This is a genomic window from Gordonia sp. 34D (assembly GCF_056682775.1).
Genome location: NZ_CM155293.1, coordinates 812,501 through 869,716, shown reverse-complemented (window position 1 = coordinate 869,716; position 57,216 = coordinate 812,501). Strand labels below are relative to the sequence as shown.

54 protein-coding genes, 1 tRNA gene and 2 rRNA genes (1 of these 57 running past the window's edge) are annotated in these 57,216 nt (G+C 62.1%); 17 read left to right on the top strand and 40 right to left on the bottom strand.

The window, feature by feature from the left end; translation table 11 throughout:
* From AC1L34_RS04005 to AC1L34_RS03995, 3 genes are all read right to left on the bottom strand, one after another.
* Positions 1–819 carry the 5' portion of a beta-keto acid cleavage family enzyme gene (locus AC1L34_RS04005; protein WP_424323976.1) on the bottom strand. 234 nt of this gene lie to the left of the window's left edge, so the window shows 819 of its 1,053 coding nt (coding positions 1–819); its start codon is at positions 817–819; the stop codon falls past the left edge of the window.
* Positions 820–884: 65 nt separating this feature from the next.
* Complete coding sequence (locus AC1L34_RS04000) at positions 885–1,733, bottom strand: TauD/TfdA dioxygenase family protein (protein WP_424293607.1); 849 nt, start codon at positions 1,731–1,733, stop codon at positions 885–887.
* Positions 1,734–1,828: 95 nt separating this feature from the next.
* Positions 1,829–2,806 (bottom strand): quinone oxidoreductase family protein, encoded by a 978-nt coding sequence (locus AC1L34_RS03995; protein ID WP_424293606.1) that lies wholly within the window; start codon positions 2,804–2,806, stop codon positions 1,829–1,831.
* Between the two features lie 166 nt (positions 2,807–2,972).
* Between AC1L34_RS03995 and AC1L34_RS03990 the strand changes: the two genes are divergently transcribed.
* Positions 2,973–4,028 (top strand): AraC family transcriptional regulator, encoded by a 1,056-nt coding sequence (locus AC1L34_RS03990; RefSeq protein WP_424295800.1) that lies wholly within the window; start codon positions 2,973–2,975, stop codon positions 4,026–4,028.
* Between the two features lie 7 nt (positions 4,029–4,035).
* Here AC1L34_RS03990 and AC1L34_RS03985 read toward each other — a convergent pair whose 3' ends face one another.
* The 3 genes from AC1L34_RS03985 to AC1L34_RS03975 are packed head-to-tail and all read right to left on the bottom strand — an operon-like array spanning position 4,036 to position 6,853.
* Positions 4,036–4,716, bottom strand: a complete 681-nt coding sequence (locus AC1L34_RS03985) for a CoA transferase subunit B (protein WP_424295799.1) — start codon at positions 4,714–4,716, stop codon at positions 4,036–4,038.
* Complete coding sequence (locus tag AC1L34_RS03980; protein ID WP_424295804.1) at positions 4,713–5,474, bottom strand: CoA transferase subunit A; 762 nt, start codon at positions 5,472–5,474, stop codon at positions 4,713–4,715. The genes AC1L34_RS03985 and AC1L34_RS03980 overlap by 4 nt, the downstream gene beginning before the upstream one ends.
* Before the next feature lie 5 nt (positions 5,475–5,479).
* Positions 5,480–6,853 carry an MFS transporter gene (locus AC1L34_RS03975; RefSeq protein WP_424324029.1) on the bottom strand — a complete coding sequence of 458 codons (1,374 nt, stop codon included), beginning with the start codon at positions 6,851–6,853 and terminating at the stop codon, positions 5,480–5,482.
* 224 nt (positions 6,854–7,077) lie between these two features.
* On the opposite strand from AC1L34_RS03975, the gene ppk2 reads away from it, so the two are divergent.
* From ppk2 to AC1L34_RS03960, 3 genes are read left to right on the top strand one after another with little or no spacing between them, the layout of a single operon-like run.
* Positions 7,078–7,914: a polyphosphate kinase 2 gene (gene ppk2, locus AC1L34_RS03970; RefSeq protein ID WP_424295795.1), complete on the top strand. Its 837-nt coding sequence runs from the start codon at positions 7,078–7,080 to the stop codon at positions 7,912–7,914.
* Between the two features lie 39 nt (positions 7,915–7,953).
* The gene (locus tag AC1L34_RS03965) at positions 7,954–9,177 is read left to right on the top strand and encodes a polysaccharide pyruvyl transferase family protein (protein ID WP_424295794.1); all 1,224 of its coding nucleotides are present in this window, start codon (positions 7,954–7,956) and stop codon (positions 9,175–9,177) included.
* A gap of 43 nt (positions 9,178–9,220) precedes the next feature.
* Positions 9,221–9,517 (top strand): DUF503 domain-containing protein, encoded by a 297-nt coding sequence (locus AC1L34_RS03960; protein ID WP_424295792.1) that lies wholly within the window; start codon positions 9,221–9,223, stop codon positions 9,515–9,517.
* Between the two features lie 81 nt (positions 9,518–9,598).
* On the opposite strand, the gene AC1L34_RS03955 is transcribed toward AC1L34_RS03960, so the two are convergent.
* Both AC1L34_RS03955 and AC1L34_RS03950 read right to left on the bottom strand, forming a co-directional pair.
* Complete coding sequence (locus AC1L34_RS03955; RefSeq protein WP_480035112.1) at positions 9,599–10,969, bottom strand: MFS transporter; 1,371 nt, start codon at positions 10,967–10,969, stop codon at positions 9,599–9,601.
* Positions 10,950–13,382 carry a Tex family protein gene (locus AC1L34_RS03950; protein WP_480035111.1) on the bottom strand — a complete coding sequence of 811 codons (2,433 nt, stop codon included), beginning with the start codon at positions 13,380–13,382 and terminating at the stop codon, positions 10,950–10,952. The genes AC1L34_RS03955 and AC1L34_RS03950 overlap by 20 nt, the downstream gene beginning before the upstream one ends.
* Positions 13,383–13,473: 91 nt before the next feature.
* Here AC1L34_RS03950 and AC1L34_RS03945 point away from each other — a divergent pair, with 91 nt between their 5' ends.
* Positions 13,474–13,809 (top strand): hypothetical protein, encoded by a 336-nt coding sequence (locus tag AC1L34_RS03945; protein ID WP_480035110.1) that lies wholly within the window; start codon positions 13,474–13,476, stop codon positions 13,807–13,809.
* Positions 13,810–13,845: 36 nt separating this feature from the next.
* On the opposite strand, the gene AC1L34_RS03940 is transcribed toward AC1L34_RS03945, so the two are convergent.
* Positions 13,846–15,156, bottom strand: coding sequence for an MFS transporter (locus tag AC1L34_RS03940; protein WP_480035109.1), 1,311 nt, complete (start codon positions 15,154–15,156; stop codon positions 13,846–13,848).
* Between the two features lie 137 nt (positions 15,157–15,293).
* On the opposite strand from AC1L34_RS03940, the gene AC1L34_RS03935 reads away from it, so the two are divergent.
* Positions 15,294–16,313: a zinc-binding dehydrogenase gene (locus AC1L34_RS03935; protein ID WP_424324025.1), complete on the top strand. Its 1,020-nt coding sequence runs from the start codon at positions 15,294–15,296 to the stop codon at positions 16,311–16,313.
* 52 nt (positions 16,314–16,365) lie between these two features.
* Here the strand turns inward: AC1L34_RS03935 and AC1L34_RS03930 are convergent, their stop codons facing one another.
* Positions 16,366–16,833, bottom strand: a complete 468-nt coding sequence (locus tag AC1L34_RS03930; protein ID WP_424322403.1) for a MarR family winged helix-turn-helix transcriptional regulator — start codon at positions 16,831–16,833, stop codon at positions 16,366–16,368.
* Positions 16,834–16,946: 113 nt separating this feature from the next.
* Here AC1L34_RS03930 and AC1L34_RS03925 point away from each other — a divergent pair, with 113 nt between their 5' ends.
* Positions 16,947–18,416 carry an MFS transporter gene (locus AC1L34_RS03925; protein ID WP_424295781.1) on the top strand — a complete coding sequence of 490 codons (1,470 nt, stop codon included), beginning with the start codon at positions 16,947–16,949 and terminating at the stop codon, positions 18,414–18,416.
* A 1-nt stretch (position 18,417) separates the two neighbouring features.
* On the opposite strand, the gene AC1L34_RS03920 is transcribed toward AC1L34_RS03925, so the two are convergent.
* Complete coding sequence (locus AC1L34_RS03920) at positions 18,418–18,972, bottom strand: hypothetical protein (protein WP_424295803.1); 555 nt, start codon at positions 18,970–18,972, stop codon at positions 18,418–18,420.
* A 331-nt stretch (positions 18,973–19,303) separates the two neighbouring features.
* A complete protein-coding gene (locus AC1L34_RS03915) occupies positions 19,304–19,774 on the bottom strand; it encodes a M15 family metallopeptidase (protein ID WP_424295801.1) in 471 nt (156 codons plus the stop codon).
* Positions 19,775–19,982: 208 nt separating this feature from the next.
* On the opposite strand from AC1L34_RS03915, the gene AC1L34_RS03910 reads away from it, so the two are divergent.
* Entirely contained in the window at positions 19,983–20,501 is a 519-nt protein-coding gene (locus AC1L34_RS03910; protein ID WP_424295779.1) for a hypothetical protein, read from the top strand.
* A 9-nt stretch (positions 20,502–20,510) separates the two neighbouring features.
* Positions 20,511–21,068 (top strand): hypothetical protein, encoded by a 558-nt coding sequence (locus AC1L34_RS03905; protein ID WP_424295777.1) that lies wholly within the window; start codon positions 20,511–20,513, stop codon positions 21,066–21,068.
* Here AC1L34_RS03905 and helR read toward each other — a convergent pair.
* Positions 21,056–23,287 carry an RNA polymerase recycling motor ATPase HelR gene (gene helR / locus AC1L34_RS03900; protein ID WP_424325391.1) on the bottom strand — a complete coding sequence of 744 codons (2,232 nt, stop codon included), beginning with the start codon at positions 23,285–23,287 and terminating at the stop codon, positions 21,056–21,058. The genes AC1L34_RS03905 and helR overlap by 13 nt on opposite strands.
* Positions 23,288–23,326: 39 nt before the next feature.
* Positions 23,327–24,460 carry an alkaline phosphatase family protein gene (locus AC1L34_RS03895; RefSeq protein WP_480035108.1) on the bottom strand — a complete coding sequence of 378 codons (1,134 nt, stop codon included), beginning with the start codon at positions 24,458–24,460 and terminating at the stop codon, positions 23,327–23,329.
* A 66-nt stretch (positions 24,461–24,526) separates the two neighbouring features.
* Here AC1L34_RS03895 and AC1L34_RS03890 point away from each other — a divergent pair, with 66 nt between their 5' ends.
* On the top strand, positions 24,527–25,267 hold the full coding sequence (locus AC1L34_RS03890) for a uracil-DNA glycosylase (RefSeq protein ID WP_424295773.1): 741 nt from the start codon (positions 24,527–24,529) through the stop codon (positions 25,265–25,267).
* A gap of 136 nt (positions 25,268–25,403) precedes the next feature.
* Positions 25,404–25,796 carry a hypothetical protein gene (locus AC1L34_RS03885; RefSeq protein ID WP_424295772.1) on the top strand — a complete coding sequence of 131 codons (393 nt, stop codon included), beginning with the start codon at positions 25,404–25,406 and terminating at the stop codon, positions 25,794–25,796.
* Here AC1L34_RS03885 and AC1L34_RS03880 read toward each other — a convergent pair.
* Entirely contained in the window at positions 25,762–26,076 is a 315-nt protein-coding gene (locus AC1L34_RS03880) for a DMT family transporter (RefSeq protein ID WP_480035107.1), read from the bottom strand. The two genes, AC1L34_RS03885 and AC1L34_RS03880, sit on opposite strands and share 35 nt — an antisense overlap.
* Positions 26,073–26,429, bottom strand: coding sequence for a DMT family transporter (locus AC1L34_RS03875; RefSeq protein ID WP_424295767.1), 357 nt, complete (start codon positions 26,427–26,429; stop codon positions 26,073–26,075). The genes AC1L34_RS03880 and AC1L34_RS03875 overlap by 4 nt, the downstream gene beginning before the upstream one ends.
* 157 nt (positions 26,430–26,586) lie before the next feature.
* Between AC1L34_RS03875 and AC1L34_RS03870 the strand changes: the two genes are divergently transcribed.
* Positions 26,587–27,519: an aminoglycoside phosphotransferase family protein gene (locus AC1L34_RS03870; protein WP_424295766.1), complete on the top strand. Its 933-nt coding sequence runs from the start codon at positions 26,587–26,589 to the stop codon at positions 27,517–27,519.
* Positions 27,520–27,578: 59 nt separating this feature from the next.
* On the top strand, positions 27,579–28,436 hold the full coding sequence (locus AC1L34_RS03865) for an EamA family transporter (RefSeq protein ID WP_480035106.1): 858 nt from the start codon (positions 27,579–27,581) through the stop codon (positions 28,434–28,436).
* Positions 28,437–28,445: 9 nt separating this feature from the next.
* On the opposite strand, the gene AC1L34_RS03860 is transcribed toward AC1L34_RS03865, so the two are convergent.
* The 3 genes from AC1L34_RS03860 to AC1L34_RS03850 form a co-directional block, all read right to left on the bottom strand.
* The gene (locus AC1L34_RS03860; RefSeq protein ID WP_424295762.1) at positions 28,446–28,832 is read right to left on the bottom strand and encodes a hypothetical protein; all 387 of its coding nucleotides are present in this window, start codon (positions 28,830–28,832) and stop codon (positions 28,446–28,448) included.
* A 241-nt stretch (positions 28,833–29,073) separates the two neighbouring features.
* Positions 29,074–29,751 (bottom strand): lysoplasmalogenase, encoded by a 678-nt coding sequence (locus AC1L34_RS03855; RefSeq protein WP_424295761.1) that lies wholly within the window; start codon positions 29,749–29,751, stop codon positions 29,074–29,076.
* A gap of 119 nt (positions 29,752–29,870) precedes the next feature.
* Entirely contained in the window at positions 29,871–30,314 is a 444-nt protein-coding gene (locus AC1L34_RS03850) for a nitroreductase/quinone reductase family protein (protein ID WP_424295759.1), read from the bottom strand.
* A 150-nt stretch (positions 30,315–30,464) separates the two neighbouring features.
* On the opposite strand from AC1L34_RS03850, the gene AC1L34_RS03845 reads away from it, so the two are divergent.
* The 3 genes from AC1L34_RS03845 to AC1L34_RS03835 all read left to right on the top strand — a co-directional run bounded on the left by AC1L34_RS03845 (position 30,465) and on the right by AC1L34_RS03835 (position 32,626).
* Positions 30,465–31,490, top strand: coding sequence for an NAD-dependent epimerase/dehydratase family protein (locus AC1L34_RS03845; RefSeq protein WP_424295757.1), 1,026 nt, complete (start codon positions 30,465–30,467; stop codon positions 31,488–31,490).
* A gap of 246 nt (positions 31,491–31,736) precedes the next feature.
* On the top strand, positions 31,737–32,330 hold the full coding sequence (locus AC1L34_RS03840) for a recombinase family protein (protein ID WP_424321859.1): 594 nt from the start codon (positions 31,737–31,739) through the stop codon (positions 32,328–32,330).
* Entirely contained in the window at positions 32,327–32,626 is a 300-nt protein-coding gene (locus AC1L34_RS03835) for a hypothetical protein (RefSeq protein WP_424321860.1), read from the top strand. The genes AC1L34_RS03840 and AC1L34_RS03835 overlap by 4 nt, the downstream gene beginning before the upstream one ends.
* Positions 32,627–32,717: 91 nt before the next feature.
* Here the strand turns inward: AC1L34_RS03835 and AC1L34_RS03830 are convergent, their stop codons facing one another.
* From AC1L34_RS03830 to AC1L34_RS03790, 9 genes are all read right to left on the bottom strand, one after another.
* A complete protein-coding gene (locus tag AC1L34_RS03830) occupies positions 32,718–34,190 on the bottom strand; it encodes an HNH endonuclease signature motif containing protein (RefSeq protein WP_480035105.1) in 1,473 nt (490 codons plus the stop codon).
* Between the two features lie 171 nt (positions 34,191–34,361).
* Positions 34,362–34,438: transfer RNA gene (locus tag AC1L34_RS03825), tRNA-Pro, on the bottom strand.
* Between the two features lie 70 nt (positions 34,439–34,508).
* A complete protein-coding gene (locus tag AC1L34_RS03820) occupies positions 34,509–34,772 on the bottom strand; it encodes a hypothetical protein (protein ID WP_424295965.1) in 264 nt (87 codons plus the stop codon).
* A 62-nt stretch (positions 34,773–34,834) separates the two neighbouring features.
* Positions 34,835–36,280: a ribosome biogenesis GTPase Der gene (gene der / locus AC1L34_RS03815; protein ID WP_424324800.1), complete on the bottom strand. Its 1,446-nt coding sequence runs from the start codon at positions 36,278–36,280 to the stop codon at positions 34,835–34,837.
* Entirely contained in the window at positions 36,277–36,981 is a 705-nt protein-coding gene (cmk, locus tag AC1L34_RS03810; RefSeq protein WP_424324799.1) for a (d)CMP kinase, read from the bottom strand. The genes der and cmk overlap by 4 nt, the downstream gene beginning before the upstream one ends.
* Positions 36,978–38,027, bottom strand: coding sequence for a pseudouridine synthase (locus AC1L34_RS03805; RefSeq protein WP_424324798.1), 1,050 nt, complete (start codon positions 38,025–38,027; stop codon positions 36,978–36,980). Before AC1L34_RS03805 ends, cmk begins: the two co-directional genes overlap by 4 nt.
* A 65-nt stretch (positions 38,028–38,092) precedes the next feature.
* Positions 38,093–38,857: an SMC-Scp complex subunit ScpB gene (gene scpB / locus AC1L34_RS03800; RefSeq protein ID WP_424293211.1), complete on the bottom strand. Its 765-nt coding sequence runs from the start codon at positions 38,855–38,857 to the stop codon at positions 38,093–38,095.
* Positions 38,854–39,696 carry a segregation and condensation protein A gene (locus AC1L34_RS03795; protein ID WP_424324803.1) on the bottom strand — a complete coding sequence of 281 codons (843 nt, stop codon included), beginning with the start codon at positions 39,694–39,696 and terminating at the stop codon, positions 38,854–38,856. The genes scpB and AC1L34_RS03795 overlap by 4 nt, the downstream gene beginning before the upstream one ends.
* 17 nt (positions 39,697–39,713) lie before the next feature.
* Positions 39,714–40,616 (bottom strand): ParA family protein, encoded by a 903-nt coding sequence (locus AC1L34_RS03790; protein WP_424293210.1) that lies wholly within the window; start codon positions 40,614–40,616, stop codon positions 39,714–39,716.
* Positions 40,617–40,779: 163 nt separating this feature from the next.
* Between AC1L34_RS03790 and AC1L34_RS03785 the strand changes: the two genes are divergently transcribed.
* A complete protein-coding gene (locus AC1L34_RS03785; protein WP_424293209.1) occupies positions 40,780–41,673 on the top strand; it encodes an LLM class flavin-dependent oxidoreductase in 894 nt (297 codons plus the stop codon).
* Positions 41,674–41,688: 15 nt separating this feature from the next.
* Here the strand turns inward: AC1L34_RS03785 and xerD are convergent, their stop codons facing one another.
* From xerD to AC1L34_RS03725, 12 genes are all read right to left on the bottom strand, one after another.
* Entirely contained in the window at positions 41,689–42,627 is a 939-nt protein-coding gene (gene xerD / locus AC1L34_RS03780) for a site-specific tyrosine recombinase XerD (RefSeq protein ID WP_424293208.1), read from the bottom strand.
* A gap of 12 nt (positions 42,628–42,639) precedes the next feature.
* On the bottom strand, positions 42,640–43,266 hold the full coding sequence (locus AC1L34_RS03775) for an NUDIX domain-containing protein (RefSeq protein WP_424321863.1): 627 nt from the start codon (positions 43,264–43,266) through the stop codon (positions 42,640–42,642).
* Between the two features lie 15 nt (positions 43,267–43,281).
* Entirely contained in the window at positions 43,282–45,024 is a 1,743-nt protein-coding gene (locus tag AC1L34_RS03770; protein ID WP_424293206.1) for a CTP synthase, read from the bottom strand.
* A 165-nt stretch (positions 45,025–45,189) separates the two neighbouring features.
* Entirely contained in the window at positions 45,190–46,119 is a 930-nt protein-coding gene (locus AC1L34_RS03765; protein ID WP_424293205.1) for a copper transporter, read from the bottom strand.
* 19 nt (positions 46,120–46,138) lie between these two features.
* The gene (gene steA, locus AC1L34_RS03760) at positions 46,139–47,326 is read right to left on the bottom strand and encodes a putative cytokinetic ring protein SteA (RefSeq protein ID WP_424324802.1); all 1,188 of its coding nucleotides are present in this window, start codon (positions 47,324–47,326) and stop codon (positions 46,139–46,141) included.
* 123 nt (positions 47,327–47,449) lie between these two features.
* Positions 47,450–49,192, bottom strand: coding sequence for a DNA repair protein RecN (recN, locus tag AC1L34_RS03755; RefSeq protein WP_424293204.1), 1,743 nt, complete (start codon positions 49,190–49,192; stop codon positions 47,450–47,452).
* An 8-nt stretch (positions 49,193–49,200) separates the two neighbouring features.
* Positions 49,201–50,169 (bottom strand): NAD kinase, encoded by a 969-nt coding sequence (locus AC1L34_RS03750; protein ID WP_424293203.1) that lies wholly within the window; start codon positions 50,167–50,169, stop codon positions 49,201–49,203.
* 15 nt (positions 50,170–50,184) lie between these two features.
* Complete coding sequence (locus AC1L34_RS03745) at positions 50,185–51,075, bottom strand: TlyA family RNA methyltransferase (protein WP_424324797.1); 891 nt, start codon at positions 51,073–51,075, stop codon at positions 50,185–50,187.
* A 39-nt stretch (positions 51,076–51,114) separates the two neighbouring features.
* Positions 51,115–51,390 carry a hypothetical protein gene (locus tag AC1L34_RS03740; protein WP_424321864.1) on the bottom strand — a complete coding sequence of 92 codons (276 nt, stop codon included), beginning with the start codon at positions 51,388–51,390 and terminating at the stop codon, positions 51,115–51,117.
* 12 nt (positions 51,391–51,402) lie between these two features.
* Positions 51,403–53,229, bottom strand: coding sequence for an HAD-IIA family hydrolase (locus AC1L34_RS03735; protein WP_424324796.1), 1,827 nt, complete (start codon positions 53,227–53,229; stop codon positions 51,403–51,405).
* Positions 53,230–53,394: 165 nt separating this feature from the next.
* A 5S ribosomal RNA gene (gene rrf / locus AC1L34_RS03730) occupies positions 53,395–53,511 on the bottom strand.
* A 149-nt stretch (positions 53,512–53,660) separates the two neighbouring features.
* Positions 53,661–56,798 (bottom strand): 23S ribosomal RNA (locus AC1L34_RS03725).
* Positions 56,799–57,216: the final 418 nt, after the last annotated feature.

Below are 57,216 nucleotides of genomic sequence, written 5' to 3'. Positions count from 1 at the left end.
GCAACGGCTGTGCAGACCCAACGCGATCGCCAGCGCATTGACCGGAGCGACCGAACGCATCAGCGTCTCCAACGTCAAGCACGCACCATCGGGAACCCGCTGGATGAAGTTCATGATGTTGTACGGGTTCGGGCCATCAAAGCCACCACCGATACCAACCCAGGTCAGGTTCAACGGACCGGTGTACTTACCGCGACGGATCAACCGCTCCACGGTCTCCAACTGCGGGATCGACGAAAGCTGGAAGTGCGGCTGAATACCCGCAGCCTGCAGACGACGCAGGTGCTCCTCCACCCACTCCGGACCAGCCGGAACAGTCATCTCACGGTAGGTCTCCGACAACTCCGGACGCTCCAGCGAGGTACCGGCGATATCGTCAGCGGTCATCAACTCCATGATGTTCATCTGCGAGGTGTTGATCGCGATCGTCACCTGGTCCGGCTTCGGATCGAGCTCGGCCAGCATGTGGCGCACATCGTCAGAGAGCCACTTCGCGTCAGCACCCTCACCCTCCGGAGCGAAGGAGATCGAGCCGCCGACCTGCAAAATCATATCCGGCACAGCCTCACGCAGACCCGCCAGAAGCTCGTTGAACTTCGAGATCCGCTTGGAACCGTGACCATCTTCCTCACGCACGTGAATGTGCAGGACGGTAGCGCCGGCCTCGTAGCAGTCCACAGCCTTCTGGATGTGCTCTTCCATCGTCAACGGAAGATCTTCGCGGAAGTCATCAAGCTCCCACTCCGGACCATACGGGGCAGCAGTGATGACCAACTTGTCCTGAAGCTCAGGGAACAGGGCGTCGTCGTGGAAATGCATTGTGGAACTCCTCAGGGATAGAAATGCGGGGTTGGGTGTCTAGCTGATGTCAGTGGCGTCGCGAATCAGAACGGGCGGTCGCCGATGATGCCTGCGCGCTCCATCTTGCGAACGGCGGGCCAGTAGTCCTGGACGGCGTAGTGCTGGGTGGACCGGTTGTCCCAGATCGCGACGCTATTGGGGGTCCAGCGCCAGCGGACCTGGTACTCGGGGATGGTGGCCTGGCTCTGCAGGTAGCGCAGCAGGTCGCCGGCTCCGGGCGCGTAATCGATGCCGCAACGAATGTTGGTGTCGTTGTGGAAGTTCGTCAGGTGCGTGGTGAAGCTGTTGACGAACAGGATCTTCTCGCCGGTCTCCGGATGGGTCCGGACGACGGGATGCTCGGCATCGGGGAACCGTTCCTTCAGCGCGTGGCGCTGCTCGATCGGCATCCGTGCACCGAACGATGCCTCGATGCTGTGACGTGCCTGAAGGCCGTCGATCTGCTCTTTGACGTGTTCGGGGAGGCGCGCGTAGGCCAAGCCCATGTTGACCCAAATGGTGTCGCCACCCACTTCGGGTCCTTGGATGCAGCGCAGGACCGAACACATCGGAGGGATCTCGCGCCAGGTGGCATCGCAGTGGTAGGAGTTCTCGTACGCTTCACGTGGGCTGTCGAGATCCTTGTAGATGCGCACCAATCCGGGGTTCTCCGGGTCGCTGCCGAGGACCGGATGGTCTTCGAGGGGGCCGAAGCGTTCGGCGAGCTTCACATGCTCGGCGCGGCTCATGTTCTGGTCGCGGAAGAAGAGCACCTTGTGCTCAAGCAGATGCTCTTTCAGCTCTGCGAACAGCGCGTCGTCGTGGGCGACGTCGGCAAGGTCAACGTTGTGCAGTTCGGCACCGATGCTGGACGTGAGACGTTCAACGTCCATCGTGTGAGCAATCGAGCCCGGAGTGACGGGAGTCTGTGTTGCGGTCATGTCATCCTCCTAAGGGACTGAAGTAGTGGATTTCGGGCGGGTCGTGCTTAGAAGGTGAAGATCGACGAACCGACGCTGGTGCCCGCTTCGAGATCGCGGTGGGCCTGTGCGGCCTCTTCCAGTGCGTAGTGCTGGTTGATTTCGACTTTGACCTTGCCGCTGCCGACGAGGTCGAACAGCTCGCCCGAGAGTTCGGCACGCTCGGCCGGGTCGGCGATGTAGTCGGCGAGTGCCGGGCGGGTCACGTACAGCGAACCCTTGGCTGCCAACTGGAAGGCATCGATCGGCGGGATAGGGCCGGCTGCGGTTCCAAAGGCAACGAGGAGCCCGCGGCGCGACAGGCAGTCGAGGGAGGTGTTGAAGGTGGTGGCACCGATGCTGTCGTAGACGACCGGGACGCCAGCACCGTCGGTGAGTTCGCGGACTCGCTCGACAATGTTTTCGCGCTTGTAGTTGATGACGTGTTCGCAGCCGTGCGCCTTGGCAACGGCGGCCTTCTCATCGGTCGACGTAGTGCCAATAACGGTGATGCCCAGTTCCTTGGCCCACTGGCAGAAGAGCAGGCCGACGCCGCCAGCAGCTGCGTGAAGGAGGACCGTGTCGCCGGCCTTCAGATTCGGGGCAATTCGTCGCAGCAGGTACGAGGTCGTCAGGCCACGCATTGTCATTGCCGCGGCGGTCTCGAACTCGATGCTGTCGGGAAGGTGAATCAGGCTGTCGATCGGCATCACGCGCTCAGTGCTGTACGCACCGAGGGGACTGCCGGTGTAGGTAACGCGATCGCCTTCGGCAAATCCCTCAACGCCCGGGCCTACGGCTTCGACAACACCGGCGGCTTCTACACCCATGCCCGCGGGCAGCGGTGCCGGGTAGTAGCCGGTACGGAAGTAAGTGTCAGCGAAGTTCAGGCCGACGGCCTCGTGACGAACGCGAACCTCGCCGGCACCGGGATCGCCGACCTCGACGGTTTCCCACTTGAGTACCTCGGGTCCGCCGATCTCGTGAAAGCGAATCGCGTTAGCCATGTGATGTGTTCCTTCTTGCTAGAAAGCTTGGGTGTGATGCAACTGACACCACAGTATTGGGGATAGAATCATCACACTTACCTGTGCGGGACAGTTTTCTTTCCATGTGGGGACATGGATGCGTCTCGTTCGAGTCAGTTTTATGAGCGAAAGAAGGAGTTGCCCGATGTCAAAGCCGCTTGCTCGATATGGAGCCCTCTCCGGGTACATCGAATTGAGTCGGAAGCTGAAGATTGATCCGGTCCCCCTGCTTCGGGCGGCATCTTTGGACCCGGCTGGCCTCGATCTCCAGGATCGATGGATACCCGCAGCCTCAATCGCCCAACTCCTGGAGAACTCGGCAGCCGCCTCGGGCCACCCGGATTTCGCGTTGCGGCTGGCCGAGAACCGTCGTATATCGGCTCTTGGACCGTTGAGTATGAGCGTCCGCGACCAACCCGATGCCCGCGCCGCGCTCGAACTCCTGACGCGCTACCAGCACATGTATAACGAAGCCCTGCACATGAATCTGACGGAGAGCGACGGTCTGTCCACGATCCGGTTGACTGTCGACACCGGCGAGCCAGCACCGGTGCGACAGTCCGTTGAGCTGGCCACGGCAGTGGTTCGCCAACTATTTGGTGGCCTCTTAGGCGATCGATGGCATCCGGTGTCGGTGACGTTCACTCATCCGAAACCGATCGATGACACAACCCATCGGCGACTCTTTCAGGCTCCCCTGAAGTTTTCCGGTGACTACAACGGCATCGTGGTCTACACGTCCGACTTGGACCAACCCAACCGGCTCTACGATCCGGGTTTGGTGTCGTATGCGCAGCGATTGCTCCCGGAGGACTCGGACGATTCGGTGACGGCCGAGACTCGAGTCCGTGAACTGATCGAGATCCTGCTGCCCGCGGGCCGGTGTTCCATCGATCAGGTCGCCCGGAGCCTCGGCGTCGATCGCCGCACGGTGCATCGCAGACTCGCGAAGGAAGGATTGACCTTTAGCAAAGTGCTGGACGACATGCGTGCGGAATTTGCGGAACGGTGGGTTGCCGGACAGCGTTACTCGTTCACTCAGGTCGCGGAGATGTTGGCATTCTCGACTCCAAGCAGTTTCTCGCGGTGGTTCACCCAGCAGTTCGGGATGAGTCCGCGCACCTGGCGGAAACAGGCGCGTCCGGCTGCCTCTGACGAAGGTCAGGGGCAGCCGGACGGGACGGTCGAATCGATCGACTAATCTGCAGTTAGGCCAGTTCAGCAGCGGTGACGGCCCGAACCTGTTCGGGGGTCACTCCGGGCGCACACTCGCGGAGCACCAGCCCCTCTGGCGTCACATCGATGACGGCAAGGTCGGTGATGATGCGTTCAACGACGCCGCGCCCGGTCAGCGGCAGCGTGCAGGCCGGCACAATCTTCGACTCGCCAGAGCGGTCACGATGTTCCATCAGCACGATGACGCGTCGCGCACCGTGGACCAGGTCCATTGCGCCACCCATACCCTTGACCATCTTCCCGGGGACCATCCAGTTCGCGAGATCACCGGTCTCCGAGACCTGCATGCCACCAAGCACAGCGGTGTCAATATGGCCGCCGCGGATCATGCCGAAGCTAAGGGACGAGTCGAAGAACGCAGCTCCGGGGAGCACCGTGACCGTCTCCTTGCCTGCATTGATCAGATCGGCGTCGACGTTCTCGTCGGTCGGGTATGGCCCGGTTCCGAGGATTCCGTTTTCGCTGTGCAGGGTCACGCTGACGCCAGCGGGCAGCATGTCCGGAATCATCGTTGGCAAGCCGATTCCGAGGTTCACATAGCTACCTGAGACAAGCTCTTTGGCAGCACGTGCAGCCATCTCGGGACGGGTCCAACCGGTGACCGGTCCGTCTTCGTTGACCTGTTCAGCGGTGATGTCGATGCTCAGCGTCATGCGCTCGCTCCTGCCATTGCGACGGTTCGCTTCTCGATCGTCTTAGTTTGCGGACCAGTTTCGACAACACGGTTGACGAAGATGCCGGGTAGGTGAACCTGCTCTGGATCGAGAGTGCCAGCGGGCACCACCTTCTCGGCTTGGACGATGCAGACGTCACCGGCCATTGCGGCCAGCGGGTTGAAGTTCATCGCGGCCTTATTGAAGACCAGGTTGCCTTCGGTATCCGCGACGAGCGCGTGTACCAGGGCAACGTCGGCCCGAATGGACTCCTCGAGCACGTAGTCTTTTCCGTTGAACTGGCGGATCTCCTTGGCAGGAGATGCGAGAGCAATGGAACCGTCTGCGCTGTACCGCCATGGGATTCCACCCTCGGAGACCGGAGTCCCCACACCCGCAGGCGTGTAGAACGCCGGGATCCCGGCTCCTCCGGCACGCAGCTTCTCGGCGAGCGTGCCCTGCGGAGTCAGCTCCACTTCGAGTTCCCCCGCCAGGTAGCGGCGGGCGAATTCCTTGTTCTCACCGACGTACGAGGCGACGATGCGGCTGATGCGGCCGGCATTCAAGAGAACGCCCAGTCCGAGGTCGTCGATCCCGCAGTTGTTCGAAACAATTTCCAGGTCGGTCGTGTCCGTGGCTGCGAGGGCGTTAATCAGGGCGTCCGGGATTCCGCACACGCCGAACCCTCCGACTGCGATTCGTGAACCCGAAGCAATATCCGCGACGGCGTCTTGCGTGGTGTTGTAGACCTTGCTCACGGTGATCACGCCGCCGTCTGCTGTGCGTAGCGGGCACTCTGCTCGGTGAGCTTGCGCAGACCGCTTGGATAGAGTCGTCGGCCGATGAGCAGGGCCACGATGGCACCTACGTAGAAGACCGGCGCGAGTGCCAGTGCACCCTTGAGTCCAAGGCTGTCAGCCAAGATACCGACGATGAACGGTCCCAGTGCCAGGCCCAACAGATTGTTGGCGACGGTCAACGTACCCAGAGCCGACGAGCGAACTGATTCGTGGGTCAAGCTAGCAACCATGGCGGCCGTGGGGCCGGAAATGCCTGCGGAGAAGAAGGCACCGATGCCGAACAGCACGAGCTGAAGCGATCCATTGTCGAGGCGGAATGCCACGCCGAGTGCGACGAGGGCGATCGAGCAGAAAACGATGGCCACGGTCCACTTGTTGTTTGCGTTGACGCGGCTGACACGGTCGGTGATGACACCGCAAACCACCATGCCGGTACCGATCAGGAGCACGAAGATCGCAGCGACCTTGCCGGCTTCACCTGTGCCCATGCCGTAGTAGCGGTTGAAGAAGCTCGGAGTCCAGGACAGCAGCGCACCGGCGGTGAACATCTGCAGGCCACCGGCGATGTAGATGCACCAGACCGTCGAATTGGTGAACAGGGTGCGGACGGGCACGCGAATCGAAACATGCTGGCCGTCCTTGATGCCGCTCGTATCCGAATGCACTGCATAGCGGTCAAGTCGTTTTTCGGTGACGATGGCGCGGAAGAGCGCTGCGAGGATCAAACCCAGGACTGCCATCGCGGTGAACGACCACCGCCAGCCGAGGTTGACGGCGATAACGGCACCGAGCGAAACACCGATAACCGAACCGAACGAACCACCAGCCATGAAGGCACCACTGAGAGACGAGTGCAGGCGCGGGGCAAAGACGCTCAGCACAACGGCGATACCGACGCTGCCGTAGGCAGCCTCACCGACGCCGACGAAGAAGCGGGCGATCAACATCTGCTCGTAGTTCGCGGCGATGGCGCAGAAGAGCGTCGCAATGCTCCAGATCACTGCCATCGTCACGAGGCTGCGGACGCGGCCCCAGCGGTCGGCAATCACCGACAGCGGGAAAGTGAGGAGGCCAACCATCAGTGCGACGATGCTGGTGAGGGAGGCGAGTTCTGAGTCAGCAAGCGACCATTCGCTCTTGAGCATCGGGAACACCGCGGAGAGCACCTGGCGCGACATGTAGTCCGACAGCAACAGCGCGAAGGCTAAAGCGGCGACGACCCAGGGGTAGATGCGGCGGCGCGGCGGCTGAACGGTGACCGTCTCCGTCTCGACTGAGCTAGCGGGAGGGCTTGTCTGCCCAACCGCCTGCTCGACAGGTGATTGCAAATGGGTCATTGACGTCTCCTAAGGGAAATGGTACGCGGGGCAAGGCGTAGGCTGTCGCAGTTTGGTTGTCCCGCAGCCGGGTGAGCTGCAATACATCCGGGGAACTGATGAGGTGGACATCACTTTATGAGCGGGATGAAAAGAAAACTTGACCCAACGGGACACCGTTCTATCCAGATCGGGACTTCGATTCCCACCTGCCGAGAGTCAGACGGGTCGCATAGACTCCCCACATGGGGAAGAAGAAAAACGCTAAGCAGGCGACGCGCCTACCAAAATCCGCCTACGAAGCCGAACTCTTTCGACTCCAAACCGAGTTGGTGTCCCTGCAAGAATGGGTACGCGACACCGGTGCGCGGGTCGTCGTGATCTTTGAAGGTCGTGATGCCGCAGGTAAGGGCGGCGCGATCAAGCGAATCACCCAGTATTTGAGTCCGCGCGTCTGCCGGGTAGCAGCACTCCCCGCGCCCACCGACCGGGAACGAGGTCAGTGGTACTACCAGCGTTACGTCGCGCATTTGCCAGCCCCGGGCGAGATCGTCCTGTTCGATCGCTCTTGGTACAACCGCGCCGGCGTGGAGAAGGTCATGGGCTTTTGCACGCCCGAGGAGCACACCAGGTTTTTGCGCCAGACACCGATCTTTGAGCAACTACTTATCGACGACGGCATCATCCTGCGGAAGTACTGGTTCTCCGTCTCGAGTGAAGAACAACTCGTCCGATTCCGGGCGCGACGCGACGACCCGGTCCGACAGTGGAAGCTCAGTCCCATGGACCTAGAATCTGTGTACCGCTGGGAAGATTATTCGCGAGCCAAAGACGAGATGATGGTCCACACCGATACGTCACTGAGCCCGTGGTTTGTCGTGGAATCAGACAACAAGCGGCATGCCCGACTCAATATGATCAGCCATCTCTTATCGACGCTGGATTACGAACCGATTGAGCGCCCGACAGTGACTTTGCCGAAGAAGCCCGTCGAATCGGGCAACTATCACCGGCCACCACGCTCGCTGTCGAAGTTTGTGCCCGACCACGTAGCGCGGTTGATAGGTGACACCGAACGGTAAGGTTGCCGCGTGATGTCGGTCCTTCCTTCTCGTCCTGACGTGTTCTCCCTAACCCAGCGGGCCCGCCGGGCGGTGGAGTCTCGCGATGTCGTCTATCTGGTGACGACGGCCGGATTCCCAAATTTCGGTGATGAACTGATTGTCGAGGCGTGGCTGCGCTATCTCGCGGTCCACCGACCGCTGGCTCGCGTCGTCGTCGACTCGCAACGCCCCGGCCAGGCCGCACTGCTGCTTCGACAGGCCAATCGGCGCGCCGTCTTTGTCGACACGATCTGGAATCTGGTGCAGTACGCTTCCGGCGATGCCGCAGGCCCGGAGGTGGACCGAGATGCCCCATGGGAATGGATCGCCCGGGCGACAACCCGCATGGGCGTGGCCCCCCGCGAGGGTGATGGCGTGGAACTCCTATTGCGCGCCAACACAATTCACATTGTCGGCGGCGGATATCTCAACAACGTGTGGCCGCATCACGCCAACCTCGTCACGGTGGTCGCCGAGGCTGCACGCGTCACGGGCGCCAAGGCCATCGCCACGGGTGCCGGTTTGACGCCAGGATTCACCGGTGCAGCATTGGAACGCTTCCGCTTCGATGCGAGCACCTTTGAGGTATTTGATGTTCGCGATCAACCGAGCGCCGACCTGCTCGGTTCGGTACCTGGAGCGTCGTTCACCGGCGATGACGCCTGGCTCTCTCCGCGTGTACATCGCAAGCCGCGGACGGTACCCGCCACCGGCAACGTGGTGCTGTGCGCGCAGAGCGATCTCACCGACGACTTTGTGTGGCGCGGCCGCACCGGATTTGAAGCCCTGGTGGAGTTCATCGGCGTCACCTTGGACGAATGGGAGGTCGCGGGCAGCGATGTGACCGTCCTCGAGTGCATTCCCGGCCTTGACGTTCAGGTCGCCGAACGACTCGGCGACAGACTCGCGGGTTCGCAGCGGATTCCGTTTCTCCAAGCGTGGCGGTCCGGCCTGCCGGTTTCGCGGGGCAATACGTGGCTGTCAACGCGATTCCACCCGCACTTGCTGGCTGCTGCCGCCGGCGATTCGGGAGTCGCCGTTGTCTCCAAGCCCGACTATTACGCGACCAAACATCGGTCCCTGACCGAGTCTGGGTCTCAATGGACGGTTGTCTCCGGTGGCGATGAGGTTCCCGCCCGGCCAAATGCTGGCGGCTACTCCCCCGCGGATTCGGCTCGAAATAGGTCCACCAAGCGGGCTTTGGCCGCGACTCTCTACCCCATCGGGGTCCGCCTCCGCTGATCCCCATGCCACTGCCGCAGAATGGCGTAATCTGGTCGCCCTCATGTGGATTGGTTTTCTAGAGTTCGATTTTCTCCTCGGCGACGTGCATTCACTCAAAGGCAAACGCTCTGTGGTTCGCCCCTTCGTGTCCGACGTTCGGCGCAAGTTCGACGTCTCGGTTGCCGAGGTGGATCACCAAGATTTGCACCGCCGAACCAGCATCGGCGTCAGTGTGGTCAGCGGCAATGCCACACATATCACCGAGGTGCTCGACGCCGTTGAACGGTTTGCTGCCGCTCGACCCGAGATGGAGTTGCTGGCGGCACGCCGACGAATCATCACCTCCGACGAGATGTAAGCAGAGCACCACCGACGACGCGCCGCCGAACGGGTTGCCGTCCGAATTTGGCGAGCGTCGTCCCGCCGAAACTGCCGTCGGCTAATCGGTCTCGGCGACAACCACCGATTCAGCGGCGCTCCGGTAAGTCTCCGACATGCGGCGGTAAACGGGAGTGAAGAACGAAGCAATCGCGATTCCCACGGTGGCGAGTCCCGCGACCAGGAAGATTAGCGCTATCCCTCGGGCTGCACCGGTTCCCAACCAGGGCCTGAGTAGGTCCGCTCCCGCTGTCGTCCGAGCCCATGGGATCACCAAAGTTTCCGCGAGCGGCGCAACGAGGAATGCCGTCAGCGGCGCGGCTGCCGCTTCCATGGCACCGGCGAGACCAAATACTCGACCCTGCTGCGGTAGTGGGACGACGCGTTGAATCACGGTTTGCTCGGCTGCCTCGATGAGGGGCACGGTCAGCATGAAGAGCCACACGCACACGATGGTGACCCAAGCGACCTCGCGAATTGCGACCATCATGCCGATAAATCCCAGCGCGATGACCCCCAGCAGCATGGTTCGCATGGGGTTGGACCCCAATCCGAGCTTGCCGATAAGCGCGCCGCCGATGAGGAAACCGGTGGCGCCGAACGCGAACACCAGTCCCCATTGCTGCACCGTGAAGAGTTCCAGCCCGTAAGGATCCAGGAGCGCGATGTGCACGCCGCTGACGAAATTGTTGAACATCGAGAACACGATCAGCGCCAGCAGGCCGGGAACCGCAACGACCGCGACCCATGCGCCGCGAATGTCAAAGGTTCCGGATGCGTCGGTTACGGCGACCGTCACTTCTTCTGGCATTGAGATGGTGTGCAAGTGCAGCCACGTCAAGGCGATCGTCGCGATCGCAAAGACGATGGTGGGCCCCATCCCGAAGTAGCCGATCGACAGTCCAGAGAACACACTCGTCACGATGAACGACAGTCCCTGCACCGCGCCGACATAACCGTTGGCGTTCGCGCGACGGTCATCATCGATGAGGATCGTGACCGTCGTCGACAGTGCCACCGACCGCAGAATTTCAACAACGGAACCGAGCAGCACAATCGCCGAGAACGCCCACAGCCACGGGGAGGTCAGCGATTGAATCTGATCCCCCGCGGCCCAGTACACGAGGCCGGCCGCAATGAAGGCAACCGTCGTGAAGGCCGCCGATGCCCGCATGACAGCGAGTTTGCGGAAGCGGTCGACGATGGTCCCGAAGGCGATATTGAAGACGGCAATGGCAAGCATGTAGCCGCCACCGATAAGCCCGGTCGCGACGACGTTCCGCGTGGCGAGATAGATCCAGAAGGTCAGCGCGAACCACAGGAAGCTGGTGGTGAGGCCAGCGACCGCAGTGTTCCCGAGAATCGCCGCAAAGGTGCGATTCCGCGCTCTCGCCGACCGGCGCGGCGTCGGCTCAGCGACCGAACCCTGCATCTCTTAACGCCTGAGCCATCGAACCGCCACCTGAACTGTCGTCGCGGCGTGCCCCCGGCTTGTTGCCGCCGCTTTTATTGCCGCCGCTTCTATTGTTGCCACCCTTATTATGGGCGTTCCTGTTGTTATTGCCGCCCTTGTTTTGACCCGCTCCACGGTTGGTGCCGCCGCGTGCGTCTGCCGTACCACCGGGCTTGCCACTCGGGTCGTCGTTCAATCGCAACGACAGTCCGATGCGCTGACGGTCCACGTCGACTTCAAGGACCTTGACCTTGACGACCTGACCGGAGCGGACCACCTCGTGGGGGTCTGAGACATAACGGTCCGACATCGCGGACACGTGTACCAGACCATCCTGGTGGACACCGACGTCCACGAATGCACCGAATGCGGCGACGTTGGTGACGACCCCTTCCAGGACCATTCCGGGTTTAAGGTCGGAGACCTTCTCAACGCCGCTGGCGAAAGTGGCGGTCGTAAAGGCCGGGCGCGGGTCGCGGCCGGGCTTCTCCAATTCGTTCAGAATATCGGTCACCGTGGGGATGCCGAACTTCTCGTCGGCAAAGGCCGCAGGCTTCAGGGTGCGCAGCACCTTGGTATCGCCGATGAGTTCGGCCAGTCCGCGGCCGCTACTGTCGATGATCTTCCGGACGACGGGATACGCCTCCGGGTGCACACCCGATGCATCAAGCGGATCCTCGCCGTCACGGATGCGGAGGAACCCGGCGCACTGCTCAAAGGCTTTCGGTCCCAGGCGTGGGACGTCGAGCAATCCGGCACGACTGCGGAAGGCGCCGACCTGGTCGCGGTGGGCGACAATTGCCGTCGCGAGAGTACCGGTAACACCGGACACCCGTGACAGCAGCGGTGCCGACGCTGTGTTGAGGTCGACGCCGACGGCATTGACCGCATCTTCGACGACGGCATCGAGGCTGCGCGCCAGGTTAGATGGCGAGACATCGTGCTGGTACTGACCGACGCCAATCGACTTGGGGTCGATCTTGACGAGTTCGGCGAGTGGATCCTGCAGGCGTCGTGCAATGGACACAGCACCGCGGATTGACACGTCAAGTTGCGGAAGTTCCTGCGACGCATACTCGGAGGCGGAGTACACCGAGGCACCGGCTTCGGACACCACGGCCTTGGTGGGCGCTTTGGCACCGGACTTAGTGATCTCGGCAATAAGTTCGGAAGCCAACTGATCGGTTTCGCGGGAGGCGGTGCCGTTGCCGATCGCGATCAGTTCCACTCCGTGACGGGCTATCAGGGCACCGAGGGCAGCCTTGGCCTGATCCCACTGCTTTTGTGGCTGGTGCGGGAAGATCGCCGTGTGATCGACGACCTTGCCGGTCGCGTCAACAACGGCGACCTTTACGCCGGTGCGGAAGCCGGGGTCGAGGCCCAGGGTGGTGCGCGTACCTGCGGGGGCGGCCAACAGTAGGTCTTTCAGGTTGGTCGCAAAGACTGCGACCGCGTCGTCTTCGGCGCGGGCGCGCAACTTCATCCGGGCGTCGACTGTCGAGGTGATCATCAACTTGGTGCGCCACGCCCACCGAACCGTGCCGGCGAGCCAGCTGGTGGCCGCACCGGGGTTCGACAGGTCGACGCCGAGGGTTGCGGCAACCATCGCCTGGTAAACCTCATCGTCGCCTCCGTCGAAGGTGAGACCAAGGGCCTCTTCTTTCTCACCGCGAAGCACGGCGAGCACGCGGTGAGATGGCATTGACTCGAGCGATTCGGAGAAGTCGAAGTAGTCGCGGAACTTCTGGGCGGCGGGCGTCGTCTCGGCACCGGCACGAACGGTCGTACGCAGCTGTCCATCAGCCCAAAACTTTTCGCGGATCGCTCCAACGAGTTCGGCATCCTCGGACGCCTGCTCAATCAGAATGTGGCGCGCCCCATCCAGGGCGGCAGCGGCGTCGGCGACGTTCTCACCGACATAGTCCGCAGCGACGACCGCCGGATCCAGCGACGGATCGGCAAGTAGCGCCTCAGCGAGCGGAGCCAGGCCAGCTTCGCGCGCGATTTGGGCTTTGGTTCGGCGTTTCTGCTTGTACGGGAGGTAGATGTCTTCCACCCGAGCCTTGGTGTCGGCAGCCATCAGCGACGCTCGCAGCGCGTCGGTGAGCTTGCCCTGTTCATCGATCGAGGCGATCACGGCGGCCCGGCGTTCGTCGAGTTCCCGCAGGTAGCGGAGCCGTTCGTCGAGGAGGCGGAGTTGCGCGTCATCGAGGCTGCCCGTCACCTCCTTGCGGTAGCGGGCGATAAACGGGACCGTTGAGCCTTCGTCAAGGAGCTTCACGGCCGCGATGACCTGGCTTTCACCGACGGCAAGTTCTTCGGCGATGCGGGCGGTAACGGACTTGAGGGGCGCACTGATGGTCACCGCATGCAGGCTACCGAAGGCGGCCATAGCGGGTATCCACCGAGGCATCGCTATCCCGCCCCACCGCCGTGGTATCGCGGCCGGCCGTGGCTGGCGCGATGCCACTAGCATGGCACCCATGACCGAACCCACCCCGTTTGAGAAGTTGGCGTTCACCTGGGAGGCCGCCTTCACGGCCATCGAAGCCGCAGAGGCCTCGCCGCGCGGCGCCGAGGACGGCGACGTCGGCTGGATGCACACGTTGCGGCCCCAACTGGCCGAACTGTCGCGACGCGATGCGGCTGGCGAGGATCTCGAGTCTGATTTCGACACCATGATGTGGGTGATGGGCAATACGCAAACCGCCATGCAGGTGCTCGCCCGGTACCGCACAACGCGCGACGGCGCCGACAAACTCGCCGAGTTTGAGCGTCTCCGGGCGCAATCTCATTCGCTCGACGATTCGGGCGACTAGTTGCGCGCACGACGCGTCACGCGGGAACGCAACTAGTTAGTCCGCCGTTCGCGAAGAGGATATCGCGGAGATGGGGGCGAGCTTCGCGAACCTACTGGCGGGCGGAATCCCGGTAATTCCCTCCGACCGTCCGCTCTGCACACGAACCACCACCAGCGCGAGCACAACTGCGATGACGGCAACCTGAATGATTCCGCCGCCGACGAGCGATGCGCGGGGACCCAGCCATTCGGCGAGCCCACCGAGAAGTGGCGCGCCGATGGGCGTACCACCCATCAGGACCGTCATGTAAAGCGCCATGACGCGTCCGCGGACCTGCGGATCCACATGCATCTGCACATACATATTGGTCGCGGTCAACGCCATCAGCGCAGACAACCCAACGGCGGGCAAAATGAGGCCGTACAGCAGCGGGGTGGGCGCGAGGCCGGAAGCCACGTTGAAGACGGCAAAGACAAGCGCGGCGGTCACCACGAACCGCAAGCCAGGAGAGCTTTTCCGGCGGGCGGCCAAAAGGGCCCCGAGTAGCGAGCCGATCCCCGAGACAGTGCCGAGTAGCCCATACATTTGTGCGTCGAGGTGAAACTCGTTGCGCACCATCAGGGCGTTGGTCATCTGAAAGTTGAGACCAAAAGTTCCAACCGCAAAGCCAACACCCAGGGCAATCAGCAGGTCCGCGCGTGCCGCGACATACCGAATACCCTCGCGCACTTGGCCTTTCGCACGCGGAAGCGGTTCGGACCGGACAAGTTTGGCTTCATTCAGCATGGCCAAAGCGAGGAGGAAAGCCAGGAAGCTGACGCCATTGCTCAGGATGGCCCAGCCACTGCCGAATGCGGCGATGATGAGGCCCGCGATGCCCGGCCCGATCAATCTGGCCGCATTAAACGCCGAACTATTGAGCCCGATGGCGTTGGTAAGACGTTCCGTGCCGACCATTTCCGAGACGAACGCTTGGCGCGCGGGGGCATCGAGGGCCGCCCCGATACCGAAGACGACGGCAAAAATGTAGACGTCGACGGTGGTTGCGACACCAGCGATGGCGAGCACACCGAGTGCGACAGCACTCAGTGCCATCCAACTTTGCGTGAACATCAACATTTTCCGCTTGTCGAAGCGGTCGGCCAGTAACCCACCCCACGGGGAAAGTACGAGCGCCGGAGCAAATTGGAGGGCGGTGGTAACACCGACAGCCATGGCCGATCCACCCGAAAGCTGAAGCACCAGCCAGTCTTGCGCAACGCGTTGCACCCAGGTCCCAATATTGGAAACAAGCGCGCCGGAGACGTACATCCGGAAGTTCGGTACAGCGAGAGAAGCGAAGGTGGACGAACTTCGCAAACTCACCCGTCACCCTCCATCTGTGATCTAAACATCCGCGACGAAAGCCCTCGCGAGCATCGAAATCCCGTCGAAAATTGGTTTCCCAGTACTGAAATGCAACGCCACCACCGGGGCGAGTATTCCCCGTTACTGTTGAACGTATGCGCGCCGTCATTATGAATTCGCCCGGAAACGTCAGCGTCGTCGATCGCCCCGATCCGATCATCGAGGAGCCGACGGACGCCATCATCGAGTTGGCTGCCACCTGCATCTGCGGTTCGGACCTGTGGCCCTACCGCGGTGCCAATGAGGTGCACGACGCCCCCATGGGCCACGAGTACGCGGGCTACGTGAAAGAGGTTGGCCCCCAAGTCACTTCCGTCAAAGTCGGCGACTTCGTCGTTGGTTCCTTCATGGCGTCGGACAACTCCTGCGAAATCTGTACCGCTGGCTACCAGTCGCGCTGCGTCAACGTCGTCGGTATGGGCGGCATTGGCACGCAAGCCGAGTACGCACGAATTCCGATGGCCGACGGCACATTGGTCGCCGCGCCCGCCCCGCCGGAACCTGACCTCCTCCCGTCGTATCTGGCAGCTTCCGACGTCCTTGGCACCGGCTGGTTCGCTGCAGATGCCGCGCAGGCCGGCCCCGGCAAGACGGTCGTTGTGGTTGGAGACGGTGCCGTTGGCTTGCTAGCCGTTCTGGCGGCCAAGGAGATGGGTGCCGAACGCATCATCGCAATGAGTAGGCACGCCGATCGGCAAGCTCTGGCGCGTGAGTTTGGTGCCACCGACATCGTGGTCGAACGCGGACGTGACGGTGTCGCCGAAACTAAGGAGATGACGGGCGGTCTCGGCGCACATTCGGTTATCGAGGCGGTCGGCACCCAGGAGTCGATGATGCAGGCAATCCGCTCGACGCGACCGGGCGGGCATGTCGGGTTCGTCGGCGTCTCGCACGGTGTGGAACTGCCAGGCGACAAACTGTTCTACTCCACGATCCATCTGCATGGCGGTCCGGCACCCGTGCGTCGGTACCTCCCCGATCTCCTGCGTCGCATCGCTGATCGACAAATCAATCCGGGCAGAGTCTTCGATCTCACGCTGCCACTGGAGCAGGCTGCGGAGGGATATCGCGCGATGGATCAGCGCGAAGCAATCAAGGTCATGCTGACGCTGTAACCACGCCAGTCCGAATGCCGTCCGGTCCGGTCGTATTCGGTGATTGGCAACACTATTCCGGTTGATTGTGAGATAGCTGACGGTCGTGCGCATCGTTGTAGGCACGCAATTGGGCGAGAAAAACAGCGGGGTCGCCCGGCGCCAAGTCGGCGAACACTCGGTTGAGCCGCTCAGCGCGACGACCGCCGTCAAGCTTGAATGCCTCTTCCCCCTCCGGGGTGGGGCGATGCATCCAGCTCACCTGACCCGGCACCTGAAAACGTTCCAGGTAACCGTGCCGCATCGCCGCATTAACCTGCCTGTTTACCGTGCTCTGCTCGAGCTCAAGACCCTCGCTGAGTTCACGCATTGTGCGTGCGCGGCCATCCGACAGCAACCACAGAATCTGAAATGCCGAGGCATCCAGGATAGCGTCGGGCGCGAGCTCGTTTCGCCGCCGCCGCATCCGAAGTAACTCCTCCACGACGTCGTGATGCACTTCGGACGGCCAAACTGATTTGTCGATATTGACCGTTCTCACCTCATTTCAAGAACCCACTGGTTACCGTACGCAATTTTGGATATGCACGATGCATATGTAGGTTACATATTCTAGTTTCTTTTCCCTAAACGTTCCCCATTGAAGGGCCCTGAATGACACCCTCACCCGGCACGAAGGTCGAGGCCGCCGACAGGCGGGCCGCCGTGCCTCAGCAAGAAACCACCGAGCATCGCGGCGCATTGGCGATCGTGATGACGCTCTGCTTCGGTGGCCTCGTCGCATCACTGATGCAGACTCTGATCATTCCCGTGCAGCCGGAACTGCCACGGCTGCTCCATACCTCGATCCCGAACGCCTCCTGGGTCATTACCGCCACGCTTCTCGGCGGCGCCATCGCGATGCCAATTGCTGGTCGCCTCGGTGACATTTATGGGAAGCAGCGAGTGCTCCTGGCCAGCTCAATGCTGCTGGTCTTAGGATCGCTGATCTGCGCGCTCGGCGGCAGCCTGATTCCCGTCCTGATTGGCCGCGCCGTCCAAGGCCTCGCGATGGGCTTTATCCCCGTCGGCATCAGTTTGATGCGCGAAGTGACGCCCCCTCGAATGACCTCAATGGCCGTGTCCGCAATGAGCGCGACCCTCGGAGTCGGTGGTGCCATCGGACTTCCGCTCGCAGCATGGATTGCGCAGACCTTCGATTGGCGCGGACTTTTCTGGGTCTCAGCTGGCCTTGCTGTGCTGATGACCGTGCTGGTGGCCATCATTGTCCCGAATATCAAGGACGCGTCACGCGGACGCCTCGACATCGTCGGTGCCATCACCCTGGCAATCGGCCTGAGCGCCGTCCTCGTTGCGATTTCCAAGGGCAAAGACTGGGGCTGGCTTTCCGCCACCACCGTGGCGTCCTTCGTGATCGGCCTCGTCGTTCTGTTGGCGTGGGGATTCTACGAACTCCGCAAGAACGACCCTCTCGTTGACTTGCGGACCTCCGCCAAACCCGCCGTCCTATTGACCAACCTTGCTGCCATCGCGATTGGCTTCGGCATGATGGCCCAGGCAATCGTCGTCCCGATGATGTTGGAAGTTCCCGTCGCCGGCGGAGGTTTCGGCCAGAGCATCATGCAGGCCGGTCTGTGGATGGCCCCCGGCGGTCTGATGATGCTCGCTTTTGCCCCCATTTCCGGTTGGCTCATCAACACCCTCGGCGCCAAACTCACGCTCGCGATGGGTGCGACAGTCTTGGGGCTCGGCTACCTCTGTGGCTTCTTCCTCATGAACGCACCGTGGCAGTTGGCCGTGGCATCGGTGATTGCCTCGGCGGGTGTCGGCATCGGTTACGCCGCCATGCCGACCCTCATCATGGATTCGGTGCCCATTACCGAAGCGGGCGCCGCCGTTGGCTTCAACGGTCTGATGCGGGCAGTCGGTACAACCCTGTCGTCGGCGTTAATGGCCGTTGTCCTAGCTGCTTCGACCCTCGACCTCGGCGGGCATGCCGTACCAACGCATTCCGCGTTCCGCTGGTGCTTCCTGATCGGCGCAATAGCCGCGTTCGTTGGCGTCGGCATCACGTTGCTGATCCCCAAGACCAAAGCAGTCCTAGCCCAGGAACAGGTCGCTTAATTTACAACCCTTCGAAGGCCCGCCCGAGTTCGACGTCCACGTCGATCAGGCGGGCTTTTCGGATTTCTGGCTTGTCGACTTCGGTCGCGACGAACTTGGCGATCACACGCCGAATCTCATCGTCGACCTGGGCGAGATTGCGGATGATTTCGCCACGCACGTTGCGCGAACTGACGTCAACGAAAACGTCACGCGGACGCGGCGGGTCGACCTCAATGCGCAGTTGCAGGGGTTCGGCACAGAGAACCGTCAGCGGCAGGGTGACAAGCCCGTCGACGTCGTAGCGGATGCGGTCGACCTTCAGATCGACGGTAATACCGATATGCAACGGAAGTTTGACCACGAAGCTGATGACTTCGCCGACCTCCCGGGTGATGACCGGCTCGTTGACCCGCACCTTTGCCAGCACCTTCACCAAACCACCGGGGCCAGACCCGATCGGTCCTACGTCAAAAGACTCACCCGCGATTGCCGTGAACGCGCTGCCGATTCGAGCCTCCGTCACGGCGACCTCAAAGAAGCGACGCCCAAACTGCTCGTAGGTCAGGTATCGCAGTTCGCCGTCAGCGGCTGCGGCGGCCTCTTCACTTGCCTCCGCTTCTGAGGCCAATGCTTCTTCGACAGACTCGACGGCTTCAACAACGTCAGCAATGTCGGACTCATCGAGCTGAGTTTCGACTGGGACCAACTCCGCGCCGCCAGCACCGCTCGGTGCCACCGCATCCGTCGATTCAACATCGGCCATTTCGGAACTACCGTCGGCCGCTACGCCGTCGACCTCGCTGTTGGCGACGTCGGGACCACTGAGGCTGTCGGGATTGCTCGGATTCTCGGACACGGTTCTATCCTTACCTATCTGGCCAACGGTTCGTAGCCCTCAACGTTGCTCACCGGTAACTGGCGTCCGGCAATCTGCGAGGACAGTGGGTTCCCGGGATTGCTACGCGTTCAAAGTGCCACCACTCGTTAGTGAACGTACGGCACAACCCCCAACGAATTCCATTGGCCTGCAACCAGGTAGCGCCAGCGCGGGGGCCGACGTCAATCGCTTCGCCTGTCACGTGTGTCGACTCCCACGGCGGTAAAACCCACCGGCGCGCGGCCTGGGGGCTGCCGTATGTGGCGATCCCCTGCTGCCAGAGAGCGTTCTGTTCGCGGCGCGAACGCTTGCCGGAATTGATATAGAGGTTGACGCCAGCAACTCGCGCACTGTCCTTGGCCATCGTGTAGGCAATGGCCAAGTCCGGAGTGAGACCCGCGGTACCCGGCGCCAATTTGACGCCGAAAATATCGCCGCGTGCAGTCGCGGGCAGTGCCCTAGCCTGCGGCGCACCGATCGTGGATACCGCGATAGCCAGCACCAATGCCAACACGACAAAGAATCGAGGCCGGACTGAGCCCGTCCCCGTGGTATTTGACCCCGGCGCGAATGAGAGCGTCACGGCTACAAACTACTACGTGCGATCGACGCGCACCGGACAGTCATCGGCGGTCATTCACGTCTTACCCCGGCGATTCAGGCTGGTTGCCCTTGCTCCAGAGTCCGCTAGGTGGAACGGTAAGGCCATGACACGGTCGCCTCGCAACGCTTCCATACGTCCGTCCCTGCGGAGCCGAAGCGCACTGGCCTCGCTGATGACGACGGTCGCGGTTGGTGCCAGCGTTCTCAACCCGGCGATGGCATCAGCCGATAGCCCACCGGTTGCCGCGTATGAGGCGACCACGCACCAGGTCGCGAGTGCTCCCTACAGCGCGCTCTTCAACATGGGCGTGCCCGTGTATGAGCGGGTTGCCTTTATCCGTGAACCCGGCTCGCACAGCCGCACCATGATTATGAAACGTCTTCGACGCGCATCCGAGGGCAAGCGAGGCAGCGCCCGTTACGTCTTCCTCGGCGATCGACTCCCCAACTCTTTCCTGGTCGGTGAGGACTGGAGCCGCAACGGGACCCCGCAGGGTCTCGTTGTGCCGCTGACCCGAAAATCCAAGCGCCACCGACCAACCCAATACCAGGCTGTGACAACGCTGACCGGGCCTGTCGGCGAGGTCCGCGCGATCGCGTGGTCGCACCGGTACCTGGGTTAGGCCGCAAAAGTGGGCAGCATTCGACGGAAGGCAGTGATCACCATGGAGGCAGCGAAATGTCAGCAAGAGGTCAGGTCAGTCCGCACGTCACGCGCCTGGGCGACGCTGCTCGCTGCGGTGACCCTGATATTCGCCGGTATCGCTGTCGACTCGCCCGCCACAGCAGCACCGGCCGCCGAAGCTGCAGCTGTCCTGACGCCGACGGAGGTGGCGAGTGCACCGTACGGTGCACTGTTCGCTCTCGGGGTTCCGGTGTACGAACGCATCAAAACCGTTAGCGCGCACACGATCCCCACGTCTCGGACACTAATTCTTAAGCGCCTCGACGGACCTACCGACGGTCGTCGCGGTTCGGCGCGCTTCGTCTTTGTGGGCGAAGCCTTGCCGCGCGTTTTCAGCGCTGGCGAAGCAGTCCGCGGCAGCGGCGTCCCGTCGGGCCTCATCCTGCCGCTCAATCCCCGCACCCTGGAACGGGATCCAACGCGCAGTTACCAGATGGTGTCGGTCGTTACCGGCCCCATCGGCGAGGTGCGCGGCGTCGGCATTGCGACGCGCTACCTGGGGTGAGAATCCCCCGAGAGAATCACCAGCTGCGACGTCGTCCGCGTCATCGCCACATAGCGGTCCACCGCTCCGGCGATGTCGCCGCCAAATCTGTCCGGCCCCACCAGAACCACCAGATCGAACTCCAGACCTTTTGCCTCCACAGGCGTCAGTGACACCACCCGTTGTGCATCCGGATCCGGCACTTTCACCACGCTGTCGTCACCGATCACACCCACGGTTCCGTCCGGGTGCTCGGCGAGCCACGTCGACAGAATCTGGTCGCGGTCGGCCACCGACGCCTCAATCACCGGCAGCCCAGAACTGCGGATCGACTCCGGCACATCGGCGTCCGGCAGCGCTGCCAGGATTTCCGGTCGGGCCCGATCCATCACTTCTGCGGGCGTTCGATAGTTGACGGTCAAGGTGGTGCGTCGCAAGCCGTCAGACGCGCCGCGGGTGAGGCCGACCCGTGCGGCACGCTCGGCCCACGTCTGCGCGAAGCCTGCGCGCGATTGCGCGCGGTCACCCACAATGGTGAAACTCTTCGACGGGCAACGCGCCAACAGCATCTGCCATTGCGCGTCGGTGAGGTCCTGCGCTTCGTCAACCACGATATGCGCGAACGGCCCATCAAGCGGTTGCCGTTCGCCATCGGACATTCCGGCCTCATCGACGATGACGCCCTGGATATCTTCGGCGCGCAGCATCGAGACAAGAGATTCGTTGTCGTCACCGGCGATCAGTTCGGCGACGACATCGTCGCGGACCCGCCGTTGCGCCCGCACCTCCGCGCGCCGGCGCCGCAGTCGAGTGGAGACCTCCGGATCACCGAGACGGCGCCTCGCCGCGTCGAGCAGCGGCAGGTCGGCGGCGGTGAAAGCCGACCCCTCCGGTCTGCGCAACGTTGCCCGCTCTTCGGTGGTCAGCCCCGGTGCACAATGCCGCAGATATGCCGGTACGGCCCACAGATCAGCGACCAACTCTTCCGCATTCAGCATGGGCCACGCGCGCCGCAGGGCCGCACGCAATGCTCCGTCTTCCTCAACGCTCCCCCGCAGACGCGATGACGAGACTTCCTCGCCATCGCGCAAATCGCCACCCGCAGTCCCGACTACGATTTCGAGCAGAACTTCCCAAATCTCCTCGCGGACCTCATTGTGGATTGGGCTGCGGCCCACAGCGGCGAACGCTTCCCGCCAATCCTCCGGGGTAACGGTCACGTCGCACCATGGAGTCTCAATCGTCAGCGCGTCGGTCGGCGGCTCCTCATAGAATGCGACGGCGGCCTCGATCGCCGACATCATCGCCGTGGTCGACTTCAACGTTGCCACCGCCTCATCGACCTCGGGCAGGAAATTCTCCCCTCCGGGAACCAGGTCTGCCAGAGTGCACGTGGCAACGCCTTCTTCGCCGAGACTGGGGAGCACGTCGCTGATATAAGACAGGTACGGCCGGTGCGGTCCAACAATCAGAATGCCACCGCGATTACCCTGCAATCGCGGATCGGCATACAGCAGGTAGGCAGCTCGATGAAGTGCCACGACGGTCTTGCCGGTACCGGGACCGCCTTCAACCACAAAGGGTCCGTGCGACGACGCCCGGATCGCCGCGTCTTGATCGGCGGCAATCGTGCCGAGTACCGACGTCATCTTTGCTGATCGACTGGCACCGAGGCTGGCGATGAACGACGACTGGCTGTCGAGCGCGGCTCTCGACTCGGCGGCACTCCATTCCTGCGCGCTCGACCCAGTCGCGAACACCTCGTCCCAGTAGTCGACGATGACTTCCCGGGACCAGCGGTAGTGCCTCCGACCTACCAGCCCCATCGGCTCAGCCAGGGTCGCCGCGAAGAATGGCGCTGCCTCCGGGGTCCGCCAATCCACCAGCAGGGGTGTTCCATCGGCAGCCGTCAACCCGATACGACCGATATAGGTTCGCGTGCCGTCTACGGTCACCAGCCGGCCGAGGCACAGGTCAGCGCCAAAGTGGGACAGGCGCCGGATCTGCGACGATAAGCCGCGGATCTCCTGGTCGCGTTGAACTCCCGCACCAACCCGCACGTCCGTCGAGCGGCGAGCCTCGTCGAGCCGAGCGTTCAGTTCCGACAGTCGCGTCGTGACGCGGTCGCTGATCAGCGCGAAGTGGTGTCGGTCATCAGCGATTAGGACTGGATTGCGCTTACTGGCGAGTCGTTCGGGAAGGTCAAAGACATCGGGTCGATCCGTGCGGTTTGGGGTCAAGAAGTCCTCCGAGCGCCGGGCGACGGCACGACCGGCGGGTCAACGGTTGGTGATCAGCGGAATGAGTTGCTCCTCGGCAGTCCAGGCACCGTGATGCCCGGCCATTGCCGACTCCATCGGTTCGCGCGACGGGCTAGCCAGAATACTCGTGCCGTCGGCGACCGCCAAGACGTCTCCGATACGAGCGTTGATGGTCGCCGTTGGCGGCGTGGCACCGAACCAGCGCTCGTCTAGCGCCTGTTCTCGCGTCACCACCCGAGCATGGTGACCGAGGAGCGCTGACCAGCGCGAAGCAATATCGGCAGCCGCTTGCGGTACCCGTGCGTATACGTGGCGGACCCGGGCCTCACCGGCGAGCAAACGCACGTCGCGCCAATAATTGGGGTCGGCGTCGAGGTCGATGACGGCACCCGCTCGGACCATGCCGTGGTCGCCCGTCACCAGGAGGGTGCACGTATCCGGCAGTTCCGTGAACAGATCAGCGATCATGGCGTCGATAGCCGCGAGAACCGTCAGCCACTCTGCCGATCCTGGACCACACAGGTGCCCGTTCATATCGAGATCGGGGTAATAGGCGTAGGCGAACCTGCTTCCGAGCCCATCGTGTCGGGCAACCTCAAGGATTCCCGCACGCACTTCGTCGAGAGATGCCGCCGGATGCAAAACACCCGGTGCCCGAAACGAAGCACGTGTCAGTCCCGATCGCACTTGGTACGAGGGAACCACGTAGTGGATGTCGATACCTGACGCTGCGAGCCCCTCAATTGCGCTTGGCACGGTCTGCACGGACTCCGGCGGCAGACTCTCGCGAGCATCACTCCCCTTTCCCTCCCCGACACGCCAGCGCAAGGCGTTGAGAAGTTGCCCGTCGGGTTCGGGGCCCGGGACCGCGAAGCTGTAACCGACGATCCCGTGCGTCGCGCACGGTGCTCCTACGGCCAAACTCGACAGGCTGGTCGCAGTCGTTGCCGGAAAGCCAGCCGCCAACGTGGCCCGCATCGCGGCCACCAACGTCGGTGCGGCTTCCGCATGACATTTGATCAACTCCGCACCGAGGCCGTCAACCAAAAGCACCACCACATCACGGGCCGGGGAAATTCCGAGGACATTCTCGGCCTCACCGACGAGAGCTTTGGCGACGGACGGAATGACGTCGGCGAGCGCAGGCTGCATGATCTTCACTATGCCCGGGCGACCGAGTCCGCGCGCCGCGTTGGACCGCGGGGATACGGTGGAGGTATGAAATCGCGTGCCGAAACTGCGCCCAGTCGCGCGCCAAAGGCCCGCACCATCGCCGAACTTGATTCGCTCATTGCCGACTGTCGTGCCTGCCCCCGCCTGGTCGCGTGGCGCGAAGAAGTCGCCGTGACCAAACGCGCGTCGTTCCGGGACCAGATCTACTGGGGCAAGGCGGTTCCCGGATTCGGACCCGACGACGCAAGCATCCTCATCGTCGGACTCGCACCCGCAGCCCACGGCGCCAACCGGACCGGCCGGATGTTTACCGGGGACCGCAGCGGGGATTTTCTCTTCGCCGCAATGCATGCGGTCGGACTCGCGAGCCAATCGCACGCCTCGTCGATCGATGACGGCCTCCGCCTCATCGATACTCGGATTACCTCGCCCGTGCACTGCGCTCCGCCCGCGAACAAGCCGACACCGGGTGAGCGACGCACTTGCGCGCCCTACTTGAATCGCGAACTAGAACTGCTCGCCCCAACAGTGAAGGTCGCAATCGTCCTCGGCGGATTCGGTTGGCAAGCGCTCATGTCGAGCCTGATCGACGGCGGGTGGGACGTTCCCCGACCGCGCCCCAAGTTCGGGCACGGGGCGCGCGTAGTCGTCGAACACCCCGATGGTCGTACCCTCAGCATTTTGGGCTGTTTCCATGTGAGTCAACAGAATACGTTCACCGGTCGCCTCACCTCACCGATGTTGGAAGCGATTCTCGACGAGGCCAAAGCCGCCGCTAGGGTGTGACGGAGGCCGCGCTTCGGCCAGGGGAACTCTTGGGGGATTTTTGACCAGCACTGCAGACAGAACTCGAAGGTCTCGGACAGAAATTCTGGTTCGTATCGTCGGGCACACCGCATGGTGGGTTTTCGTCGTTACCTGCATGAGCCGGGATTTTGGGCCCTCGGGGCCCGTCCGATACCGGTCGTACATACCGTTGACCGATGTCGGCTCCGACCCGTTCGCGTCCGGATTCGCCACCTACAACACCCTGACAGTTGCCGCGCTGCTGGCGATCTCGGTGACCGTTATTGCAGCGATCCTCGAAGCGATCCTGTCGCGAAACCTTCTCGTCGGTGTCGCCACTGTCCTGACACCGATCGTCGGCGCGATCCTGGTTTGGTTCGCCGTCGATAGCCTCCGGCCCGAACTGGCAGTGCCACTGGTCTTGCTTGGTGTCGCGATCCGGGAAGTCTGGAGTCGAGGCTTCGCCCCGCTCGAAATGGGCATGATTGGAAAACCTAACCCAATTCCACCAGGACCACGCCAACGCTGATGATGATGAATCCGATAATCATCCGGACAGTCAATGGGTCTCGCCAAATTGCCCGCGCTAGCAGCGCTACCAAGATAATCCCAACGGCAGACCAGATGGCGTAGGCCGCCCCAATGGGCGTGCCCGCCACCAGGGCCAACGCCAAGCAACCGAACGAGATGGCGTAACCCGTAACAACCGGGAACAGCCACCAGCGACGGCGAAAGGCATCGCTGGCGCGCAGGCTCAAGGTGGCACCGAGTTCAGCGGCAATCGCCAGGACCAACCACAGGTACCTCATCCGGCCACGTCAATCGGCTCTTCGTTTCCCAATCGGGCGCCTTCCCCACTGTGAACCACCAGCACACCAACGACAATCACGCCGATTCCCACGACCGACGTCATCGTCAGAGTCTCGTCGAAGATGACCGATCCCAGTAATGCGGTTAGTGCCACACCGACCGCTCCCCACACGCCATAAGCGACGCCCACCGCCATCCCTTCGCGGAGGGTAAGGCCCAACATCAGAAATGCCGCCAGGTAACCGATGATCACACCGATCGACCACACGGGTGCGTCGACGGTGGCGCGGAGCATCATGGTGCCCGCCACCTCAGCCACGATCGCCGCAGCGAGCAGCCACCACTTCTTCACAAGTCCCCTCAATTTCGGCCGATTCCAGTACGGACGTGGGCCGATGCAATCCGAAAGATCGATTTGTTAAACAGACACCATCATCGCCCGCTCCAGTATCCAGCAACACGGCAAATCGCTTTCCCCCGCCGTATCGCGCTCGCCTATCCTGACGAAAGTGAGCAGTCGCGTAACCATCCCAGCCGATCTGTTGCGGCGATCATCCCTCGGTGATGACTGGGCCGATTGGCTCCGCCGGCTGCCCCGCCTGGCCGCCGATCTCCTCGACGAGTGGGAACTGCGTCCGGACGGACCGCCGCTGAACGGTTACGTGTCGATGGTCGTACCGGTCCGCACCGCCGACGGCGTCGTCGCCGCCCTGAAGATCACCTTCGACGGCGACGTCGAATCCGAACACGAGTCCGTCGCCCTGTCGCAGTGGGCTGGCGATGGAGCCGTCACGATGCTTCGCGCGGACCCGCGTCGACGCGCGCTCCTACTGGAACGCCTCGGACCCGAAGACCTCACGCAAGTCGACGCCATCGACGCCATCGACGCCTGCGAGATTATCGCCAGCCTCTATCCACGGCTCCATCGACGGGCGAGTCCGGTGTTTCGTAACCTGACCGACTTTGTCGAATCCTGGCTGACAGCCCTCGCCACCGACGCCCGCGCGGTCCCTGTGCCGCCACGCCTCATCGATCAGGCGCTCAGGACTGGACGCGACCTATGCGACGACCCGAATTCGGTCGGCACGCTAATCCACGGCGACCTTCATTACCAGAACGTACTTTCGTCGAGAACCCGCTCACCGTGGCTGGCGATCGATCCCAAGCCCATGTCGGGCGATCCGCACTTCGAGATCGCACCGCTCCTCTGGAATCGATGGGACGAAATGTCGCGCAATGTTCGCGCAGGCATCGAGCGCCGGTTCTTCACCGTTGTCGACACTGCCGGATTCGACGAAGACCGCGCCCGCGACTGGGTCATCGTCCGCACCGTCCTCAACGCGCATTGGGTCGTCGAAGATGCCAACGGTCGTGCCCTCAACACCACTGAGAAAGACACCGTCACCCGTAATGTTGCGATCGCGAAGGCAGTCCAGCGGTAACGCCCAGGCCAGCGCGCTTGCGGAATCGTGGTGGTTGTCGGTGACGATAGGATCGCCGCGTGAACAACGGCTCCAACCTTCTCGGCCGCATCCCCGCGAGCGTCCTGGTTGTTGCGGCCGTATTTAGTGTCCAGTTCGGCAATGCGATCGTCGGATCGATCTTCGACCGCGTGGGACCCTATGGTGCGGCAGCACTCCGGCTTGGTTGCGGCGCGCTGATTCTTATCGCCATCGTCCGCCCGCGCGTGTCGTCGTGGTCACAGCGCACCTGGCTAGGCGTCATCCTGCTTGGTGTGGCACTCGGCGGAATGAACCTCTTTATCTACCTGGCGATAGCTCAAATCCCCCTCGGCATCGCCGTCACCATCGAACTACTGGGACCGCTCGCGATTGCCACGGCTGGCAGTCGTCGCGTTATTGACCTCTTGTGGGTGCTGCTCGCGGTGGCTGGCATCACCGTGCTGGGTTTGCGCGCCGGTGGCTCAATCACAGTGACCGGAGCCGCGTGCGCGGCAATCGCGGCGACCTGCTGGGCCCTGTACATCGTCGCTTCGGCAAGACTTGGCGCCCGCGTAAACGGGGTCGACGGTCTCGCTGCTGCCATGCTGGTTGCCGCCGCGATCGTCGTACCGATTGGCACATTCCAAGCTGCACCCGCCGTGTTTGCCGACCCAATGCTGCTCGTCGCCTTTGCGGGCGTCGCGATCTTGACGTCAGTGGTCCCGTACGCCCTGGAATTCACCGCGCTCAAACGCATGTCGACGCGCGTGTTCGGGATCCTGTCGAGTCTGGGCCCTGCCGTGGCCGCGCTCGCCGGCTTCATGGTTTTGGGGCAGGCATTGAGTGCCAGCCAACTCGGTGCCATCTGCCTCGTGGTGACGGCCAGCGCCGGTGTGGTCGCAACAGCCAGTCGCTAGCGGCAAACCCTACCGACCCGCCAACTTGTGTCGTGCCGTAGAAGCGCGCTCGGCGTCGGTCCCGAGACGTCGAATCACAAACACAATGAGCACGATCTGCGTGACAAAGATCAACGCGTGCATCGCATAGTGCAGCGCCGGATCGGCGCGGTATTCCCGCCCGGCGGTACTGGGGAGGAGCGTCACCAACGTAATGATGATCATGATCCATCCCCACAGCACCAACGCCCAGTGCACGCCTGTCCGCCAGCGGGACACAAACGCCAGGCTTCCCAAGGCGACAAAAACGACGGCTGGACCCCAATAGAGAACTCCCCCGGTGGCCGTCGGGAGATCGACGCGACTGTGAAGAAGTACCTCCACGGCTGCGACGATCGTGAGAATCAGGATGGTCACATCCGACCAGGCAACGGAAGGCTGCCGTTTCCGGGATCGAACTGTTGTCGATCGCGCGTTTAGGAACACCGGCACCGGTCCTCCGCTCCTTGTCGCAACGCTTCAACGCGTGCCGCCGCCAGCCCCACTGGATCCGATCCTGTTGTCGAATTCCCCCACTGTTTTCCATAGGAAAGCCGAGTTCGACTTTGCGCGCAAGGGACCAAGGTCTCTGTTTGCCGCAGAGAAGCGGTTGACGCATCTATCCGGCGCCCAGAAAGACCGATTCACGCCGTTTGGTCTGCCGGAGCACGCCCGCGACGATCAAACCTTGACCCAGCGTGTAGGTCGCCATCACCGCCGGCCCAAACCAGCCGGGAGCCGCATCGGGTAAGAACAACCGCCACGCCAGGAGCGAATCACTAGTGAGAAAGAACGCGCCGCCGATAGCGACCATTGGGCCGCACCCGCCCGCTGTTGCTGCGGTTCCTGCGAGCACCAGACCGTACAGCGCTACGGGGATCAACAGCGCTCCCGTGTGCGGGCCAATGACGGCAACCATCACCACCCACCACAACGCATAGATCGCCACCCATCGCGGAAGCCGTCGAACATTGAGGTAGCGAACAAAGAGCACAATGTACGCGATATGGGCACACCCAAAGAAGGCGAGCATCAACGGAAGTTCCAGACCATTGGGAAAGAAGGCTCCCGCACCATCGCCAAGCCAGGAGAACCCGAGCGCGACCAACAGCAGCGTGCGAATTGGCCCGACGACGTGACCACGTCCCGCGCCAACCACGGGGAGCGCCAACAGCGGCATCAGGAACAGCTTGGTCGGCCCGGCAACTCCGCTGTTGAAGGTCAACGCCACCAGATGGATTACTGAAACGAGAACAAAAGGTACCCACAGTACGATCTGTCGCCGTTGCCATTGCATAGCCAGACGCTAGCGGTCCGCACCGGCAGTTAAGCAATCACCGCGGGACATGTCTCACGAGTGACGTTCCACGGGAGCCCCAACGGCCATGTCGCGGCCGTGACTTCACTTCCGTGACTTCACTTCCGGGGCGTCAAAATCACGACGGGAATATCGCGATCGGTCTTCTGCTGGTATCCCTCATAGCCCTTGTTCGCCTTGACGAGGATCGGCCAGAGGTCAGCCTTTTCCGCTACCTCAGCGCGACGGGCGGTCCAGGGCGTCGTCACCGAGTCGACGGTGACCTCCACATCGGGATTAACGACGAGATTCTTAAACCAGTCCGGATCGTCCGAATACCCACCTTTGGACGCCACCACAACAATTCGGTCGGATTGATAAATCGGTGCCGTGAGCATGGTCGAGCGCCGCTTCCCCGACTTCCGGCCAACGGTGTGCAACTCAAGCGTCTGCATTCCGAGAAGCTTTGACGGCCAACGCCCTCCGGTAAGTGCCAGAACTGCACGATGTCCGTTTTCGAGAACCCAAGCTCCGGCGGCGGCGTTGAAGTCAGAGAAATTCATGCCATCCATCGTCCCCCAATGGGGCCAATCTTGCCCAGGCGACGTTGCGTAGAGACGGGGCTCACGTGTTAGCCTGGCGCTAACTAGAACACGTTCTAGTTGCTGAGGCTCGTCGAGTCTCCAGATTTCATCGAACTGTTGAGGATGTACATGAAGGTCGCGGTCACGGGCGCAGCTGGCTTCGTCGGCACCAACCTGGTCAACCAACTTGTCGCAAACGGTCACGAGGTCATCGCGATCGACCGTATCTCGCCAGCCCATGCCACCGAGAGCTCACGGGTCACTTGGGTAGCGGCCGACATCTTCGACCAAGAAGCCCTCGCTGACGCCTTCGCAGGCGTCGACACGGTCTACCACTTGGTCGCGATGATCACGTTGAAGCAGCAGGACGAGCTTGCATGGAAGGTGAACACCGAAGGCGTCGCGTCAACCGCACGCGCCGCCCTGAAAGCCGGCGTGCGCCGTTTCGTGCACTGCAGTTCCATCCATTCGTTTGACCAGTACACCGACAGCGGCATCGTCGACGAAACGTCGAAGCGCTCCGAAGACCCCAAGCTCCCCGTGTACGACCGATCCAAGTGGACCGGCGAGCAGGAACTCCGCAAGGTCATCGCCGACGGCCTCGACGCCGTGATCTGCAACCCAACCGGTGTGTACGGCCCCGTCGACCATGGCTTGTCGCGCATTAACGGCATGCTCCGCGACGCCGCGCAGGGCAAGGTTCCAATGTTTGTCGAGGGCACCTTCGACCTCGTAGACGTCCGCGACGTTGTCCGCGGCCTGATCCTTGCCGCCGAGAAGGGAAAAACCGGCGAAAATTACCTCCTCGGAGGCGAAGACGTCCGCCTCATCGACGCGATGCGCACGGTAGCCGATCTGTGCGGCCGCTTCCGCCCGCTGTGGGCTTTGCCGCTGAGCGTCCTCAAGATGATCGTGCCGATCGCCGAGCCGATCAGTAACCTGCTTGGCTCCGACCTGGTCTCGCGCGCATCGATCGCCGCCCTCGTGGCACAACCGACCGTCGACGCTTCCAAGGCCAAGGCAGAGTTGGGCTACCACCCGCGTCCGTCCGCCGAGACCCTTGCCGATCTGGTTGCATTCCTCGCCGATTCCAACCAGATGGGCAAGGCTTGCCCTAAGTCCGGCCAGCGTTTCGAAGCGGTTACCGCTAGCTAGCCACTCTCAACAGCCGCTCCGGCCGCCTTGCGACATCCATCGTCGCAAGGCGGCCGTTTGCTTTGGTCGGTGTCGTGCGACAGAACCGCAACGATCCAATTTTGCGACTGTCTCACAACTGTCCGAGATTTTTGCGAGACACTTATGCGACTCCATAACAGTTGACGCCCGCATAACCCGCAAGCGATTCTCATAAATGAGCGTGTCGCATAATCGAAGTCTCCTATTTTGCGATAGATTGCGTGCATGACTTCGGACGCACGAGCAGGCGCTGCCTACCGACTTGGCTATGCGCGGATAGGTCGCGAACCACATGGCCTTGACGCTCAGATTGACGCCCTCGCTGATGCTGGCGTGGATCCATCCCGGATCTACAGCGATAAGACCGGCGGCCCACTCACGGCCGCACGCCCGGGATGGGCCGCCCTCCTCGCCTATGCGCGCCCCGGTGACACCGCCGTCGTCGTAGGGATTGACAGGCTTGGGCGGACCGCACCGGAGGTGTTAGCGAGTGCCCGCGAATTGACTCGACGGCGAATTGGCCTCCGGTCACTGCGCGAAGGTGTCGATACCGACGATCCGGCGGGTTCGATGATTGTCGGTGTGCTGGCATCGTTGGCCGAACTCGACGAAGAGGCCCGGAGCGCCACTCGACTGTCATCGACGAGGCCACCGCACGCTGCGACCGCGGGTCGCCCGCGCGCACTCGATGACGCAAAAGTCTCCATCGCTGAGCGTATGCGTGCCACAGGGCATTCTGTTCCGCAGATTGCCGCAGAGTTGGGCGTCAGCCGCGCCACTCTTTATCGGAGTCTCGCCGAGAGGAAGTCGAATCTATGACCGCGCATCACACCGACTTGCCTCCCCTCGATATTGTCACCGAGCACGGGACAGTGACGTGTCTTCCGACATCGTTTCCGCTGCGTGACCCGGAACGGGACGCAGATCTGGACCCAGATGTCTTTCAGCAAGGTTTCGAGGACTCCATCGCCGATCTCGATAGGCTGCCGCACCCGTGGGCGCGCAACTTCGCGTCGATGACCCTGGATCAAGCACTGGACCCGACAAGTGACCGCAGCTACGTTCGTGGCTACCGCGCAGGCCTATACGGCTTTCTCCAGCATTCCTGCCAGTAGGCTCCCGTCGGTAGCGCAGTCTTCTTGTCATGTGACCGCTCAGGGCATGACTGAACCCCCGACCAGCGGTATTTTCCGACTGGTCGGGTGGTTAAGCCCCTAGCAAGTGTTCGAGGTGGGCCTCGATGCGGGAATCCTCCGGCTCCGGAGGGGCGTGCGGGCCCTGAATGGGCAGCAACTCGGCGTGATGGGTTTGGTTGACCCGCCACGCGGCGCGCCTGCCGGGGGTGCGGGGCCGCCAAGCGACCCGGCCCCGGGCGGGACCATCCACAACGAGTTTGGTTTCCCACTCGCCGACGTTCTTGCCCACGCTGCGGTTGTGGCGTCCGCATGCGGCACCCAAATGGTCCACATCGGTGGGACCACCGTCGGCCCAATCTGGGAAGTGGTGGGCCTCGGTCCGGGCGAACGGGGCGTTGCACCGGTGTGCGGTGCACCCGCGGTCGCGGGCGAAAAGCATGAGGCGTTGGGGCTTGTTGGCCAACCGCGACCCCCGCCCCAAATACAACGGCTGACCCGTCGCATGGGAGAACACCGCCAAATGCGGGGTCGCATCGGCAGCAAGCTCGACCAGTTCCCCGACCGGAACCCGCGTGCCGGTGGCGGTCAGGGCGACTCCGGCCTGTTCGGCCAACTCCCGGTCGGTCACCGTGATGACTAACTCGCTGGAGAGCGCCCGCCCGGCGCCGGGCCGCAGGGCTTGCTCGGCCTCCAGCAGCGCCAGGAGGGCGTCGTGCTGGCGTTGGCCGAGCGCACGGTCATCGCGTTCGGCCGCCGCGGCGAGGGCGGCCGGGTCAGCGGTCTCAGCGGCCTCGCGTGGGGAGGCTGGGTCGGCGGGGTTGTTCATCCCGGGCTTGGCCCACGACTCGAGCGTGACTTCGAGTCGGGCCCGCAGCTGCGGGGTGAGATAGCCGCGGACCTTGCTCATCAGGCGCTGATCCTGACCACCGAGGCCAAAACCGCGGAGGCGTTGGCGGTCCCGCTCGTCGGTGAGCGCCCCGTCGGGGTCGAGGTGGGCCAACAACCGGAAACCGGCGGCCCGGACCCCGGACGGGGTGAGGTCGCGGGCGACTTCAGCTAACTGGGCCTCGGCCCCGGCCCGAGTGGCCGGGTCGACCGCGGCCGGGATTTTCCGCATCACCGCATCAATCTCGACCACATGCTCGGTGCCGATAGCGCCGTCGGCGACCGCCTCGGCTGTGGTCGGGAACGCTGGCGGAAGGGTTTCGCCCTGCAGGTTCGACAGGCAGGCGATGCCCTCGGTGGCGATCCGGCGCCGCCGCGCCTCTCCACCCCCGAGGCGTAGGCCTCCGGCGAGGAACGCATGGACCGAGAGGAACCCGGCCTTGCGGTAGGCACCACGGTCGGAAATCTCGGCCAGCAACGCCGAGTTCGCGCCGTCAAAGCGACGGTTGGCCCGCTCAAGGACCTCCGCGGCCTCCAAGAGTTGCCCCTCGGTGGAAGCAGCGAACACCGCCCCGGCGAGCTGGGCGGCGACCGCGCTTGCCAGCGAGGCGAGCTCGGCCGGATCCTTCACCTCGGCAATTGCCTGGGTCAGGTCCATCGAGTTCACCTCCTCGCGGCGTTAGTGAAGTAGCTGTAGTGAACTAGCCCACTGTGTTCGTTTGTCTGTGTGAACACTATCGCGAGGGTCTGACAATTCTCGTCGACGCTAGAGTGAGACAACGAAAAACGCCTCTCCGATTTCTCGGAGAGGCGTTTTTCGTGTGGTTTTTGGTCGGGCTGACAGGATTTGAACCTGCGACCACTTGACCCCCAGTCAAGTGCGCTACCAAGCTGCGCCACAGCCCGTTGCACCGCTGTGCGGAGCGAATTTACTTTAACTCACGCGACGCACAGACGGCGAATCGCCTGCGTAAGATTAGTTTTCGACCTGCTTGCGGTCAACGTAGATCCAGATTCCGGAAACCAAGAGCGCTCCAACGAGTGAGCCAATGATTCCGCTGGGACGGAACTCGAGGCCGTCGCCCGCGATGAGACTGATCAACAGTCCACCGACGAACGAGCCAACAAGGCCGGCACCAAGGGCCATACCCCAATTGAGGCCCTTACGGCCGGTACCAAGGATCAGCTGGGCGGCAGCGCCAATGAGCATGCCCCAGAGAATGATTCCGATGATCAGCATGCCGGAAGTATTTCACAGCATGCTGATCATCGATCCACCGGGCGACTGCCCGGCTCCCACGACTATTGCTTGCGATCGCGCCGATCGCGCACGCGTACGTTGATACGCACCGGCGAACCATCGAAGCCGAAGCGTTCACGCAGTTTGCGTTCGATGAATCGACGGTAACCCGCTTCCAGGAAGCCGGTCGTGAACAGCACAAACGTTGGCGGACGAGTTGCCGCCTGCGTCGCAAACATCACCTTCGGCTGACGACCACCGCGAACCGGCGGAGGCGTCGCCGCGATGATTTCCTTGAGCCAGTTGTTCAGTTGTCCCGTCGACACACGCTTGTCCCACGATTCCAACGCCCCTTCGAGCGCCGGGACCAGCTTTTGCACGCTCCGACCGGTCATTGCCGAAATATTGACTCGGCGTGCCCACGGCACACGCGCCAATTCCCGATCGATCTCGTTGTCGAGTTCGTGGCGCCGATCTTCGTCGACGAGGTCCCACTTGTTGAACACCACGACGAGCGCCCGGCCGCTGTCGATAATCATCGACAACACCCGCAGGTCCTGCTCGGTGATCGGCTGCCCAGCATCAATTAGGAGCAGCGCGACCTCCGCAGAGTCCAAAGCAGCGCGTGTACGCAGCGATGCGTAGTACTCGTGACCGGTGGCATTGCGGACCTTGCGGCGCAGGCCCGCCGTATCGACGAACTGCCAAGGGCGACCACCCAATTCGATGACCTCGTCAACGGGGTCGACGGTGGTGCCTGCGACATTGTCGACGACGGAACGCTCTTCGCCAGCCAGTTTGTTGAGGAGCGAACTCTTGCCGACGTTCGGCTTGCCGACCAGCGCGACGCGCCGCGGCCCACCAGCGGCGAAACGCTCGCGAGGCGACTCCGGCAGCACCTCGAGGATCTTGTCGAGCAAGTCACCGGTCCCTCGACCATGGGCAGCCGAGATGGTGTGCGGCTCCCCCAGACCCAACGACCACAGCGATGCCGCCTCGGATTCCATGCGCTCGGAGTCGACCTTGTTGGCGACAAGCAGGACCGGCGTCTTCGACCGTCGGAGCATGCGCGCCACGGCCTCATCGGTCGCGGTGGCTCCCACAGTCGCATCGACGATGAGCGCGATCGCGTCGGCCGTCCGCATTGCGTGTTCGGCCTGCGTGGCGATTGCGAGGCCCATGCCCTTGGCATCCGGTTCCCAGCCGCCGGTGTCGGTAACCATGAACTGGCGTCCGGTCCATTCGGCCTTGTACGACACGCGGTCGCGCGTGACGCCGGGAACGTCCTCAACGACCGCCTCACGGCGACCCAAAATACGGTTCACCAGCGTGGACTTCCCGACGTTGGGTCGTCCCACAATGGCCAGCACCGGCAGCGCGGCACCGGCAGCGGTGTCCTCGTCGGTGAGGAACTCGGACAGGTCCCAGTCCCCCTCCTCCGACCACGTTCCGTCGCCGGAGAAGTTGGGGTCTGCGGATTCAAATTCGGTTGAGAAGTCGTCGGTCACGGGCGGACTCCGATTCGCTCGGTGACCAGCTCGGTGAGCCGGTCAATAACTTGCTCCAGGGTCATTTCGCTGGTGTCGACGACGACAGCGTCGTCTGCCGCACGCAGTGGAGATACTGCGCGCGTCGAGTCAAGGTGGTCGCGGAGGTTCACGGCCTCGAGAACCTCAGCGAGGATGCTTTCGCGGCCAGATGCCACGTTCTGACGGTGACGTCGTTCGGCACGTGCCTCGGGCGTTGCCGTCAAGAACACCTTCAGTGCGGCGTTCGGAAAAACGACGGTGCCGATATCGCGCCCTTCCACGACCAGCAACTGGTCGTCGGCGTGACGTCGCTGCAGTTCGACGAGCTTGGTACGCACGTACGCATGTGCCGAGACGGCCGAAACTGCCGCGGTGACATCGTTGGTGCGGATCTCGTCGGACACGTCTTCGCCGTTGAGGAAGACCTGCGTGTCACCGTCGCCGACGGCCAGCCGAATATCTGCTGCGTCGACAACGTCACGGACGTCGTCGCTCGCGGGGTCGACACCGGCGCGCAACACGGCGAGGGTCGCGGCCCGGTACATCGCACCGGTGTCCAGCATGTGGGCACCGATTCGCTCGGCGAGGCTAGCCGACACCGTCGATTTACCTGTGCCTGCGGGACCGTCGATCGCGACTACCTGAACCGTGTCGCCGGTAGGGGTTGCCGCAGCACTCACATCCCCACCGCCTTGTACAGGGCACCGATCTCCCGGTTGTCGAGCACGCGAATGCTGCCGGGACGCTGCTTGCCGAGCGCCACCGGACCAATGTCGGTACGGACCAGGCGAATCACCGGGAAACCAACCTCGGCGAGCAGTCGACGCACCACGCGCTTGCGGCCTTCATGCAGCGTCAGTCGCACCAGCGACTCCCCCTGGTGGACCTCCAGCAGTGCGAACTTGTCAATGCGCACGGGACCGTCGTCGAGTTCGACGCCCTCGCGCAAGACCCGACCGAGACCGCGGTGAACCTCGCCACGAACGGTCGCCAAGTACGTCTTGGGAACCTCGAACGATGGGTGCATCAGCCGATGCGCCAATTCGCCGTCGTTGGTCAGCAGCAGCAGACCTTCGGTGTCAGCGTCTAGACGCCCGACGTGAAAGAGTCGCTGGCCGGCCATCACTCGTTCGGCAACAAGGTCACCGACCGACGGGCGAAGTTGCTCATCACTCATGGTCGAGTGCAGGCCCTTCGGCTTGTTCAGTGCGAGATACTGCTTGGTTTCATCGATGACCACGCGGGCACCGTCGACCTTGATGATGGCGGTGTCGGGGTTGATGCGCAGGCCCTGTTCGAGCACGATTTCGCCGTCAACTTCAACGCGACCGGCGGCGATGAGCTCTTCGGCGCCACGGCGCGAGGCAACGCCAGCAGCGGCCAGTACCTTCTGGAGGCGCATGCCATCGGCGACATATGTGGCGCCTTCGCCCTCACCGTTGGCGATCTGATTGCGAGCGGGTTTGGAATTGTTCAGGCGGATCTTGCCGGATTCGACGTCGACGTGCGAGCTGCCCTTACGGTGCGGCTTGCGCGACGACGGATGCTGGCCTGGCGCACCCGGCTTGCCACGTTTGCCAGCGAATGCGCCCTTTTTTCCTGCGGCGCCGCGGCTTGCGGCGCCCTTGCCCGAGGATTTGCCCCGTGCGTTATTACTGTCCGACGAGCGCGGGTTTCCGCCCTCTCGTCGTCGTCCCGGTGTGCCGTCTCGGCTAGCGGATGCCATGAAGAGTCCTTCAGCTGTATTGATTTACGTGGATCGAAATTTTGGTGCAGGTCGAGATTGGCGAACTATGCCTCATCGGCTTCTGCCAATGCCTGCGCCGAAACGTCAACACTCGATTCTGCCTGGTTATTCCCCAGTTTGGCGAATCGAGGATCGTCCAGGACCTCGTCTCCGATGTCGTCGATGGAGTCGACACCGGGTAGGAGCGGCGCAATGTCGGGCAGTTCACTCAGCGACGCCAGTCCCAACCGCTCCAGGAACAGTTCGGTCGTCACGTAGAGGGTGCCGGTCGTGTTCTCGTCGGTCCCGGCTTCGCTGATCAGTCCGCGAGCTAGGAGTGTTCGCACCACGCCGTCCACATTGACCCCGCGGATAGCGCTGACTCGCGCCCTCGTGACCGGTTGGCGATAGGCCACCACTGCCAGCGTCTCAAGGGCCGCGCGGGTGAGTTTGCTGCGCGTGCCGTCGAGCAAAAGTTTCTCGACGTACGGTGCATAGTCGTTGCGGGTGTAGAACCGCCAGCCGTCACCGGCAAAGCGGAGATCAATCCCGCTCCTTGCCTCAGTGAGCTGAGCACTCATCTGCCGCAACATCTTTCGGATGCGTGCGGGCTTTTCCTCGATGGCCGAGGCCAGTTCTTCGACGGTCGCGGGAGTATCGACGACGAGCAGCACCGCTTCGAGGGCGGCCTTAAGTTCGTCATCGTCGAGGTGATCGAGCTCATCGGGTTCGAGTTCATTCGATTCGATCTCGCTCGCCTCGGCCGGGCCCGATTCGATGTCGCCAACCTCGACTGGGGAGTCCTCGCCCAGTGCAGCATCGTCTGTCATCCGTAGTCCTCCGACTTTTCGATGTCGATCTCGGCGCTGTCGCGGTCGCCGGTCCAACTGACTTTTAGTTCCCCGAGCGCTTCGGGCTGGTCGAAGACGATGGCCCGCTCCCGGTACAACTCGAGTAAGCCCAAGAATCGGGCGACCACTTCGAGACCACTATCACACTCGGCAACCAGCTGGGAAAAGGTCAGCCACTGCCCTGGCTCCGCAGTCAACAGTTCCGTCAGGCGTAGCGCCTGTTCGGGAACCGACACGCTCGATCCGTGCAGGTGATCGAGTCCGACCGTCGGCTGTACCTTCGGAATGAAGGCGGCAGCAGCGATTTCGGCGAACCGTTGCGGAGTCACTCCGAGCTCCACTTCGGGAAGTAGATCGGCGAAGCGGTCCTCCAACGACGTCGCACGCGGGTACCGCTGCAGCGCGGCAGCTTCCAACTCACCAAACAGCACAGCCACCTGCTTGTATGCGCGGTACTGGAGCAAGCGCGCGAATAGCAGGTCGCGGGCCTCGAGCAGAGCGAGATCTTCCGGGTCTTCCACCTCCCCCGAAGGCAGGAGCCTCGCGGCCTTCAAATCGAGCAGAGTGGCCGCGATAACCAGGAACTCAGTCGTCTGTTCAAGGTCGGACTCGGGACCCAACGCTTTCGTATAGGCGATGAAATCATCGGTCACGACATGCAGTGCCACCTCGGTGACGTCAAGTCGCCGCTGACTGATCAGGTTGAGGAGCAGATCGAACGGACCGGAAAAGTTCGCTAATTCGACCTTGAACTTGCCGGACGGTACGTCGACGGTCTCGGCTTCGGAGGTCACAGCCGCCACGACGTCGGTCGCCATTTCGCCTGAAGGCTGGCTCACTCGCCGGACTCGTTGCCGGCGATCACCTCTCGTGCCAAGTTCCGATAGGCAATGGCGCCGGACGATTTCGGTGCCCACGAGGTGATTGGTTCCCCAGCAACGGAGGTTTCCGGGAATCTGACCGTCCGGTTGATCACCGTGTCGTAGACGGCGTCACCGAAGACTTCGACGACACGCGCCATCACTTCCCGCGAGTGCAGGGTGCGTTGGTCGAACATCGTGACCAGGATGCCGCCAAGCTCAAGTTTCATGTTGAGACGGTCGTGCACTTTGTCGATGGTGTCGGTGAGCAGTGCGAGGCCTCGCAGGCTGAAGTACTCGCACTCCATCGGAATGATCACATTGTCCGCGCATGCCAGTGCGTTGACGGTCAGCAGGCCGAGGGATGGCTGGCAGTCGATGAGGATGTAGTCGTAGCGGTCGGCGACCGGGTGCAGCGCCCGCGCCAATGCCTGCTCGCGGCCAACCTCGGTGACCAGTTGGATCTCGGCGGCAGACAAGTCGATGTTCGACGGCAGCAGGTCCAAGCCGTCGACACGCGTCCGCATCAGTACGTCGTCAGTTGACGCATACGGCGGGACGAGCAAGTTATGAACAGTTTTGTCGAGATCATGGTGCGGAACGCCGAGGCCCGCCGAAAGCGCGCCCTGCGGGTCAAGGTCGACAAGAAGGACACGCCGACCGTATTCGGCAAGGGCCGCACCGAGATTGATCGTCGAAGTAGTCTTGCCGACGCCGCCTTTTTGGTTGCACATGGCGATGATGACGGCGGGACCGTGCTTGTCGATCCGCTGGGGTTCGGGGATGTCGCGGTAGGGCCGACCAGTGGGCCCGAGCTTTTCAGCATTCACATCGAGTTCGCCCTGCTCCGGCTTCCTACCAGGATGGGATGCACTCACCTGATTGATGCTCCTCCCCGGTCGTGCCCCTGAATTTCATATCTCCAATGATCCTAGTGTGTTCCGGTCAACGGATCGTCGAGGCGCTCCGCAGGGCCCGCCACGGGTCCGATTCGTCCGTAGACTTGCAGACAAATCGCATGGCAAATTGAGGGGATTTCCGATGACTGATTATGGGCTCGATCTCCAATTTGGAGTGTTCCTCACTCCCTCCTCGGCAGCACCTCAACAGGCCGTCGACCTGGCCTTAACCGCCGAAGATGCGGGCTTCGACTCGGTGACCATCCAGGACCATCCGTACCAGCCGAGGTTCCTCGACACGTGGACCCTGCTCAGCTACATCGCGGCCCGAACCGAACGTGTGAAACTGTCTGGGAATGTCCTCAACCTTCCCTTGAGACCTCCGGCAGTTTTGGCGCGCGCGGCCGCCAGCCTCGACCTACTTTCTGGCGGTCGATGCGAGATCGCATTGGGGGCAGGCGGTTTCGTCGACGCGCTCGTCGCGATGGGCGGGCCGCGCCGAACACCCGGCGAAGCCCGTCGCGCGGTTGAGGAAGCGGTGGACGTGATGCGCGCACTGTGGGACACCTCCGAACGCGGCGGCGTCTTTCTTCCCGGCGACTTCTACCCCATCGACGGCGCAAAACGCGGCCCGGCACCGGCGCACCCGATCAGTATCGCCCTCGGCGCACTGGGTCCACGCATGCTCGATTTAATCGGCCGCAAATGTGACGGGTGGCTGCCGTCATTGGGGAACGTGAAGGGCGGAGCGCAAGCGCTGCCTGGATTGAATGCCATTATTGACGGCGCGGCCCGCGGGGCCGGGCGTGACCCGGCGTCGATTCGCCGCTACCTGAACCTGTCGGGCACTTTCGCTAGTTCCCGTACCGGCTTCTTGACCGGTCCGCCGGAATCGTGGGCGACCGACCTTGCCGAACTGACGCAAAACTACGGCATCAGCGGCTTCATCTTTGCCACCGACGATGCCGCCGAGATCGAGGAAATCGGTACGACGGTCTTGCCAGCGACGAAGGAATTGGTGGCCCGGTCCCGGTAGTTTGCGCGTTCACTGCTACCTGGCCCGCGGGTGCGCAGTCGCGTAGACCTCACGCATCGTATTGACCGTCACCAGGGTGTAGACCTGTGTCGTGGTCACGGACGAATGCCCGAGCAGTTCTTGAACAACGCGGACATCGGCACCGCCGTCGAGCAAGTGGGTCGCGAAACTGTGGCGCATCGTGTGCGGCGAGACTTCTTTGTCAATCCCGGCTCGTGCCGCGGCATCAACCAATACCTGCCAAGCGCTCTGGCGTGAGAGGCGTCCACCGCGAATATTCAAGAACAGTGCGGGCGTCGACTTCTTGATTAACGCGGGCCGTCCGCGAACAAGGTAGGCATCCACCGCATCGATTGCGGGTCCGCCGACGGGGACGATTCGTTCCTTGCCGCCTTTGCCGCGCAGAATAACGGCTCGATGTTCCAGGTCGAGGTCATCGATGTCGAGCGAAGTGACCTCTGAGATACGAGCACCGCAGCTATACAGCAGTTCCACGAGCGCGCGATCCCGGAGACTTCGCGGCCCGTCGCCGATCCCGGCGGCTTCCAGAATCGCGAGCACATCGTCGACGGGTAGCGATTTGGGAAGTCGTCGAGCGGGTTTCGGCGGCCGAACTGTGCGGGCAACGTCGGTGACGGTGAGTCCCTCCGCCGCGCAGAACTTATGAAAGCCGCGCGCCGCCACCAAGGTGCGAGCAACGGACGAGTCGGCGAGCCCTGGCACCTGGCGTTCCGGGTCACCGCGCCTGAGCGCGACCAAAAACTCACGGACGGTCTCCTCATCGACCCGACGCATATCGGTGATACCGCGCCCGGCCAGAAACTCTCGATACCGGTCAAGGTCACGCCGGTACGACACCACCGTGTTGACGGCCGAACCACGTTCGACGGTCAGGTGATCAAGGTAGAGCGCGATCGCGGAACTTACCTCAGCCGATGTAGAAAGTTCCGCCATCGCCTTCTTCGCTTACTTGCGTGCCGCAAAAGCGGTCGGCTCATCGAGCCAGGGTGCCGTTGTCGCGCGGAGGTCGATGCTGGCCGCATCCGCTGCCGCCGTTGCCAGAATTCCGGCAACCGCAGTGGCGTTAACAATCTCGCCAGAGAGAGCGAGTCGGACGGCCTCGGAGAGCGGAACCCACTCCAGAACCAGGTCGGCTTCCTCGTGCTCCCGGTCGGCGGCCGCCAACTCGGTCAGGTCTTCGGCGAGGTACACCCGCAAGGCTTCATCCGTGAATCCCGGCGACACCACGAGATCCACCAGGAGTCGCCAGCGCGTGGCAGCCAGGTCAGCCTCCTCCGCCAGTTCCCGCTGGGCAGCCGTCAATGGGTCCTCATCGGGTCCGCCATCGAGCAATCCGGCGGGCAACTCCAACAGACGTCGCCCCACCGGATGCCGATACTGACGGACCATCGCGATACGACCGTCGCCGTCACGTGCGACGACGGCGACTGCGCCGTGGTGTTCGACGACTTCCCGCTTCGCCGATCGCCCGCCCGGCATGGTCACGTCGTCGACGCGAAGTGCCAGGATTGCACCGGAGTACTCCGTTCGTGACGACGTTGTCGTGAACTCGTGCGTACCTGCTTCCGTCATGCCGAGTTGATCCGACTACTTGACGCTGGTTGCATCGGCGACGACGTCGCCCTCAACGTCGGTGGGGTCGTAACCGTCGAGTTCCACTGGCAGCCGAACCGCTGTCTTGTACTTGAGCGCGGCTTCGATGAACGACTTGAACAGCGGGTGCGGACGCGTCGGGCGGCTCTTCAGTTCCGGATGCGCCTGGGTGGCGACAAGGAACGGATGAACTTCCTTCGGGTACTCGACGAATTCGACGAGGTTCCCGTCCGGTGACGTCCCCGAGATAACGAGGCCGGCTTTGGCGATGGTGTCGCGGTAGTCGTTGTTGACCTCGAACCGGTGACGGTGACGTTCGCTCACTTCGGTGGTCCCGTACGAGCGAGCAACCTGTGAACCCGCCAGCAGTGTTGCCGGGTAGGCACCGAGTCGCATGGTGCCGCCGAGATCGGCGTCGCCCGCGACCGCAGCCTTCTGATCGACCATCGTCGCGATGACCGGTGACGGGGTGTCAGGGTCGAACTCGGTGGAACTGGCGTCGGCGAGTCCGGCCTGGCGTGCTGCTTCGATCACCACGCACTGCAAACCGAGGCACAGCCCAAGAAGCGGGATCCCGTGTTCGCGCGCGTAGGTGATGGCACCCAGCTTGCCTTCAATACCGCGGATACCGAAGCCACCGGGCACCAGGACACCGTCGACGTCGCGCAGGGCCGCCTGTGCACCCTCGGGAGTTTCGCAGTCGTCCGATGGAACCCAGGAGATTTCGGTGCGCGTCCGGTGCGCGAAACCGCCGGCACGAATCGCTTCGGTCACCGACAGGTATGCGTCGGGCAGGTCAATGTACTTGCCGACCAAGGCAATTCGTACTGTCTCTCGCGGCGAGTGGACACGGTCGAGGAGGTCGCCCCACACAGTCCAGTCAACGTCGCGGAACGGCAGACCCAACTGACGCACCACGTAGGCGTCCAGTTGCTCGGAGTGCAGGACCTTCGGAATGTCGTAGATCGACGGCGCGTCGGGCGTCGAGATGCAGCCGTCAATATCAACGTCGCACATCAGCGCGATCTTCTTCTTCAAGGCTTCCGGCACCGGGCGGTCACACCGCAGAATCAGCGCATCGGGCTGAATACCAATGCTGCGCAGAGCGGCAACTGAATGCTGGGTGGGCTTGGTCTTGAGCTCACCGGACGGTGCCAGGTACGGAACCAGCGAAACGTGCAGAAAGAAGACATTTTCGCGGCCCAAGTCGTGGCGGATCTGGCGCGCGGCCTCCAAGAACGGCTGCGATTCAATGTCACCGACCGTGCCACCGATTTCGGTAATCACGACATCCGGTGTTTCGCCGTCGGCGTCAGGATTGTGCATCGCGATCATTCGCGACTTCAGTTCGTCGGTGATATGCGGGATCACCTGGACGGTGTCGCCGAGGTACTCGCCGCGACGTTCCTTCGCGATGACAGTCGAGTAGACCTGTCCGGTGGTGACATTGGCCGAGCCAGAAAGGTTCCGGTCCAGGAAACGTTCGTAGTGGCCAACATCGAGGTCGGTCTCGGCACCGTCTTCGGTGACAAAAACTTCCCCGTGCTGGAAAGGGTTCATCGTGCCTGGGTCGACGTTGAGATAGGGGTCGACCTTCTGCATCGTCACCCGCATCCCCCGTGCGGTGAGGAGTTGTCCCAGGCTCGAAGCCGTCAGACCTTTTCCTAATGACGAAGCGACACCACCGGTCACAAAGATGTGCTTAGCTCCGGCGCGCTTGCCACGCAGTGATCGCAATTTTTCTCCCGTCGGGCGACTCAAGCCTGAAGTGCGAATCGTTAATACCTACGGGACTTCAGCCTAACAGCAGTTGACCCGATTGCGGCCATGAGCAGCGAACACCACAGTCATTCGGTGTGTTGTGACCGTGAACTCGCGCGTCGTCCTGGGGTTTCGCACCGATTACTTCGCTGGCGCAGCCCCGACTGTGATGGCGGTCGCCCCGGTGCCGGTACCGTAGGCACCCGTTCGTCCCTGTGTTTCATCGCTCAACGCCATGACGGTGGTGAGCTGTCCGGTCTCCTGGTTGATGTTGTCGACGGTACTGACGGCATTGTTCAGCGACGGATCCGATCGGACGACGCTGATACCCGAACCGCCATCTGCCGAACCGTTACGGCCGACGAGCGCCCCACCTTGGCCGCGTGAGGCCATCGCAGCGGCAAGGCGACCAACGAGTTGGCCCTGTGCCCCGGAGTCGGCGGGAAGCGCACCGCCGGTCACTACCAAGACGAGATCGGCGGGCTTGATCGATCCCTCCGCAAACTCCAGGAATCCTCCCTGGCGCAGCGTCTGCAGCACCGTCGACCGGTCGGCGTCGGAGGCTGGCTTCTGCCCGGCCCGCGACAGCAGCGCTACGCCGAGGAGGTCGCCAATTCGTGAACCGGAGTCGGTGTATTCAACGCGCAACTGGGCACCCGCCGGTATCGACTGGTCGACAACGGTCCGCAGCTTGGAAGCCTGCTCATCGCGCACCAGCGTCGTCGTCAGAGCCATCTGCCCGGAAACGGTGCCGCCAGCGTCGTTAATCAGTCCCTTGAGCTCTTCAACGTCACCGTCGGCGGCATCGGGTGCGGTCACGACAAGCACGCTGCGCTTGTCGAGCATGTTCTTCGTCAGCTGCGGTCCAATAGCCTTGATGAACGCGTTGTCGTTGCCGACTTCGGTGTTCAAGACCTCGTTCTGGTCTTGCAGCTTGCCAATCTTGTCGCGGTCGGTGCCGGTCAGCGAATTGACCCGGTCACCAATGAACCCCGACCCCAGGAAAAGTCCCAGGGTCAGGGCCACAAACACCGCGATCAACGATATTGCGTGCTGTCGCATGGAGATCATTTACGGCTCCGGAGTCCAATCATTTAGTAGTCCAAACGCTGGAAACCCAGTCTGCCAACGCATTCCACTGATCCACGATCCAATCGCTGGCCGCCGCGCCGCCGCCCTGCGTGATGACGACGGTCGCGATGATCGCGACGAGCGCGGCGATCATCAACATGGCGATCAAGGTGCCACTGACCCGACTGCGGTAGAGCGTGGCAACAGCCTTGGCGTCAACAAGTTTGGGTCCCACCTTGAGGCGGGTCAGGAAACGCGACGGGATCTGGTCTCGCAGTTCACGGTCGAAGAAGTCGTTCAGCGATCCGCTGAATCCGGCGGTCACGATCAGTGCGGCGTCGTGATAGTCGGCGAGCAGCAACGCAAGGTCGCCTGCCGAGCCCGCAGCCGGGAACGTCGTGGCTCCGATACCGAGGTCCTGAATACGTTCGAGGCCGGGGGCGTGACCGTCCGGATCGGCGGGCAGGACCACCTCGGCACCGCACTTGAGCGTTTCCACTTTCATCGAGTCCGGGTCGCCGACGATGATCGACGGCCGGTATCCGGCTTTCATGATGGTGTCGGCGCCAGCCCCCACACCGATCATGACCGGCTGGTACTCCTTGATGAAGGGTTTGAGTGCCTTCAGATCCATCGCACGATCGGATCCTTCGGCCACAATCACCACGTGACGCTTGTCGAGGTTGACGTTGACCTTGGGAACGCCGACGCCGTCGATCAGTAGCGGTGATTCGCTGCGAATGAACTCGATGGTGTTGCCGGAGAACGCTTCGAGATGGTCGACCAAACCACTCTTGGCGTCGAGCATCAGGTCGGCGATGTCGCGCTCGGTCAACTCTTGACCGCGGGCGACAACCCGCTCACCGATGTATAGCTTTCCTTCGTTCAAGCGGACGCGGGTGCCGTCTTTGACCCGCGAGAACACTTCGGGTCCCACATTGTCGATGAGCACAATGTTCGACGCGACGAGCACCTCGGGACCGAGGTTCGGGTAGCGACCGGTGATCGACTGCGAAACGTTGATGACCGCGGCGACCTCGGCTTCGACGAGCGCGTCTGCGGTGACCCGGTCGAGGTCGATTTGATCGAGGATCACGATGGCACCGTGATCGACGCGACTGACCAACCGTTTCACGTCTTTGTCGATTCGGGCAATCCCGGTGATTCCGGGGAGAGCTTCGGTGTTACGGGAGAGCAACGCTGGCATCCTCATGCGTCCCATAGTGACCTCGAGTCACAGAAGTAACACGGAGGCGCGCCGTACCAATGTCAACTTTCGCCACATTGGAAACAAGCGGTTGATGGGGGAAGCGGGTGCGACAGCGACCCGCTAGCTAGCCGAACGTGCCTGTTCGGCTGTCGCCAGCAGTTCTTCGGCGTGTGCCCGCCCGGTCTCCGAATCGCCGAGTCCGGCCAGCATGCGCGCCAGTTCAGCGATTCGCTCGTCACGCTCCAGGCTGGTGAGTGTCGAGCGCTGCTTGCCCTGTTTGCCCCCGCCGGATTTGCCAATGACCAAGTGAGTGTCGGCGAACGCCGCTACCTGAGGCAGGTGCGTCACAACGATCACCTGGTGTCGCCGAGCCAGTCGCGCCAGGCGTGCACCAATTTGAACGGCCGCCGCCCCGCCAACGCCTGCGTCAACCTCGTCGAACACCATGACGCCACCTGAATCAGGTTCCGCCAGAACCACTTCCAATGCCAGCATCACGCGTGAGAGTTCACCGCCGGACGCCGACTTCGCGATCGGCAGCGGCGCAGCACCCTTGTGTGAAACCAGTCCGAACTCAACACGATCGGCGCCGTCGCCACCCGCGTGTGCACGTTGCCCGTCGATTTCTATTGCCAGCCGATCATCTTCTGCCGACAGCAGCGACACCGACACAGATAGCTCCGAGCCACCCATTGCCAGGCCGGTGAGTTCGGCAGAGACCTTACTCGCCAGACTCTTTGCCGACTTGACGCGCTGTGAATGCAGTTTGCCCGCAAGCTCGGTGACCTTTGCGCGCGCGTGCTCGGCGTTGCGCTCGAGTTCGTCGATGGACCCTTCTGGATCGTCGATCTGTGCCAGCCGCCGTTCTGCCTCATCACGCCAGGCGAGAACACCGTCGACATCCGCGGCATACTTTCGCGTGAGCGCCTTAAGCGCTGCCTGGCGATTCAGCAGAGCGTCAAGATCGCCCGCATCTTCGGGAAGACCACCGAGGTAGGCGGTGAGTTCCTGTCCGAGGTCGGCCACGACGGTCAACGCTTCTGCCACGCGGGGATACAACTCGCGGAGTGCGTCATCGGACGCCGATTCCAGCAATGAACGCACAGTGCCGAGGCCGTCAATCACCGACGATCCGTCGGAACCGGCCACAATCCCCTGCGCCCGCACGGCGGTGTCTCGGATCTCTTCCAAGTCGGTCATCCGTCGAATGGTGGTGACGAGATCCGAGTCTTCGCCTGGTTCCGGTGCTACCGCGGCGATTTCGTCAATGCCGAACCGCAGACGGTCCGCCTCCTGCGCCAGTTCGCGAGAATTTGCACGGCGGCGATCGAGTTCGTCAAGAATCTCCACCCACTCGGTGCGCGCGGCCCGGTACTTCTTCAGGACAGTCGTCGCGGCCGAACCGGAATAGCGGTCCAGGGCACCGCGCTGCTGATCGGGACGAATCAATCGCAACTGGTCGTTCTGTCCGTGGATGGCGAGTAGTTCCCCGGTCAACTGGGCAAGCGTCCCGACAGGTACCGATCGACCACCCAGGTGTGCCCGAGAACGACCATCAGCGTTGACGGTGCGCGCCGCGATGACAGTGTCGTCGTCATCGAGTTCGGCACCGGCGTCGTCGAGCATGGCTGCGACATCACCGCGATCCGCCGGAAGCCGAAACCGGCCCTCAACGATAGCTTTGGCATCGCCCGTGCGGACACGACCGGCATCGGCTCGAGCCCCGGACAGCAGTCGCAGGCTCGTCACGATCATCGTCTTACCGGCTCCGGTTTCACCGGTCAGGACGGTGAAACCGGGATGAAACTGTGCCGATGCGGATTCGAGGACGCCCAGACTGCGGATGGAGAGTTCTTCCAGCACCTGAGAGTTCAGCTCCTTCCACGCCAACCGGTAACCGGCAGCGAGAATTTGGTGACGAGACGGTCGGCGAATGGCTCGGAGTTAATCCGCACCCAGCGCAGTGAACGCTGTGCGCGAACTACCTCCACGCGTGATCCGGCCGGAACGTCAAGGATCCGACGACCGTCGCACAGAGCAACTCCGTCGCGCCCGTCGCGATGGACCTCAACCGCCACCCGCGACCGCGGGCTGGTCACCATCGGGCGGGCGAAGAGTGCATGCGCGTTGCTCGGCACCACAAGGATCGCTTCGAGGTCCGGCCACATAACCGGCCCTCCCGCGGAGAACGCGTACGCCGTCGACCCGGTTGGTGTCGACACCAGAAGCCCGTCGGCACCGAATGCGGCCACCGGGCGGCCGTCGACTTCGATGACCAATTCGAGGACACCGTTATGCGTCGAGTTCTGGACGACAACCTCGTTGAGAGCCCAGTCGACCGACCGTGGCACGTCGCTACCGGGGTCCACGACGCCGACGTCGAGCACCATACGATCAACAACTCGGTATTCGCCGCCGATGAGACGGTCGAGCACTTCGTCGATGCTGTGGGCTTCGGCTTCTGCGAGGAAGCCAATGTGTCCCAGGTTGACGCCCATGATCGGTACGCCAGCCGGGTACGCAAGCTCAGCGGCACGCAGGAAGGTGCCGTCGCCGCCGAGGACGAGGACCAACTCGCAGCCTTGAGCAGACGCCGAATCGGCTTGTGTCACTTCTACTTCAGCGCCCGCTTCCCGCAGCATCTGCGGGTCGACGGGATGCGTCTGAACAAAGGGCTGTGCGGGCAGCCTGGTGTCGTGGTCCACCACCCGCAGGGCAATACCCGCTTCCCCGCAGCGCCGGGCGATGGTCAGGAGCGTGTTGGTGACCTCGTCGCGGCCGGTGTGCGCAACAACGAGGAATGTCCGGCGGTGCTCCCCCACATTGTCGGGTGTTGGCATCTTCGGTCCCCCTCTCTATTGCGGTCCGTCGGCGACGGCTTGATCGATCATGGCTCGAATCCGCTGACCTTCTTCTCCGTCAGCCCACCGTTGGCTTGGATCGACCTCACTTGCATTAACGGTATCTGGCCGCTCTCCGGCCTCATCGTCGGCCAACGGCTTGTGCAGCCATAGGAAGAACTCAACATTCCCAGATGGCCCAGGCAACGGACTCGCGACCACGGCCCGGGTACGCAGTCCCAGCCTCGCTGCGGTAACAGCTACATCTTCGACCGCCTCGGCACGCAGTGCCGGGTCGCGAACCACACCACCGGAACCCACACGATCCTTGCCGACCTCAAACTGTGGCTTCACCATTGGCAAGGCGTCGCCGCCGGGCTGCAGGCAGGCCGCCAACGCGGGGAGAACCAGCTTCAGCGAAATAAATGACAGATCACCGACAATCAAGTCGACCGGTCCGCCAATGTCGTCGGGGGTCAGGCTCCGCACATTGGTCCGGTCGTGCACGTGGACGCGCTCGTCGGTTTGCAGCTTCCAGACGAGCTGTCCGTAGCCGACGTCCACCGCCTCGACTTCCCGTGCGCCGCGCCGCAGGAGGACGTCGGTGAATCCGCCGGTCGACGCTCCGGCATCGAGGCAGCGCTTGCCATCGACGGTGACGCCAAGCGGTTCGAACGCTTCCAGTGCCCCAAGGAGCTTGTGCGCTCCCCGAGAGGCCCAATGCTCGGTGTCGACTTCTTCGACCACCACGATCGGGGTGTCTCGAGCGACGTTGGTCGCGGCTTTACTCGCTTGGGTGCCGTTGACTTTGACGTTGCCTGCCTCGATCAGCTCGCGCGCTGCTTCCCGGGAGCGCGCCAGCCCCCGTCGGACCAGCTCGGCGTCGAGGCGGGCTCGGGCCGCCATCAGCGCACCTCGACCCGTGTAGAAATCGGCTGTCGATTCTTAGCCACGGCCAGCGTCTTCCAGGACTGCTGCCAGTTGGTCGTGCGCTTGGGTCAGCAACTCGGCCTGACGCCCCAGTGAGGCGAGGTCGACGGTATCGTCGGCCATTTCGCGAACCATTGCCGCCTCTTCGAGCAGCATTGCCACATCCGCCAGTCCGGGATGTTCGGCTGGGTTACCTGGCTCGGCGTTCCGTTCAGCGGCCTGCGAGGCGAGCGCTGCAGGCGACGGTCCGGGTCGCTGGGCGTTCACGCCCTGCGGATTGAATTCAGTCATCTCCGCTCCAGGCTAACGCAACGGATTAAGCCCGAGTTCGACCAGCGCCTTCTCCGACGCGTCGTCTTCGGCCGCGATACGAAGGTCGAATCCGCCAACATCGGCCGTCCACACACCGTGTGCCAGCGCAGCCGCGAGATCGGCGACGGTCCCGTCCCCGCGCGAGCCAACCGAAACATGCTGCTGGTTGACCTCAACACTCCACGCTCGCCGAGGACCGATAAGTGATTGCTCCGCCGGTTCGCGAAGCGCCGACATGTCTTTCGCAACGTAGGTGGGTCGCTGCTCGACGACGGCTGCCAGCAGTTCGACTCCGGTGGTGACTCCACCGAGCACGAGGAGACTGTCGATACCGACGGTATTGGCACCCTCGATATCGGTATCGAGGCGATCACCAATCATCAGGGGGCGTTGGCCGGTGGTCCGGGCCAGTGCGCCACGCATGATCGGCGCCGCGGGCTTGCCCGCGACGATGGGCTCAGCCCCGGTCGCAGATGCCACAGCGGCCACCATGGAACCGTTGCCGACAAGGAGTCCGCGTTCGGTCGGAAGTGTGGTGTCAACGTTGGTCGCGAACCAGGTGGCACCGCGACGGATCGCGAGCGCCCCTTCCGATAGTTGCGCCCATCCGGTATCTGGTGAGTGCCCCTGAATTACCACGACCGGATCATCATCTGCGGACTCGACTACTTCAAGGCCGGCGTCCCGAATCTCCTGGCGCAAGGCTTGCGACCCGACCACAAGAACTTTCGATCCCGGTTCGACGGTTTCGGCCACCAATTGGGCGCCTACTTGTGCGCTGGTAACTACCTGCTGCGCGGTCGCCGGAAATCCGAGGCTGGTGAGCTTCTCCCGGACTTCTGCGGGACTGCGGCTGGCATTGTTCGTCACGTAGAGAACATTGTCACCAGCATCAACAACAGCTTCGCGAGCATTGGGAACTACATCGGTGCCGGTATAGAGGGTTCCGTCCAGATCCAGCAGCAACACGTCGTACATGTCGCCGAGTGTCTGCGCTTGCTCTTCCGTCGCGTCACTGCCGGCAGTGTTGCTGTCGCTCTGGCTCACTGCCAGGGTTGCCGCGCCTTCGAGAAGTTCCATCAGGCGGAACTCGGCGTCGGTTTGGTCATCGATATCGGCGGCCGCGGCATTCTGGAACCAAGTGACGGCTTCGCTGCGGCGTCCGGCTGCATCGAGTGCAGACGCATAGGCATAAAACAGGCGTGCCGCTTCAGTCCCGGTACGGCCCGGGTTGAGATCATGGGTGGCGAGAGACTTCACAGCAGTCTCGGGGGCCCCAAGGTCGATCAATGCGCCGGCCTTCACCATCGCCATTTCAAGGGCGCTATCGCCGACGAGACGCCTTCCGGCTTCACTGTCTGCGATTTCGACGGCTCGTAGCGAATGGCCGAGGCCGCGTTCGCTATCTGCAATAAGCGGAAGCAATTCGTCGTTGCCGTTCATCCGCAGTGCGGCCCGCAATTCGGAGATGGCTTCCTGCCACTCACCGACCGAATAGGCGACGATGCCTGCGGTTTCTCGTACGACGCCGATCCGTGCTGCTCGTGCCCGTGCAGCACGGGCATGCTCGAGAGCCAGTTCGGGATCGTCCTCAAGTAGGTCTGAGGCCATAACGAGGTGCCGTGCGACTCGATCTGCGGTTGCCTTATCGAGGGCTTGCAGATCCCGTCTCACTTCGGGGTCTAAGTCGGAGGCCGAAACGTTGTCGGCAATCGCCGGCCCGGACATGGTGTCCTTACCCGCTGATCGTCGACGACCGTTGTTTCGACCGCCTGCATCACGACCACCCGCATCGCGACCACCACCAGTGCTGCTCATAACCATCCAATCTATTCGTCGACCTGCACCTTTGGCTAATCCGCCGTGAGCCTGTGCTGGCCCGCAACCGTGCAGTGGGTGCCGCTCGGAGAACCCGAAGAAGAGGGTGCCTAAATGAGTCAAGCCCCCGAACCATTGCTGGTTCGGGGGCTTGGCTTAAATTGTGTTCGGCGGTGACCTACTCTCCCACACCCATTACAGTGCAGTACCATCGGCGCAGGTGGGCTTAGCTTCCGGGTTCGGAATGGGACCGGGCGTTTCCCCACCGCTATAGCCGCCGTAACTCTATGAAACTGTCCGACCAACCCCAGCTTTGACCGCTCACGCAGTCTACACACGGGTTGGTGTGTTGTTTCAGAGGTGCATAGTGGATACGCGTATCACGTGTGTCTTCAACTTTCGACTCACACACATTTAAAATGGTGAGTGTTGTTGGTAAGTCCTCGGCCGATTAGTACCAGTCACCTGAACACATTGCTGTGCTTACAGTTCTGGCCTATCAACCCCATAGTCTGTAGGGGGCCTTACCCCACCCGAAGGTGGGTGAGAAACCTCATCTTGGAACAGGCTTCCCGCTTAGATGCTTTCAGCGGTTATCCCTTCCGAACGTAGCTAACCAGCAGTGCTCCTGGCGGAACAACTGGCACACCAGAGGTTCGTCCGTCCCGGTCCTCTCGTACTAGGGACAGGTTTCCTCAAGTTTCTAGACGCGCGCGGCGGATAGAGACCGAACTGTCTCACGACGTTCTAAACCCAGCTCGCGTGCCGCTTTAATGGGCGAACAGCCCAACCCTTGGGACCTACTCCAGCCCCAGGATGCGACGAGCCGACATCGAGGTGCCAAACCATCCCGTCGATATGGACTCTTGGGGAAGATCAGCCTGTTATCCCCGGGGTACCTTTTATCCGTTGAGCGACACCGCTTCCACTTGCCGGTGCCGGATCACTAGTCCCGACTTTCGTCCCTGCTCGACATGTACGTCTCACAGTCAAGCTCCCTTGTGCACTTACACTCAACACCTGATTGCCATCCAGGCTGAGGGAACCTTTGGGCGCCTCCGTTACATTTTAGGAGGCAACCGCCCCAGTTAAACTACCCACCAGGCACTGTCCCTGAACCAGATCATGGTCCGAGGTTAGAAGCCCAATACGATCAGAGTGGTATTTCAACAACGACTCCACCAACACTAGCGTGCCAGCTTCACAGTCTCCCACCTATCCTACACAAACCGCACCGAACACCAATACCAAGCTATAGTGAAGGTCCCGGGGTCTTTTCGTCCTGCCGCGCGTAACGAGCATCTTTACTCGTACTGCAATTTCGCCGAGCCTGTGGTTGAGACAGCAGAGAAGTCGTTACGCCATTCGTGCAGGTCGGAACTTACCCGACAAGGAATTTCGCTACCTTAGGATGGTTATAGTTACCACCGCCGTTTACTGGGGCTTAAATTCTCAGCTTCACCAACAAAGTTGATTAACCGGTCCTCTTAACCTTCCAGCACCGGGCAGGCGTCAGTCCGTATACATCGTCTTACGACTTCGCACGGACCTGTGTTTTTAGTAAACAGTCGCTTCTCTCTGGTCTCTGCGACCACCACCAGCTCCAGACGTCAAGTCCTTCACCAATCGTGGTCCCCCTTCTCCCGAAGTTACGGGGGTAATTTGCCGAGTTCCTTAACCACAGTTCACTCGATCGCCTTAGTATTCTCTACCTGACCACCTGTGTCGGTTTGGGGTACGGGCCGTGTACCAACTCACTAGAGGCTTTTCTCGACAGCATAGGATCACTGAATTCGCCTCAACGGCTACGCATCACCTCTCAGGATATATAAGACACGGATTTGCCTATGCCTTTCCCTACAGGCTTACACCAACTATTCCATCAGTTGGCCCAGCTACCTTCCTGCGTCACCCCATCGCTTGACTACTACACCCAAGGTCCCATGCAGCCATCCCCAGAGAAATCCGAAGAAATCAAAGAAGACTTTTGGATGGTTAGTACAGATGATTCATCATTGGGCGCGGATACACGGGTACGGGAATATCAACCCGTTGTCCATCGACTACGCCTGTCGGCCTCGCCTTAGGTCCCGACTCACCCTGGGCGGATTAACCTGGCCCAGGAACCCTTGGTCATCCGGCGGACAAGTTTCTCACTTGTCTTTCGCTACTCATGCCTGCATTCTCACTCCCACACCCTCCACAGCTAGATCACTCCGCTGCTTCCATGGATGCAGGACGCTCCCCTACCCACCCACACCACTAGACAAGCTCCCGCAGGAACAAGCCGATGTAATATGTGAGTGCCGCGGCTTCGGCGGTGTACTTGAGCCCCGCTAAATTGTCGGCGCAGAATCACTTGACCAGTGAGCTATTACGCACTCTTTCAAGGGTGGCTGCTTCTAAGCCAACCTCCTGGTTGTCTCAGCGATCCCACATCCTTTTCCACTTAGTACACGCTTAGGGGCCTTAGCCGGCGATCTGGGCTGTTTCCCTCTCGACTACGAAGCTTATCCCCCGCAGTCTCACTGCCACGCTCTCACTTACTGGCATTCGGAGTTTGGCTGACGTCAGTAACCTAGTAGGGCCCATCGGCCATCCAGTAGCTCTACCTCCAGTAAGAAACACGCAACGCTGCACCTAAATGCATTTCGGGGAGAACCAGCTATCACGGAGTTTGATTGGCCTTTCACCCCTACCCACAACTCATCCCCTCCATTTTCAACTGAAGTGGGTTCGGGCCTCCACAAAGTCTTACCTCTGCTTCACCCTGGCCATGGGTAGATCACTCCGCTTCGGGTCTAGACCCAGCGACTCAAACGCCCTATTCAGACTCGCTTTCGCTACGGCTACCCCACACGGGTTAACCTTGCCACTGAGCACTAACTCGCAGGCTCATTCTTCAAAAGGCACGCCATCACCCCCACACCAAAGTGTCGGAAGCTCTGACGGATTGTAAGCGCTCGGTTTCAGGTACTATTTCACTCCCCTCCCGGGGTACTTTTCACCTTTCCCTCACGGTACTAGTCCGCTATCGGTCACCAGAGAGTATTTAGGCTTACCGGGTGGTCCCGGCAGATTCACAGCAGATTCCACGAGCCCGCTGCTACTTGGGAACCCTCGAAGTCAGTCAACACACTTTCGGCTACGGGACTCTCACCCACTACGGCAGACCATTCCAGGCCACTTCACCTAACATGTCGATTTATCACTAACCAACTATCCGGCAGAATAGTTAACGAAGGCCCCACAACCCCACACGCACAACCCCTGCCGGGTATCACATACGCATGGTTTAGCCTCATCCGCGTTCGCTCGCCACTACTAACGGAATCACTATTGTTTTCTCTTCCTGTGGGTACTGAGATGTTTCACTTCCCCACGTTCCCTCCACACCCGCTATACATTCACAGGTGGGTAACACGACATCACTCGTGCTGGGTTTCCCCATTCGGACACCCTCGGATCACAGCTCGTTTGACAGCTCCCCGAGGCTTATCGCAGCCTACTACGTCCTTCATCGGCTCCTGGTACCAAGGCATCCACCGAACGCCCTAAAACACTTACAACAACACCCACAAACACACCCCACCACCACACCCTCAAAAAGAGGCAGCCGTGAGGCACGAAAGTGGACATCTTAAACACAAAAAATTCACACAACCAAGACAAAACAAATTTTTGTATTAGCCGCATAAACCAGAATTGAAATTGCAGAACACACACTCAACACCCGAACCACCACAAGGGCAGCCGAATCATTGAGCATAGATGCTCGCATCCACTATGCACTTCTCAAACAACACACACCCACCACACCCTGCACCCCACAGCCAAAACTGTCACGGGCGGAAAGCAGTGAGTATCAAGAAAAAACAAGCCCAGAAGAGCGTGTTCTCTCAGAACCCCGATAGTGTGTTTCGTTCACAACCAACAATCACTCGCCGGTCGACCACCACCAGCCCCTCACACCTAGTGAGATGCCGG

Coding starts and splice junctions, on each gene's coding strand:
- AC1L34_RS03835 (WP_424321860.1), top strand. CDS start 32,327: ATGACCGCGCATCACACCGACTTGCCTCCCCTCGATATTGTCACCGAG.
- AC1L34_RS03745 (WP_424324797.1), bottom strand. CDS start 51,075: ATGGCGGCCCGAGCCCGCCTCGACGCCGAGCTGGTCCGACGGGGGCTG.
- AC1L34_RS03955 (WP_480035112.1), bottom strand. CDS start 10,969: ATGCAGGGTTCGGTCGCTGAGCCGACGCCGCGCCGGTCGGCGAGAGCG.
- AC1L34_RS03995 (WP_424293606.1), bottom strand. CDS start 2,806: ATGGCTAACGCGATTCGCTTTCACGAGATCGGCGGACCCGAGGTACTC.
- scpB (WP_424293211.1), bottom strand. CDS start 38,857: ATGACAGACGATGCTGCACTGGGCGAGGACTCCCCAGTCGAGGTTGGC.
- AC1L34_RS03945 (WP_480035110.1), top strand. CDS start 13,474: ATGACCGAACCCACCCCGTTTGAGAAGTTGGCGTTCACCTGGGAGGCC.
- AC1L34_RS03950 (WP_480035111.1), bottom strand. CDS start 13,382: ATGGCCGCCTTCGGTAGCCTGCATGCGGTGACCATCAGTGCGCCCCTC.
- AC1L34_RS03880 (WP_480035107.1), bottom strand. CDS start 26,076: ATGAGGTACCTGTGGTTGGTCCTGGCGATTGCCGCTGAACTCGGTGCC.
- AC1L34_RS03895 (WP_480035108.1), bottom strand. CDS start 24,460: ATGCAGCCTGCGCTCGCCGACGTCATTCCGTCCGTCGCCAAAGCTCTC.
- steA (WP_424324802.1), bottom strand. CDS start 47,326: ATGCCAGCGTTGCTCTCCCGTAACACCGAAGCTCTCCCCGGAATCACC.
- xerD (WP_424293208.1), bottom strand. CDS start 42,627: ATGGCGGAACTTTCTACATCGGCTGAGGTAAGTTCCGCGATCGCGCTC.
- AC1L34_RS03805 (WP_424324798.1), bottom strand. CDS start 38,027: ATGGCATCCGCTAGCCGAGACGGCACACCGGGACGACGACGAGAGGGC.
- AC1L34_RS03885 (WP_424295772.1), top strand. CDS start 25,404: ATGAGCCGGGATTTTGGGCCCTCGGGGCCCGTCCGATACCGGTCGTAC.
- AC1L34_RS03775 (WP_424321863.1), bottom strand. CDS start 43,266: ATGACGGAAGCAGGTACGCACGAGTTCACGACAACGTCGTCACGAACG.
- AC1L34_RS03840 (WP_424321859.1), top strand. CDS start 31,737: ATGACTTCGGACGCACGAGCAGGCGCTGCCTACCGACTTGGCTATGCG.
- AC1L34_RS03850 (WP_424295759.1), bottom strand. CDS start 30,314: ATGAATTTCTCTGACTTCAACGCCGCCGCCGGAGCTTGGGTTCTCGAA.
- AC1L34_RS03830 (WP_480035105.1), bottom strand. CDS start 34,190: ATGGACCTGACCCAGGCAATTGCCGAGGTGAAGGATCCGGCCGAGCTC.
- AC1L34_RS03765 (WP_424293205.1), bottom strand. CDS start 46,119: ATGATCTCCATGCGACAGCACGCAATATCGTTGATCGCGGTGTTTGTG.
- AC1L34_RS03925 (WP_424295781.1), top strand. CDS start 16,947: ATGACACCCTCACCCGGCACGAAGGTCGAGGCCGCCGACAGGCGGGCC.
- AC1L34_RS03820 (WP_424295965.1), bottom strand. CDS start 34,772: ATGCTGATCATCGGAATCATTCTCTGGGGCATGCTCATTGGCGCTGCC.
- AC1L34_RS03985 (WP_424295799.1), bottom strand. CDS start 4,716: ATGACGCTGAGCATCGACATCACCGCTGAACAGGTCAACGAAGACGGA.
- AC1L34_RS03795 (WP_424324803.1), bottom strand. CDS start 39,696: ATGGCGACCGACGTCGTGGCGGCTGTGACCTCCGAAGCCGAGACCGTC.
- AC1L34_RS03960 (WP_424295792.1), top strand. CDS start 9,221: ATGTGGATTGGTTTTCTAGAGTTCGATTTTCTCCTCGGCGACGTGCAT.
- AC1L34_RS03975 (WP_424324029.1), bottom strand. CDS start 6,853: ATGACCCATTTGCAATCACCTGTCGAGCAGGCGGTTGGGCAGACAAGC.
- AC1L34_RS03990 (WP_424295800.1), top strand. CDS start 2,973: ATGTCAAAGCCGCTTGCTCGATATGGAGCCCTCTCCGGGTACATCGAA.
- AC1L34_RS03785 (WP_424293209.1), top strand. CDS start 40,780: ATGACTGATTATGGGCTCGATCTCCAATTTGGAGTGTTCCTCACTCCC.
- AC1L34_RS03910 (WP_424295779.1), top strand. CDS start 19,983: ATGACACGGTCGCCTCGCAACGCTTCCATACGTCCGTCCCTGCGGAGC.
- AC1L34_RS03845 (WP_424295757.1), top strand. CDS start 30,465: ATGAAGGTCGCGGTCACGGGCGCAGCTGGCTTCGTCGGCACCAACCTG.
- AC1L34_RS03935 (WP_424324025.1), top strand. CDS start 15,294: ATGCGCGCCGTCATTATGAATTCGCCCGGAAACGTCAGCGTCGTCGAT.
- ppk2 (WP_424295795.1), top strand. CDS start 7,078: ATGGGGAAGAAGAAAAACGCTAAGCAGGCGACGCGCCTACCAAAATCC.
- AC1L34_RS04000 (WP_424293607.1), bottom strand. CDS start 1,733: ATGGACGTTGAACGTCTCACGTCCAGCATCGGTGCCGAACTGCACAAC.
- AC1L34_RS03740 (WP_424321864.1), bottom strand. CDS start 51,390: ATGACTGAATTCAATCCGCAGGGCGTGAACGCCCAGCGACCCGGACCG.
- AC1L34_RS03855 (WP_424295761.1), bottom strand. CDS start 29,751: ATGCAATGGCAACGGCGACAGATCGTACTGTGGGTACCTTTTGTTCTC.
- AC1L34_RS03735 (WP_424324796.1), bottom strand. CDS start 53,229: ATGAGCAGCACTGGTGGTGGTCGCGATGCGGGTGGTCGTGATGCAGGC.
- AC1L34_RS03890 (WP_424295773.1), top strand. CDS start 24,527: ATGAAATCGCGTGCCGAAACTGCGCCCAGTCGCGCGCCAAAGGCCCGC.
- AC1L34_RS03750 (WP_424293203.1), bottom strand. CDS start 50,169: ATGCCAACACCCGACAATGTGGGGGAGCACCGCCGGACATTCCTCGTT.